The organism is uncultured Mediterranea sp., from assembly GCF_902493215.1.
Taxonomy (GTDB): domain Bacteria; phylum Bacteroidota; class Bacteroidia; order Bacteroidales; family Bacteroidaceae; genus Bacteroides.
Map to the genome: position 1 here is coordinate 173,014 of NZ_CABUOL010000004.1, position 46,736 is coordinate 219,749.

Consider the following 46,736-nt stretch of genomic DNA (forward strand, 5'->3'; position numbering starts at 1 on the left):
CGCTTCGAGTCACATCCCGCCTACACCGAACTGTGGAGCATCCGCAAGGAGCTGCGCCAGCTTCATGGCAAGGCCCGCCGCGGCACTTACGAGGAACGCGAAGGCGTGCGCAGCCGCATGTCACGCCTGCGCGACCGTGCCACAGCCCTGGAAGTACAGATCAACACCGACCTCTTCGACTCGGCCCACGTCATCGCCTCCACCCTCGTCAGCAGCAACCACCGTGTGCTGGCCGGCCGACGCTTCGGCACCCTCTTTATCGACGAGGCGGCGCAGGCCCTCGAAGCTGCCTGCTGGATAGCCATCCGCAAGGCCGACCGCGTGGTGCTGGCAGGCGACCACCAGCAACTGCCGCCCACCATCAAGTGCTACGATGCGGCACGCAGCGGACTGGAGCGTACACTGATGGAGACCGTCGTGGCCCGCAAGCCCGAGACCGTCTCGCTGCTCACCACCCAATACCGCATGAACGAAGCCATCATGCGCTTCTCGTCCGACTGGTTCTACGGCGGGCAGCTGCAGGCCGCCCCCGAAGTGCGCCATCGCGGCATCCTCGACTGGGACACCCCCATCTCGTGGATTGACACGTCGGAAATGGATTTCAAGGAAGAGTTTGTGGGCGAAAGTTTCGGCCGCATCAACCGCCAGGAGGCCGACCTGCTGCTCAACGAGCTGGAAAAATACATTGCCCGCATCGGCGGACAGCGCATTCTGGACGAACGCATCGACTTCGGCCTCATCTCGCCCTACAAGGCACAGGTGCAATACCTGCGCGGCAAGCTTCGCGGCAGCGCCGCCCTGCGCCCCTACCGCCACCTGATGACGGTCAACACGGTCGACGGTTTCCAGGGTCAGGAGCGCGATGTCATCTTCATCAGCCTCGTCCGCGCCAATGACGAAGGCCAGATAGGTTTCCTCGGCGACCTGCGCCGCATGAACGTAGCCATGACCCGTGCCCGCATGAAGCTCGTCATCCTGGGCGACGCCGCCACGCTGGGACGGCATGCCTTCTATCGGAAGCTACTGGAGCACATCCGCGAACTGGCCTCCCCCTCTGCATGATGTTCCCCGTTCAAGCTGGGGAAAGCAACGATTTAGGCTGGGAAAAGCATCCGTTTAAGCTGGGCAAAGCATTGGTTTGTCCTGCTTAAAGCACCGCTTTCCCCAGCTTAAACCGAGATCCGAAAAGCGACATGGATTGTCACCCTGCAAAAGGTAGGATGTTTTGCCCCAAAACAAGGAATGTTTTGAGGCAAAAGAGGCAATGTTTCAGGGGAAAACAAGGGATGATTCAGAGGGAAAGAACGTTCCCTGATCTTACCTGAATATACGAACGAATCTCCTTACAAACCTTTTCGCAATCCCCATCAAAGGAATCCGTTATGATTTCAAATGCATAATCTGCAAGACCGGATTCTCTTCTTCCGCCCCCTCGGGAATATACCAAAAGGTGAAAGTGTTGCCTTGCGTAGCCGAAGTACGACCATTCGCATTTACACCATCCAAGTCATTCACCAGAGATTTGCCAATCCAATAGCGTTGCTCCTTTTTCGAAAACAGAAAACACCGCAAATCGTAAACCGAAGACCAGTAGACTGCATAAATCCAACCATCACTCTCTATGTATTGAGTCCTGCTGAAATCTTCCATATGCTGAAACGTATCGTCTTTACCATAATGATGTTTCAAAGGAGGCTGCATATCAAATGCATAACGCAGGACAAGCTCCTCACCGTCGAAACTATAGGCATCGTTCTCGAAAATAGGTGACATGAAACAAACGTTGTCGCCCACCGAGCAGAGTTCCCAAGAAAGCTGGGTATAGATGGACGAACGTTCATCCCGCTTTACCAACCTTCTGACCACTTTTCCCGAGGCATCTACTTGATAAATTCCTGCGGCATCGGTGTCGCTGCCAGCCAACGACACCACATATCCCCCAGAAGGAAGCAGTTTAAAATCCATAGCACGAACTTCCAACGGCACCTCCTTCAGGAAACCTCCCTTCCAATCGTAATGAAGGAGTTTGTTGGTCCAAATGTCCAGCAGAACAATTTGCCTGTTTGCCTCATCCACTTCAAACTGCTGAGCATTGCCATATTCGCCAGGCCCATTACCGGATTTCCGAATTTCCCCCAAATGATTTCCTTTCCTGTTGAATATCCAAACCGTCTGCATCCTATCGTCAAAGACAAACACACACTCCCTCCCAATATAAACATCCTTAATCTTCCCTATCAGGCATTTGCCAGATGTTTCCAAAGGGAGATACTCCAAGCTGTCTACAAATTGTGAATACCGGATGGACTCTTTCGCTTCGTTCAACAAATCGGGAACAAATGCGGAATCATCCTTTTGCTTCTCTGTATACGACAGGCAGAAAAGCATTCCTAATAACCAACAGATATACCACTTATTATACATATCAGCATTCAGATGTTATGTTTAACAAAAAATTCACTTACATAATAAAAATGTACCAACCATGCAAAACTACAAAAAGCATAATTACAGCACATTCTATCATATAAAAAATACAAAAAAGAAAAGGGAGCGCACCGCCGTGCCAAGCACGCCGATACACTCCCTTATAGTATCCTCAATCAGTCAGATGGATCAGTTGTTCTCCGGGCGGAGCTTGCGGACGGTAACGGCCGTCTGCCACATTTCGCTCTCGCGCAGAGCTTTCAGCTCGTCGTTCAGCTTCTCGCGATAATCGGGTTTGGAATTGCTGTCGATGGAAATCTGAGCTTCGTTACCACACTTCACGCTTTCGTACAGTTTCTGCATAACGGGCTTGATGGCATCGTGGAACGGGCCCATCCAGTCGAGGGCACCACGCTGGGCAGTAGTAGAGCAGTTGGCATACATCCAGTCCATACCGTTCTTGGCAAAAAGAGGCATCAGCGACTGAGTCAGCTCCTCAACGGTTTCGTTGAAGGCTTCGGAAGGTGTATGGCCGTTCTCACGGAGCACTTCGTACTGAGCCAGCAACAGACCCTGGATAGCACCCATCAGCGAACCACGCTCACCGGTGAGATCGGAAGTAGCCTCACGCTGGAAAGTCGTCTCAAACAGATAGCCCGAACCGATACCGATACCCAAAGCCAACGTACGGTCCATAGCCTTGCCTGTAGCGTCCTGGTAGATAGCGTAAGAGCTGTTCAAGCCACGGCCTTCGAGGAACATGGTGCGGAGCGACGTACCCGACCCCTTCGGTGCCACCATGATCACATCAATATCTTTGGGAGGAACCACGCCTGTACGGTCGTTCCAAGTAATGGCAAAACCATGAGAGAAATAAAGCGCCTTGCCAGCCGTGAGGTGCGGCTTCAGTGTGGGCCATACGGACATAACAGCTGCATCGGAGAGCAAGCACATCACGATGGTGCCTTTCTCGGCTGCTTCTTCAATGCCGAACAAGGTTTCGCCGGGTACCCATCCGTCGGCAATCGCTTTCTCAAAAGTCTTGCCAGGACGCTGGCCGACGATGACGTTGAAACCGTTATCGCGCAGGTTGCAAGCCTGACCAGGACCCTGTACACCATATCCGATTACTGCAATAGTTTCGTCTTTCAAAATCTCACGTGCCTTTTCCAAGGGAAACTCTTCGCGGGTCATCACATTTTCGATAACACCGCCAAAATTCAATTGTGCCATTGTTGTTATTGTTTTTATTTGTGGCTTTCGCCCGGTTAATATATATCTTTTATTCAAATATCAGTTTTGCACGGCATACGGTTTCATCGCCGTTCTTCTTCACTTCCACGCCGTAGACGCCGTTACCGTCGTCATCGAGGTAGAAAGAAAGGGTGTCGCCATAGTAACTTTCGGCCACGTAGGCCATCTCGAAACGGCGGATGCGCTGCGTCCGATACTTCTCCAGCGGGAAGAGGTCGAGGATGTGCTCGATGTAGCGGATACTGTTCACATGGCCGTTGATGTCGATGTCGCTATACTTGGCCGTGAGCGAAGCGACCGGCTCGGTGGCCATCACCTTGATGCGTGAAGGCTTCTCGATGGGGCAAGGTTCGTCGCATACGTAGTTTACAATATCGCCATCGTTGATGGCCAGCAAGTCGATGGGCTTGCGCGTCTGCATGCTGATCATCGCCCACACGGAACGTGCATAACCAATCTTGCGGCCGTCCTTGTCGAGGATGGCAAAGTTACGGTCGGTAAAAAGGCGGTAGACGTTCTCCACCCACGTCTGTACCGAGAAGGGTTCATATTGCAAGGGCATCTCGTCCATGTCAATAGCCAGACGGGACAGTACCCACGTATAGTTTTCTTCGTTCAGCTCGGCCATGCCGAAACCACGTTCGGTGGCATGGAAACCCGCACAATTGAGCAGGTGGTTGCCCAGCACCCCCAACGTCAGCCGTCCGGTAAAGTCTACATGGAAAGGCTCGGCCACGAAGTTATAGGTTCCTATTTTGTTGTTCTCACTCATTGTCTTTCTCCTTTTTATCTTTCAAATATTTTGCCTCCCGTTCGGCCAGGTACTCGTTGACCCGCTCGAAGCAGCTGGTAGTGATGGCCACACGCCCCGAACGCACAAACTGAAGCACACACCCGAATGCCTGAAGCTCCTGATAAAGGTGAGTGATGTCGTCACTCACGCCGTTCATCTCGACAATGGAGAAGACAGGGTTCACCTCGACGATGCGGGCGTGGTTCTTGCGGATGACCTTCGACACCTCGGGCGTCTGCTCCAGCGCAGGAGTCTCTACCTTGTAGAGGGCTATCTCGTGCTGGTAAATTTCGTCGTCGGTGAAGTAGTGAGCCTGCAATACATCCATCTTCTTGGTAATCTGCTTCACGACTTTCTCGATGGTGTCCTTATCCGTCCACGCAGTAATGGTGTACTTGTGTACACCTTGAATGGAAGAAGCGGACACGTTCAGGCTCTCGATATTGATCTGCCTGCGGGTGAACACCGCCGTCACCTGGTTGAGCAAACCGGCAATGTTCTCTGAATGAACAATAATGGTATATAATGTCTTGTCAGTCATAGTCTGTATCTTTTAGCATTCCAAAAGCATCTGGTTCACCGAACCGCCCGGAGGCGTCATCGGCATTACGTTACCCTCTTCTTCCACGCAGGCCTCGAGCAGGAAGGGACCGTCCGTGGCCAGCATTTCGCGGATGGCATCGGCCAACTCCGAACGCTCCATGACGCGGCGCGAAGGGATGCCGTAGGCGGCGGCTATCTGCATGTAGTCGGGGTTCAACATAGGGGTGAACGAGTAACGGCGGTTGAAGAACATGGCCTGCCACTGGCGCACATTGCCCAGATAATTGTTGTTCATCAATATCATCTTGACAGGTGCTTTCTGCTCCATCACCGTACCCAGTTCCTGCAAGTTCATCTGCAGGCCGCCGTCGCCCATGAAGACGCAGACGGTACGGTCGGGGCGACCGAAGGTGGCTCCAATGGCGGCAGGAAGACCGAAGCCCATCGTGCCCAGTCCGCCGGAAGTGACGATGCTGCGCTCACGGGAGTACTTGAAGTAGCGGGCAGACATCATCTGGTTCTGGCCTACGTCGGTCACCAGGATGGCTTCGTTGTTTGTAGCTTCGCTCACGGCACGTACCACTTCGCCCATGCTCAGTTCGCGGGTCGTGCGATGGAGTTCGGGACGGATAACCTTCTCTTCCTCCACTTCCTCGTAAGTACGGAAACTGTCGAGCCATTCCTGATGGGTGGCGGAATTCAGCAGTTCGGTCACAGCAGGGAGCGTCTGCTTGCAATCGCCCAGCACGGCTACGTCGGTCTTGATGTTCTTGTCTATCTCGGCAGGGTCGATGTCGAAGTGGATGATTTTAGCCTGCGGGGCATAAGTCGCCACGTTGCCCGTCACACGGTCGTCAAAGCGCATGCCCACGGCTATCAGCACGTCGCACTTGTTGGTATTGATGTTCGGCCCCAGATTGCCGTGCATGCCCAGCATACCTTTATTCAACGGATGGTCGGAAGGAAGGGCCGAAAGTCCCAGCAGGGTACGTCCGGCAGGCAATCCGGCTTTCTCGATGAAGGCCCGGAGTTCGGCCTGAGCATTACCCAGTTCTACCCCCTGCCCCACGAGTACCAACGGGCGCTCGGCGGCATTGATAAGGTCGGCAGCCTCGCGGATAGCTTCCATATCCATGTCGGGCACAGGCTGGTAGCTGCGGATATAGTCGACCGTCACGGGAGCATATTCCATCTTGTCCACCTGCGCGTTCTTGGCAAAGTCGAGCACTACAGGTCCCGGACGCCCGCTACGGGCAATGTAGAAGGCACGCGCCACGGCCCAAGGCACATCTTCGGCCCGACGGATCTGGTAACTCCACTTGGTGATGGGCTGCGTGATACCTACAAGGTCCACTTCCTGAAAGGCATCCGTACCGAGGAAGCCTGTACCCACCTGCCCGGCAATAACCACGATGGGCGTACTGTCTATCATGGCGTCGGCAATACCGGTAATGGTATTGGTGGCACCCGGTCCGCTGGTCACGAGGCAGACACCTACCTGACCCGACACGCGGGCAAAACCCTGTGCGGCATGGGTAGCCCCCTGTTCGTGGCGCACCAGGATGTGGTTCAACGTCTTCCGATGATCGTATAAGGCATCGAACACGGGCATAATGCTGCCGCCCGGATAGCCGAATATAGTCTTTACCCCTTCGTGCTCCAAGGAGCGCATCAGGGCTTCTGCGCCTGTAATTGTATCTTTCATTTCTTTAATGGATAATGGAGAATTGAAAATGGGAAATTGCCAGCGAAATCACAAGACTATTAATTTTCAATTCTCAATTTTCAATTATATAATTCTCACCGCTCCCTTGTCTGCCGAGCTCACCAGGCTGGCGTAGGCCTTCAGCGCCTTGGACACCTCGCGATTGCGGGTGACGGGCGTCATGGGGCGTGCCGCCAGTTCGGCATCGGTCAGCCGGACGTTGATGGTGCGGTTAGGGATATCTATCTCGATGATGTCGCCGTCCACCAGTTTGCCAATGTTGCCGCCGGCTGCCGCTTCGGGCGAGATGTGGCCGATGCTCAGGCCCGACGTACCGCCGCTGAAGCGCCCGTCAGTAATGAGGGCACACTCCTTTCCCAGGTGACGAGACTTGATATAAGAGGTGGGATAGAGCATCTCCTGCATACCAGGACCGCCCTTGGGACCTTCGTGAGTGATGACCACCACGTCGCCGCTCTGCACCTTGCCGCCCAGGATACCTTCGCAGGCTGCTTCCTGCGAGTCAAAGACTTTGGCAGGACCGGTGAACTTCCAGATACTTTCGTCCACACCGGCAGTCTTTACCACACAACCGTCCTGTGCGATGTTTCCCTTCAACACGGCCAATCCGCCATCCTTGCTGTAGGCATGCTCCAAGTCGCGGATGCAGCCTTCGGCACGGTCGGTGTCGTATTCCTTATAACAGTTGTCCTGCGAACCCAGCTTCAGGTTGAACTTGCCGCCGGGAGCGCTGGCGTATTTCTTCAATGCCTTCTTGCAGACGTTGGGGCTGGTGATGCAATACTGGTCTATCTCTTCGGCCAGCGTCAGGCCGTCCACGCGCTTCACGCTGGTATCCACCAAGCCGCCCTTGGCCAGCTCGGCCATGATAGCTACGATACCACCTGCACGGTTCACGTCCTGTACATGGAACTTCTGCGTGTTGGGCGCCACCTTGCAGAGACAGGGCGTCTTGCGCGACAGCATGTCGATGTCTTCCATCTTGAAATCGGCTCCCGCCTCATGAGCCACGGCCAGCAGGTGGAGCACCGTGTTGGTCGAGCCACCCATGGCGATGTCCAGCGTCATGGCGTTGAGGAAAGCCTCGCGCGTGGCAATGCTGCGGGGCAGCACACTCTCGTCGCCGTCCTCATAGTATTTGTAGGCGTTCTCCACTATCAGCTTGGCGGCGTCCTTGAAGAGCTTCTTACGGTTCTCGTGCGTAGCCACGATGGTACCGTTACCCGGCAGAGCCAGGCCGATGGCCTCGTTCAGGCAGTTCATGGAGTTGGCGGTGAACATGCCAGAACAGCATCCGCACGTGGGGCAGGCATGCTGCTCAATCTTGGCCACGTCGTCATCGCTCACCGTCGTGTCGGCCGACTTGATCATGGCATCTATCAGGTCGAGGTGCTGACCCTTCCATTCGCCCGCCTCCATCGGTCCGCCCGAGACGAAGACGGTGGGGATGTTCAGGCGCATGGCGGCCATGAGCATGCCCGGCGTTATCTTGTCGCAGTTGCTGATGCACACCATGGCATCGGCCTTGTGGGCGTTGACCATGTACTCCACGCTGTCGGCTATGATGTCGCGCGAAGGCAGGGAGTAGAGCATGCCGTCGTGTCCCATGGCGATGCCGTCGTCGATGGCGATGGTATTGAACTCGGCGGCAAAGCAGCCCAGCTTTTCAATCTCTTCCTTGACATACTGGCCGATTTCGTGCAGGTGGACGTGTCCCGGCACAAACTGCGTGAACGAGTTGACGATGGCAATGATGGGCTTTCCCATCTGCTCGCGCTTCATGCCGTTGGCCACCCACAACGCACGTGCCCCGGCCATGCGGCGGCCCTGCGTACTGAACGAACTGCGTAACTGGTGTTTCATCTTTGTTGTTCTCCTTTCAATGAAAAAAGCCTTTCTCATCAGTGAGAAAGGCTTCAATAATTATCTTCCGACGTATGAATACATACACAAAACCTTTCTCACGCTCTTGATTTCAAGACCACGACGCGAATAATATGCAGGACTGCCAGGTTAATGGATGTATGTAGCATCATAAGTTTCTTCTGTTTTTATAAATTGATAAATCGGGTTATCTTTGTTGTTTAACGTGATGCAAAGGTAAGGGCTTTTTTATAATATCCAAACAGTTTGAAGAAAAAAATCATATTTTTCTATAGAATCGTAAGAAAAGGGCAAAGAAAAGTCTCCTTTTATCATCAGAAGCCTGCCAACGGAAGAGCCGGAAACGGCTTCCTGCAGATTCTCACACAGGAGGAAAGACATGCAGTCACGCCGATTTGCCTCGCAATGAATCCAGCTGATTATCAGCCGAATGCCACTGCAAAACAGCTGCACACCTTTTGCAGTATCGCTGCAAGGCGCTTGCAGCAACTCTGTAAGGGGCTTGCAGTAACTCTGCAAGGCACTTGCAGTGACTCTGCAAAGGGCTTGCAATATCGCTGCAAGCGGTCTGCAAAAACACGGCAAGCCGCTTGCTGAACGACAGCAAACGGCTTGCATCAAATATCGGACGGCAGACGGTGGACTTACCAGCCGGCGTGTTCCTTCTTATGTTCGTAGGAGTCGGCCTGGCGTACACGGTCGCCATTGTAGTTCCATACGATTTCGTCGGTGTATTCCTTGCCATCGGAGGTGATGACGGCCTTGAGCACGTTGCGCCCTTCGGCCAGGGTCACTTTGTCGAAAACGTAGTGGACATCGGTATAGCCCTTGCGGATGCCTTCCAGCTCCTGGCCGTTCAGGTAGACGCGGGGCGTGCCGAGGTTAGAGTAAACGGTCACGGAAGTCTCCTTGCGCTCGCGCTCCGTGTTGCGGCGCTGCGTCAGGTAGAGCACAGGTTCCTTGCTCCAGTTGGCCTTGTACCAGTAGAAAGAGTCCTTGCGCGTCTTGCGGTCGAAGGTAATGAGCCCCTTCATGTTGCGCGCATCCACGCCACCGCGCTTCCACATGGGCACGGCAAAGTCGAACGTATTCCACAGATAGGATGCCAGGATGTAGGGGTGCTGGGCGATGATGCTCCACTGGTACTCGTGTGTCTTGGTCTGGAAAGTCTCGGGATAGAAGTCGCTGCCCCAGTTCAGGGCGTCGCCCAGTATCTCCGTCTGATGCTCGATGTTGGCGTCCGCGCCATATTCGGTCAGCATCAGCCGCTGCCAGGGATATTCCTTCTCCATCTTCTCGACCCAGGGCTTGATGTCCTGTATCTTCTTCTCGTACCAGCCGAAGTAGCGGTTCATGCCCTGTATGTCGGTATTCTCGTTGACGGGATGCTCCACATGGCCGTAGCCGTTGACGGCCACCGTATAGCGGTCGGGGTCCTCGAGCTTGCAGAGTTCGTGGACAGACTGCGTAAGCGCCGCCGTATAGCCGTGCGGATGATAGACTTCGTTATGGATGCCCCACACATAGATGGAGGGGTGGTTGAAGCTCTGACGTATCAGCTCGCGCATCTGCTGGTGTACGTTGTCCCACTCCTGCCCCGTGACGCGGTTCACGAAAGGAATCTCGGCCCAGATGACGAGGCCCAGCGTATCGCAACGCGAGTAAATGTAGTCCGACTGCTGGTAGTGGGCGAAGCGCACGGTCGTGGCTCCCACCTCCATAATCTGTGCCAAGTCGAAGTCGTGCTCCTTATTGGTCAGCGCGCTGCCCAATCCCCACCAGTCCTGATGGCGGGTAACGCCGTACATGGGATACTTCTTGCCGTTCAGGAAGAAGCCCTTGCCGGCTATGGCTTCGTACTTGCGCAAGCCCAGAGGCTGCACCACCTCGTCGATGACCTGCCCGTCCTGCTTCAGGCGAGACACCACCTTATAAAGATAAGGGTCCTCGCGTCCCTGCCACAAATGGGGATTGCTGATCTTGAAATGGGAGACATAACTCTGCACACCCTGAGGTGTCAGGTCGAAAGACTGGCGATGCGTCTTGACCAGCTTGCCTTCGCGGGTATAGATGGCATTCTCCAGCTCCAAAGGAACCGGCGCCAGCGTGGCATTGTCCAGCTTCACCTTGACAGACACCTCGGCCGACTTCTTCGATACATTCTTCTGCGTGATGTACACACCTGGCGATGCGCAGTCGTTCACCACGATGTTGCAAGGCTCGGTCACCACCAGCCACACGGGACGGTAGATGCCGCCATAGACACCGAACAGGCCGTGGTTGACCGGTATCACGTCGGGCCGCGCCGTATTGTCGGCCTTCACCACGATTTCATTCTCCTCACCATACTTGACCTGTGAGCCGATTTCGCAGACGAAAGCCGAATAGGCCCCCTTGTGCGTCCCCACCAGATAGCCGTTGACATAGACCTCGGCACACGAGCCTACGCCCTCGAAGCGCAGGAAGATGCGCTTGCCTTCCAGCGACTTGGGGAAGACATGCTGTTTCCGATAATAGGCCACGCCGGCATAGAAGCTGTTGGTCTTCTTCTGCATGTCGTCCGCATTCCAGGTGTGGGGCACGGTCACCTTCTCCCAGTCGGCATTCCACTTGGCCGCCATCTGCATGGCATCCGCCGCAAACGGCCCTTTCTTGAATTCCCATCCGTCGTTGAACGACGTCACATCGCGGGCTTCCGCCTTCAGCGCAAAGCCCAGCAAGCATGCCAGCAATACAGCCGGCAAAAACATACACCGTTTCTTCATATTATCTTTGCTTTTCATGATCATCGGTTACTGAGCGGCTGCCAAACGATACACCTGACATCCGGCCATCAGGAAAGCCCCCACTCCATAGACCTCGGTCATGTCGCGGGTCACTTTGCGCGGATCGGCTCCGATGGGTTGCACATAGCCCAGCTTGCCGTCGGCATCGACTGCATCGACCAATGCCTTCCAGCCCTTTGCAACGACGGGCAGGAAGGTATCCTTGTCGAGCAAACCTTCATTGATGCCGTAAGCCAGCGCATAGACAACAAAGCCTGTGGCACTCGTTTCGGGCGAAGGATAGGATTCGGGATCGAGCAGGCTGGCATGCCAATAGCCGTCGGGGCTCTGCAAACCGGCCACACGGGTAGCCAGCGTCACAAACAGATCCTGATAGAATTTGCGCGAAGGTTCGTCAACGGGAAGCGCCTGGAGGATTTCGGACAATCCGCCCAGCACCCAACCGTTGCCGCGTCCCCAGAATACCTTCTTGCCATTGGCCTCGCGCTTGTCGAAGTAACGGCGGTCGCGGTAGAACAGCTGTTCTTCCTTGTCGAACAGGTAGTCGTAGGTAGCCTTATATTCCCGGTTCAGGAAGTCCAGGTATTTCTTGTTGAGCGTCTGTGCATAGAGTTTGGCATAGACCGGCGGCGCCATGAAGAGCGCATCGCACCACGACCAGCGGCTCAATGTCTCTATGTGTCCGTAGTCCAGTTCCAACGTCGTCTCGGGCAGATTGTCCACCACCCAGTTGGCACGCGCCATCACAGGGGCTATCATCTTTATCTCGCCATACTTCCGGTAGAGGTCGATGAAAGGCTGCCCCACGGCGATGAAGTCGGCGTGATACATCCACTTGCCCATCTGGAAATGGTTCCTCCGGCCGATGCGGAGCAGCCATTTGTAATACGAGCTGTCGCCGTCTTCCCTTTCCGCCAGCTCGGCCCAGTCTATCATGCCCATATAGAGGGCGGCGTGTGTCCAGTCCAGGTCATCGTGCTCGGCCCCTTTGTTGGGATTGGCGATCTGCCAGTCGGCCACCCGCTTCATCCAGGCCTTCACTTCAGCTTTGTCGAATTTCGGCTGAGCCACCATCTGCAAGGTGGCGGCCAGCCAGAACATTGTGTACAAACAAATCTTTTTCATCATACCTATTGTTTTCCTTATCAGTTATCAATACGTTTATTTCCGTTTCACGCCGTGTGAAACATACATCTATTATATATAATATCAGGTTAGAAGTTTTTTTCTTACAGTATCGGACCGGATACACGGCCCCGCCTTCATGGCGGGGACATATCAGCATTAGTACGAGCGGCGTACTAATCCAGTACGGGCGGCGCATCAGGTAAGGGCGTCACGGTACTTGTCCGTTCCAGCCGTTTTTTCTTTCGTCTCGAGCTTGATGACAAAAGGCTCGCCCGGGTCTTTGGCCGGCATGTCTACATTGTATTCGTTACGGGCCGTCTCGGTCACTTTCACTTCCTGCCCACCGTTCACGGTCACAGCCTTGACCACCTCGGTACCCGCAGGAGTCTTTACCACCAGATGTTTGGAGTAAGGAGGATTGAACACAACCATATACACATCCTTGCCCTTGCGGGTGTAATATCCCCACGCCTGCTTCTCCCAGCCGGAATAGTCGCAGCCATAGATGCACTCGCCATACTTCTTCATCCAGCGACCGATGCTTTCTGCCAGCTGTTTCTCTTCGGGACGGAAATCACCGTCGGGCTGGGGGCCGAAGTTCACCACCATGTTACCTCCCATCGAAACGGCATGAACGATTCGTTCCAGCACCTCCAGAGGCGTCTTCACATAGCTCAACGTCCAGTCCTTGTGATACCCCCACTGGTTTTCAGGCACGGTCATGCAGGCTTCCCAGTCCCAGCGAGTCACCTTCAGGTCCTTCACCGGATCGGGCAGACGACGCTCGTACCCCGATTCGTAGTCGCCCATCAGATGCCCGTTGCTGTCGAAATGGCGTTTGCCATAGTCATCGGCACGCAGACGGCTGTTGATGGTAACGCCCGGCACCAGTTCCTTCAGCATCTTCTCCACATGAGCCGTCCACCAGCCGTTCTTCTTGATGCTGGCATCCCATGTCCCGTCGAACCAGAAGTCCTTGACGGTGGGATAGCGGGTAGCCAGTTCCTTCAGCTGGTTGTCCGTAAATTCCAGGAAACGGCTGAACGCCTCCTCGTCCTCCTTCGACTTGATGTCGTAGCGATAGTCAGGATGACTCCAGTCCATTACCGAAAAATAGAAATGCACGTCGATGCCTTCATCGTTATAAGCCTTCACCAGTTCGCCCAAAATATCTTTCTTATAAGGCGTATTGGCAACCGTATATTTCGTGTATTTGCTGGGCCAGAGACAGAAACCTTCGTGGTGCTTGGTGGTAATCTTCACATACTTCACCCCCATCTGCCTGGCCATCTTCGCCCAAGCCCTGGCGTCGAAGTTCTGCGGATTCCACTGGTCCATCAGTTTCATCCACTCGTCCGACGGCACCTTCGCCCATGACTTCAGCCATTCGGCAGCACCGTTATACACTTTTCCGTTCCATTCTCCACCGGGAATGGCATAAAGTCCCCAATGGATAAAAGCCCCCAAGCGGTTGTCGCGGAACTTCTGCATGGCGGCATCACTACGTTTCCCCAAGCGATCGGCCCCGTACTTCAGGGGGATTTCCTGGTCGGCGGGTAATGGTTTCTGCTGGCTCCAAACAGGACAAGATACGGACAGCAAGAAACCCACAAATGCAATCTGCAAAATTCTATTCATAATTAACGTATCATATAAAGTGATGCAAAAGAAGGCATTTCAATCCATATCGTCTTACTCAAATCCACTTTATTCTTACTCAAATCGACAAAAAAAGTATAACATACGCTTTTCCAATCACTTATCCGAAGGTTTCTTATGCTTGGATGCAAACGAAGTCGGTGTTTCCCCAAAGACTTTCTTGAACGCATTGGTAAAGTAAGCCTGGCTTTCGATGCCGACCTGGGCCATCACTTCGCGCATAGTCAAATCCTCTTCAATAATCAGACGGGCAGCCTTACGCAGACGGCAATTCAACACAAACTCTACAACCGACTTTCCCGTCAGCCCCTTCACCTTGGAGTACAATTTGCTACGGCTCATCCCCAATTCCTCTGCAATCCGGTTGACATCCAGTTGCGAGCAATCCATGTGCGCCTCTACATAATCAATAAACATTTTCAAGAACTTGTTGTCCTGCTCGTTGGTAACCAGCTCACTACTGTCTGCATAATAATTTTTGGCATAATGTTCCTTCAGCTGTTGGCGGTTACGGAAGATATTGAGCAACGAAAGCTTCAGGTAAGTCAAATCGACCGGCTTCTCAAAATACAAGTCTGCCCCCGAATCCACTCCTTCCAGTTTGCTCTCCAAACTGGTTTTGGCCGTCAACAACACAACAGGAATATGCGAGGTATTCAAATCGTTCTTGATGTCATTGCACAACGATACACCGTCTTTATTGGGCATCATAATATCACTGATTACCAGATCGAAGTCCATGTTTTCCATCCGCTTCAGCGCGACCAGTCCGTCTTCGGCCTGTATCACCAGAAACTCATCGGCCAGCGACTCGGCGATCAGCGCCCGCAAGTCTGCATTGTCTTCCACCAAAAGGATTTTCTTCTTGTTTTCGTTCTGCAAACGCTCTTCCACGTGTTCAACCACATTACCTATTTTTCCCTCATCCGGTTGCTCGCCAACGACCTCATCGGGAGTTTCCACCGGCAGCTTTTTGAAATCCGTTTCATGGAACACTTCCGCATCCAAAGGCAGGCGTACAACCATGTCCGTACCTTTATCCCGTTCACTATAGATTGTGACATCTCCCTTCTGCAACAAGACAAGGCTCTTGACCAAAGCCAATCCGATGCCTGTACCCAGATGCGAATCGGCGTTCACCGTATTCACTTTGTAGAATCGCTCGAACACGCTGCTGATCGATTCTCCGGAAATGCCGACTCCCGTATCGCTCACAACCAGCGAATAGTACCGGCCCGCACAATTGCCCACGGTAAAGCTGTTTTTATATTGGGACACAAAAGCCGTCCCTTCATTCAACGTCTTCAAGCAGATGGTCCCCTTCCCTCTCGTATACTTGAAAGAATTGTTCAGCAAGTTCATGACAATCTTCTCCACAATGTTCCGGTCGGCATATATCGAAGGAGCAAGGGATTTGTCACACTCGACTCTGAAATCTATCTCCCGCTCCCTGGCATAATCCACGAAATCATTGCTGATGTCCGCTACCATCCGGTTGATGTCCAACGGCTCCAACTCCAGTTTCATCATTCCATTTTCCACCGTACGGAAGTCCATCAGCTCATTTACCAGATTCAGCAATCGTTGTACGTTGCCATTCAGAATACGATAGTAATACTCTTTCAGGCCCTCACGCCTCAACTTGTCCAAAGCAGCCAGAATCAACGACAGAGGCGTGCGGAAGTCGTGCGAAATGTTGGTGAAGAAACGGAGCTGGGCCTGATGAATCTGCTCCTTCTTGTCGCGCTCCAAGCTTTCCTGATAGAGCAACAACTTGAACCGTTTCTTTTCTGAATAATGCCGGTAAACCGCATAAACGCCGGCGGAGAACACCAGGAAATACAGGACGTATGCCGGCCAGCTGAACCAGGGGGCTACCTTCCGTATGACCTTGACAACAGTAGGCGCGTCGCTCCACACTCCATCATTGTTGGCCGCGTAAACCTCAAACCAGTAAACGCCGGCCGGCACCTTCGAATACATGGCCGTGCGGTTCTGCGCATCCACCGTAATCCATGTATCATTGTATCCGCGCAAACGATACTTGAAGCGGTTCTTCTCCGGAATATGATAACTATCCGAAGAAAACTGGAAACCAAAATTGGTCTGGTCATAGGCCAAGACAACCTCGCGAACCGAATCCTTCAGCACATAATCCGGACGCACCACCTCATGGTCGATATAAAAATTGGAAATCAGCGCCTTAGGTTTATAGGCATTATATGATATTTTTTTAGGGTCTACACAGGTAAAGCCGTTCGTGCCGCCAAAATAAAGTTTACCGTCCATGCCCTTCATGGAAGCCAGCGGATAATACACCTGCCCCTGCGTATTTTCGCCTTCATCAAAACGTGCCAGATGATTGCTCGCTATGTGATAACAATAAAGCCCGTCGTCAGTACCCATCCAGATGTTTCCGTCGTCATAACACAACGTATAAACAGAATAAATATTACGCTGCAATACATCCTTCATCGGATGAAATTCCGACGTATTGACATCATACTTCACCAGCCCGTTTCCTATCGTGCCAATCCAAATATTGCCCGAATCGTCCAAACAGAAGGTAAACAAGCCCAGATAAATGGAATCGGCCGGCATCTTCTTTTCCACCTGGCGCGTATGGATATCCAGACAATAAAGCGCTTCGTTGCTGATAGCCCATAACTTGTTTTCACCCTGGCGCTGGATATCAAACAGATAATCCGATGTCTTATCCAGTTCATAATGCGTGAACAACCGGTCGTGGAATGAAAAAAATGATACCACAGGCTTCTGATATTGATAGGCGACCCACAAACCGGAATCGGCCTCCAGGATGGTTTTCCTGATATCATCGGCAAGCAACGACCGCTTGTCATTCTTGGCATGCCGATAGCGAACAAGCCGCCGCTGCCTGACATCATACATTCCCAACCCTTCTCTGAAAGTTGAAATCCATAAATTCTGCTCAGGGTCCGTAACCAAAGACTTTATATTGCGAAAGTCCGTACCGTTCCATGGGGAAAAAGAAGAAATCTGTCCTGTCGACTTGTCCATACGGTTCATACCACCTCCCTCTGTACCAATCCAAAGGGCATCCGAGGCGTCGGCAAAGGCACTGACAGGCGTGTAGTTCAATCCGCCATTGCGGGGAGTCCAGGTCTGGAAGGCATCGGACTCGCCGATATATACATAACTCAATGTTCCCGAATAGGTACCAATCCATAAATTCGAGTATTTGTCCGCATATATCCGCCAGACGGAATTGTTCGGCAAACTGAACTTGTCGGAACGGGAATGGGTATAATGGGTCCAGGTTTCGTCATCGGGAGTGAAGACATAAATCCCCTCAATCGTTCCAAACCAAATTTTTCCATTATTATCAATACAAAATGAACGAAAATCAGTCGTCTTATAATTAGAAAACAAATTATACTTTTTTTCAATATGAAAAGAGGCCAAATCTATTTTGCAAAGCAATCCTTTGTCTGTAAAAATCCACAGTTTTCCCATATATGTCTGAGCAAAACGAATAATTCCCTCCTTATCTGGTAAATTCAAGCAAAGTTTATTCTTATTATTAACATAATTAAAACGGTAAATTCTCTGTAGACTAAACGTATATAAATCAGAATTATGTACACAGAACAAATCTGTATGATATCCCGCAAATGCTCCTTCATACTCAGGCTTTATCAAACTCGCGTCAGCTGGATTTAACATATACCATCGATTATTCGTTCTTATCCATACTCTGTTCCTTCCATCAATCTCCACCGATTGGACTCCATCATAAATTCGCTGAAAAGAATCTAATATAGGATTATATAAATACAATCCATTATTTGTATTTACAAATATCCCTCCACTATTATCTGAAGCCATATTTCTAAATACCCATTTCCGAGTTGGTTGCATCTCAGCAAAATAAGAATGATATCTTTTGTAGTGATAACCATCAAAACGATACAATTCGTAATCCATCATCACCCAAATAAATCCGGTTTGATCCTGTTTGATATCTTTTACACCATCATAATAAAATCCACCATCAGGAGATAAATTCCTAAACTTATAACTAAAATCCGCCGCCTTAATATTACCGATCAACAATAACAGCCCCCAAAACAATAACTTTTTTATTTTCATAAAGTCCATATCTTCCCTTATCAAACTCTATCAATAACTCGGAATTATTATCATTATACATTCCTTTTTTAAGTTGAGTAAATATCCGATTAACATTACCACAATTGCAAAGATAATTCTTTTACAGAAAAAATCTTCCTAGATTACAAATATTGAACTATGTTATTTTTAATCACACATCTGTTCTATGTAAAATAAGCCATTTTCCATATTGAGCCCTCATATAAACATCAACCAGTTAAAAAACAATCGTAATACTATTTGCAAAATCGAATATCCAACAATCATTCCAACACATACCAGTTGAATCCTTTCGCTGGAATATGAATTGTCACTCGGATGGTATAATCCCTATCCACCGGATATACTACTGCTTTTCCATCCTGCTCTTTCAAACGAACCTGTTTATGTAATCCAGTGTAATAGACCGGCAAGTCAATTTCACGTTCAATGTCTTCTTCCAGCGGGTTGTAGACAGCAAGGAAACCTTTCTGTTTCAGCCGGGGATTGACATGCAGAATTCCATCCCAGTCCCTTCCGTCAGGACGGCGCAGATGAATAATGTCCGAATCCAATATGGAGCGGTATTTCTTATAGAAGCTGACCCAATGGCTTACCATCGCACGGGTCTGTTCCGTATCATATAAGCGGGGGCCTCGGTAACAGGCTTGCACGCCTGCTCCGAACAAGTTCTGCAGTCGGACCTGGTAATGGTCCAGATGCTTGCAAAGAGGTTCGATGGTAGCCTGTTCACCCCCGCCATGATATTGGGTCAACGGAACGAACATATACCCCATACTGGGTGTCTTCTGCCATGTTCCGTCATAGATATTCTGACGTTCGATGATTTCCTGATAAGCCCGTGGCAAGGACCAGTTGGTTTCCACATATCCCATCGGAGTCTTGTTCGAACCGGAAAGGAAATACCAGTCGGGAACATTCAGGTAGATTCCTTTCTCGCGGCACCAATGGTAGAAGTTGCTGATTACTTTCCATTGTTTCCATTGGGAGTCCTCATATCCGCGGTGTCCGCTGTGCGTAAGAGAAGCACAGGGATCGCCCGGATAAGAACCGTCATGTTCGAAATTGCCCATACCGGTTTTCTCAAAGAAAGCAGTCAGCCGGTTGAAGTACCGGTTCCCCCATTCAGAAGCCAGACAGGGCGACTTGCCGAAGCGGCTTCCTTCCTCACGGCTGACCGCCGGTTTTCCGGTCTTGCGGCTGATGGCCGCATCCTCGTTCCCAGCACCACGGCTGGCCAGCAAGGAATATCCTCCCAGTGTGATGCCTTTGGACACGGCATAATCGTTCAAACGTTTCATGCGGGCCAAATATTCGGGTGAATCGTCTTCTATGTTGAAACCGCTTCCGAATGTCATGATAACCATCTCAAATCCGACTTCTGCACACTGGTCAATGGCTGTACGAACGGACTGCTCGTCCGAACTCCTGACATGCATGAATATGGGGTTCTCTTGTGTCCAGGGAGCCATCATCCTCCAGAACCGACGTTCGGCCAACCCCCTCCGCTCCGTATCGGTCGCATCTCTCAGCATCTCAAACGCGGTACACGACTGGAATTTTCCCCCCGGAGCTATGTCCAGTTCGGGTCCTATCGGCAGTCCCACTTCCAGCCGGGCCGGCTTGTATTGTCCGTAATACCGGATGCCGGTGGCTTCGTATTCGGGATGGTCGAAGACCCATCTTACCGCCGGATTGTCCTTCATGGCTTCCATGTCGCCCCCCATGGCATAGTCGGTCACGACAAACAGTTGGGTAAAGCGGTCGATATAGTCTCTCGGCGCATCAGTCTGTACAGGCTTCTTTCTATAATTGCGTGTGAATGTTCCCGGATTCTGGGCAAGCATCCTTATCTCATGCGGCTCTCCATAATGTACTTTGGGCGCCGTTTCCGCCAGTGCCAATATTTCGGACTTGAATGCGTTCAAAGTGACATTCCTATCTGTCCCGTTGTCGACTTCAATTTGTTTGGACATGATAGGGGCTCCGTCATAGATTTCATAGATGACCCGGACTGTGATTCCACGAATGGCCTGTGAAGCCTCCGGTCCGGCCTGGTATTCGAAAACAATCCGTTTTCCGGGTGCCGGCCAGGGATTTTCATCATTGGCAATCCATTTCCTGTTGGGTTTATAAGGAAAGCGTTCGACGATCTTTCCAATCTCGTATCCGGTACAGACGAATGCCGTATCACACCCTTTCATTCTGGAAATGAAATTTCTGGAAAGGAAGTTCTGTACAGGCTGTCCGTGCAGTCCTCCAACGGGATATTCCTTCCCGTCGATGATAAGCAAAGCCTCGGGACGGACAGCTCGCAATTCCCCGTTACCGGTCATCTTGTTGTCCAAACCGACTGTAGCCACATAGGGAGGTAAAGTAAATGCCCTAGACATCAATCCATTCTCTACATATATAACACTATCTCGGACTTCTATCTTGCTACGGAAGGTACTTCCGTCGAGCAGCCAGTCTTTTCCCAGTCCACCAGCCCAAGTCAAACTCGTGTAGCCAATCAACAAGGACAATAGAAATATTTTCATAATAATCTTACTCAAAGGCAATAAATATTAGGGAATCTTATAACAAAAAGGCAAGGCATATCTAACCTTTGTAAAACCAGATATGCCTTGTCAATTATTATATAGTATAACAATTTAAATTAGTTCCGCTCATAGTCACGTCCTAAACGGAATTCTGCAACCTGAACAGTACTACCACTTGAAGTATCAATAGAAGTATATTCCACTTTCACATACCGATATGTAGATAAAGGAAGTTCGTAATTTAAATTTTTAGTCCGATCAGTTGTTATTTTATCAGCAATCTTTTCGAAAGTTGTTCCATCATGACTACCATAAAGTTGAACCTCAGGTATTCTTAAATAAGATTGTGTATTACTACTTCTCCAACCCAAATAAAAATAATTAAACTCTATCGCCTCCAAACAATCTACTACAAAATGTAAAACATGATCTACAGGTGTGGAACATCCACTATAGGTCTTTCCAGGTTTTACCAATGATAAATATGTACTAAGCTCACCATCCAATATGTCTTCGGGTTTACCCGTAGTTCCATCCGGACAATAGCCATAATCAACAGAAGTTTTCACTGTCCATCCATCTGTCGAATACAACACATTACTTTCCACAGTCATTGGGACTGTAATAGAAAATCTACCTTCATCAATAGCTGTAACATTAACATTCACTACACCACCCCAAACACCGGTAAGTTTACCGTCTGTCGTTACTGTAGCAATACTTTCATCGTCTACACTATATGTAAACGTCTTATAACTGGCATTTTCTGGTAAAGCAGAGAAATACGAAGCCAAGTCAATTGTCTGATGCATATAGATACTTTCTGGAAGCTCATCACTTACTACAATATTTTCTACTGGTACAACAGGGGCAGCTCCTTGCTTTATAACCAACTCAACTTGATGCAAATCATCATATATCAAATAAGAAATAGCAGTTCTTTCCTCCGGTATTGTCGAAGCAGCAATATCAAACACCAATTTCCCATCTTTTATATAACCCGAACACCATGTTTCTTCATTGATTACATACACAGCATTCGCATCCAATTCCCCTGCCAACTCGTAATCAGCAGTAAGTTCTCCACCTTCATAACCTATACTGAGAGATTCTCCAGGTATTGTCACCCAATTATCAGGAACAATCACTTCTTTATCATCTTCGCAATGGATGAAAACTAATGAACACAAAATAAAAGACAGCCATGTACAGGCCTTGTTTAACGTATGATTCCAATTCATTTTCATATTCGTCTATTAATTAGATTTAAAATTCTTATTTCATTTAAAGTCTTGATAATTTGCATCAGTAATCAAGTAAACCTCAGTATGAGGCCTTTTATAATTGCAATCGTTAATTTCTTCAATCAATTGATTTATTTCCTCTTGAGTAATAATAAATTCCTTTGTACCGTAATCATTAAGTTTGGTATCGACCGGACATAAAAAGCCCCACGCTTTAAAAAAATCAAGCATATTATAACCAGAAATACGGCATACTTGACGAACAAAATCCAATTGATTGGATCCCTGATTTTTACCGGTATCACTAGGACTTTCATGAGTTCGGTAATACTCATACAAATCACGATAGAAATCTTTCATTCCCAAAGCATCAATAAAATAAAGCTTCAATTGCCAGAAAGGAACCAACTTTTCCGATACTTTGTTATAGCCATCATCCGAATATCCAATACAATGAGGCACATCATTATCCGGATCATCATCAATATTCTGTTTGACAATCAAGTCATAAGAACTTTGATACCAACCATCAGTCAATGCACGACACTCTATTCCCAACGTTTCTTCTACATGAAGAGCTGTCAGGTTATTAGTTACCTCAGTCAATCCAGACCATTTCATACCCGGACGTGTCTGATTACAATGCCCCACTTCATGAGCCGGTCCCCAAAAGCGCTGTTTCCATACAGAAATATCTGTAAACAGATTGGCATATCCATTGTCAGAATATACCGTACGATAGTCCGACGCATTAGGGCTGGCTGCCTTATAATCGATAGAACAATGCATGCGGTTATTGAAAATCCGAGCATATTTAACAAGTCCTATGAAATCTAATTCTGCATAAACCAAATTGTCCAGATTCTGAATAGATTCGGTAATCTTCGTATTATATTTCTTAAAATCCTCTACTTTCCAAGTAAGATGCGAATAATGTCCCAGTACATCAATATCTTGATATTGTGCATTATTCAATATCCTTAACCAATCGTCTTCCGTATTTTTGGCAATATCGAAATAACCATTTACCTTACCACCTGCGAAGTGTAATGTAACAGTATTGTCTCGAATCACTTTATTTTGTGCATCTGTAGCTTCAACTATCGGTAGAGGAATATCATCATCCACATGATTCAGTACATAAATCAGTCCACCAACATCGGCTGTAACTTCATTGTACCCTTCATCCAATTCATATTCTCTAAAATTATTATAACCTCCACTAACATCCTGAATCAGAATCGATATCTTCCGGCCTTGGGGTATTTTCCCTACAAACACAGGAATTGTCTCTCCCCACTTGGTAAAAATGCCCGTAGGATTGTCTCTCAAACTGTATTTGTTGGTTTTATTTTTTGTTGCCATAATTACAGGATTCTGATAAGGACGATAATCACTCAACCGATAATCCATACTATATGTTCCATCCAACAAACTTTGAGCCGTCTCTTTCAGATATTTATTGGGAATCTGGTTGATTTGTTTTTGAGTTACCCCCTCCTTCAAAATGGTCCCTAACTGATCAGCAAAAATACTTGCAGGATCAAAGCGATTCTCACTAGCTTGGAAGAACTCCATTTCAGCACAGCTTACTCTATCCTCATAAGCCTTGGTAATTACAAAACGAACTTCTTTCACACCGACGATTCCTTCTGGGAATTTGATTGTAAAAGGAGTATGCACTCCGTTTCCACGGACATATTCACCAACTTTCGCAAAATTCGGCTGTTCTTCTGTAGAAACCTCTACCGAAAACTCATCAAAAGAACCCCATTTATTTCCAGAATCAGTACGAGGAGTATAAACTATACTATTCAACGTATGTCCCTGCTCCAAGGTATAAGTCAGATAAAATGGATAAGTAACAGCACCAAACTTCGAATTATAGTAGGTTTTCTTATTTCCATCGCATGACATAGCAATCGTCAACGGATTTCCATCACTATCTTTACTATCTTCTTCCTGCGAAGTAGCTTCGGCACTTGTCACTTTTATCAACATATCTGCCGAACTAGGTGCCTTGGCCTGAGTGACAGAAATACTGCAATGATGATTATCATCATAAGAGAGAATCAATGTAGTTGACCGTTCTCTTTCTACATATGAACGTTCACAAAGAACCTGTAATCTACCGTTTTGAGTCGTAACAGTCAACCAATCATCTCCTCCATTACTTAATGATACTTGCAGTTCAGATTCATCGATACCAGTCACTAACTGGAAATTTCTAATATCCTGCCCACCTTCATAGGCAAATTCTATTTTATCTGTAGAAATTTCAATCCAATTATCCGGTATCCGGACTCCGTCGTCCGTATCCTTACATGCTATTGTCAATAAAGGAAACAGTAAAGAGATTATCAACAAACCAAAATATTTGACAATATCATTCACCATATTTATCATTGATATTAGATTAATTGAAAGAATAAATGTAATGGGGTGCGCTTCCCGAAGAGGTATCCGCACCCCCTCATTTCTCACATATTAAATACAATCAATCCCACAACGGGTTCTGAACCGTCAATTCACTCTTCTGCATCTCATTATAAGGTACAGGATAAAGTAACATAGCCTTTTTCCAAGGATAACGGTCCACAACAATACGATTATAATAAGAGCCTTCACCGATATTATCACTGAATTTCACAGCCGTATTACCCAAGTTATTGAATGATGTCACTGCAGGTTTACTGATATCCATTCCATAACGAATAATTTGTTTGTCTTCGTTATCTTTAATCCATTCACCAGTATATTCATCCTGAGACCAACCTGCACGCATCCATCTGTGCATATCAAAGTAATAGTTACCTTCACCCAACATTTCAATAATACGTTCACGGTAGATTGCCTCTCGCTGTTGATCCTGATCACCAATAATGTTCTTTACTCCATTATCTGCCAATTCTCTATATCCAGGTATACCTGCACGTTCACGAACCAAATCAACATATTTAATAATATTCGGATCGGACGGGTCTATTTCATTACAAACTTCTGCATAATACAGATAAAAATCTGCCAAACGGAAATAAATCCATGGACGTCCCCAATCCTTCGGATTAGATCCTTCATTCATCAAAGTACGATTGTTGAATTTATAAAGTAAATATCCGGCACGGGCATGCATAGTCTGATCCTTATAACCTGCACCTCCTTTACTGAAATAGGCTCCCCAATCCGGATAACCACTCCGCTGAATATGCCAACTTTTTCCTTCATATGTCACATCTGCATAAAAACGGGGTTCACGACCTACATACATGTTAAATATATGCTTATCAACATGTTTCTCTTTAACTGTATTTGACAAAGTTGTACAAGGATTCTCTAAATCAGTAAAACCATTTTCATTATATGTCGGATCTTCATTAATATCCAATCCATTCTCCGTAAAGAACAAATCAATAATATTCTGATAAAAGCCAACATTACCCATACCACCAGGAATATCTCCAGGAATAGTTCGAGCTTCCATCTTCAAAGTAACACCGTCATTGAAATCATTATTCCCATTTGCCCACAAAATTTCATCATTGTAATATTGGAATAATTCATAAATGGAAGTATGCGGATCACGATCTTTCGAATAATACAATCCCATACCATGAGCGTCAGCAAAAGCAAAAAGAGCCTCTAAATGTTTCTTAGCTGTTTGCCATTTACTAGCATCATAATCGGGGAACAATCGTTTACCATCTTTATTCGTCAAACTAAGAGCCTCAGTATATCCTCCATTGAACAAAGGAGAGGCTGCATAGACCCACAATCGAGCCCTTAATGCCAAAGCTGCAGCTTTAGTAGGACGGAGAATTTCACGTAAATTATACACACTATTATCATGTTCATAATCCGCACCATCTCCCGTTTTTATCGTCTCCGGTAAAGCATCACTATAATCCCCACTTATTACACGTTCCAATAAACCATCAATGTATTGTACCATTTCATCAACTGAAGCACGAGCATAATCAACATCTTCATTCGGGTCTGCTATCTCCGTAATAATCGGCGTAGGGCCATAAAACTCAAAAAGCAAGAAATAATTATAAGCCAACAAATAAATAACATCTGCCTTATAACGTCGCATTTCTTCAACGCTAATATAACCAGCAGCAGCCCCCGGTTCTCCAATACTCTCCGGTGCATTTTCTAAAAATATCATAGCCTGACGAATTTGCTTATAGCAATTCCACCAGCGATTATGAGTCGTACTACTCGGCGTAAAGGTATTTTAACCAAATTTCAACACATTAGGATGAGCACAAACTATTTCTCCAGAATAAATTGCCTGAGCATTCACTGTTCCATTGGAATTTTGTACATCCAATCCCATTTCCGAATAATTTGGGCAGGTCTGATAAATCTCCCCATACCATTGAGTTAAATATTTGGCTGTAGAAAAAACTTCTTCCTTATCCAAATTTTGAGATAACTCCTTGGACACATCCAAATAATCTGAGCAGGAAGTAAAGATTCCGGCCATTGCAATAGCCGCTGTTGTACATATTGTTTTAATGAATTTCATATTACAAGCAGTTTTAGGTTGATTAATAAATATTAGAAGGTAACATCCAAACCAAAAGTAACAGTTGCATTAAGTGGGTATCTAGCACCACTATTTCCGATTTCAGGGTCCCACATTTTAACGTGATCCCAAACAGCCAGATTAGCACCTTGCACATAAATCCTCAGATTCTGCATTTTCCAACGCTGCACTAATTTTTTATCAAACTGATAGCCCAATTCTACATTCTTTAAACGAACAAAGCTACCATCACGATACCACCATGTACTATTCAGCGTATTGTTAGCAAATTCATTGGTATGCAAGCGGGGATATAAGACATTTGTATTATTCGGATCACTTGCCTTCCAATGGTTGGCAGCTTCTACCCGTGCAGAAGACTGATCAACGCCATTAGCAAAAGGTATAAAATAATCAGTGTTAGCTTTCAAATTTACAGAAGAATGCCCTACTCCTTGGAAGAAGACACCGGCATAAATACCTTTATATTGAACATTTAAGCCAAATCCATATACTATTTGAGGATCATTGGGATAGATTCCACTATAATATGTCTGGTCATTGTCATTAATTACTCCATCTTTGTTCAAATCCTGGTATTTAATATCACCCGGTTTAACATCTTGTGTATAAGTAGGTATACCATCCTTCAATTTGTAATCACAACTACCATCAGATTTCTTAGTAATAATAAAATCCTGATTTGTAAATAAACCGTCAGCTACATAGATTTTATTAACTCCAATGGAAGTACCTGTTTGAGCCAACCAAGGATAAACTTGAGGAATCTCATCCATTTCTACGATTTTATTAACCGCATAAGTGATATTACCTCTTGCTGACAAAATCCAATCCTTACCAATATTATGCTTTATCACAATACTTCCATCAAATCCCTTATTTGTGGTAATACCGAAATTCTGCCAAGGATTATTACGGAAGCCAGTTGCAGTAGGTATGGTCACACGTGATATAAGGATATTCTCACGACGATTGGTGAAATAATCAGCAGTGATATCTACACGACCACGGAACAATCCCAAATCAATACCAAAGTTAGCCTTTTTCTCAATTTCCCATGTCAAATAAGGAGCTGCAAAAAGATTTTCATAGATACGGCCTACATCATTCGTTGGTCCACCATTGGTTCCTGGATTCAATCCAACATATTGACTGCCTGAATCGGTCAATAATTCACGATATACAAAACGATCGCTTCCCGTATTATCGTTACCAGTCAAGCCATATGAAGCTCTCAATCGTAATTTACTTACAATATCCAACACATTATCCTTTTGCATAAACTTTTCAGCATGGACATTCCAAGCGCCACCCACTGCCGGGAAAATACCCCAACGATTACCAGGTGCAAAATTCTCACTTCCTGTAGCGCCAAAACTTGCTTCTAATACGTATCTGTTATCATAAGCATAGGTACCACGAAGTACAACGTTCTGTTTACGATAAGGCAAGAGACTTAAACCTGTAGTAACATCTTTGGCACCTTGATATTGAGTTTCTTTCTGATTATAAACGAAAGTACCTGTTACATCATGTTTTTTCCCAAATGTACGTGCATAATTTAACTGAGCCTCAATATATATCTTCTTTGTCCCCGAAGAAGCACTAAAACTTGCATCTCCCAATGGGCTTCCTTCTGCCATCAAAACCTTCACCAATTCACCATTTTCATCTCTTCCCGTCACATAATATTTATCTGGACTCATGGAGCGTTTCAAAGTAGAACTATAATCGGCATCAAAACTAACACTTCCCTGTACGGATAGTCCCTTAGTAATAAAATCGAGTTGTTGCTTCAAAGTAGCTTTAGTCTGTAAAGCGGCTGACCATTTCTTAGAATACCCAGAATAGTTCAACAAGTTATAGGGATTGTAACGCCCGTCAGCATCTGTGCTACATACAGCAGCAGTACCGTCAGACCACAAGAAAGGAACCAAATGTGTGGGGAACAATACTATGTGCTTAAAGATTTGATCAGAAGAATTGCCTGGATTATTTTGAGTGCGATATTGGCCACTCATATCAACTGAAAGTTTTGTGGTTTTTGTAATATCCATATCCACATTAGAACGTAAATTATAACGTTCCAAACCAATATTGGCATCATAATCATCCAAAGGGTTAGATTTAAACATACCATTTTCTTTATAGTAAGCAGCAGAAACAAAAAATCTCGTCCGTTCCGAACCACCTCGCAGATTAACCGTATAACGTTGGTTTTGAGTATTCTTTGCCAACAAATCGGTCCATTGAGAGTTCGGATATAAATCACGATCAACACCTGAACGGTACTTTTCCAATTCTTCAGTACTATAAGGAGCATTATTTGCAAGATAAGTATCCCAATCAGGATTTCCAGCATCATTCCAAGAAGCCTCATTCCACATGCTCAGGTAATCCCATGAATCCATCAAGTCAGGCATACGAGTAGGAGTTGCTACCGTATATTGAGCATTAAAAGAAATAACAGTTTTTTGAGCTCTACCACGTTTAGTTGTTATTAGAACAACGCCATTAGCACCTTCTGAGCCATAAACAGCCGTAGCGGCTGCATCTTTCAAGACAGTAAATGTCTCTATTTCATCAGTATCAATATCATTCATACTGCGAGGTACACCATCGACCAATACCAAAGGACTGGTACCACCTGCATACGAACTTTGACCACGAATCCAAAAATCTGCATCATCATTACCAGGTTCGCCTGACCGTTGAATAGCAATCACACCTGCAATCTGTCCAGCCAATGTATTAGAAAGACTACGGGAGGGTATCGCTATTTCAGCCGGTTTGATTGTATTAACAGAAGAAACTACGCTTTCTTTCTTTTGAGAACCATAACCCACAATTACAACCTCATCCATATTCACATTGGACTCGACCAAGGTAACATTAATAACATTTCCTTTTTTTACTTTTTGTTCTACACTATTATAACCTATATAACGGAATTCCAAAACAGACCCTTCATTGGTCTTGATAGCATATTTACCATCTATGTCTGTCAAAACACCTTGTACAGTTCCCTTTATTGTAACAGTAGCACCAATAATAGGTTCACCGTTCTCATCAGTAACCATACCTGAAACTTTTTTTGCAACCCCAGCTTTGGTTACTTGATAAGCTTTTGGAGACAATACAATCTGTTTTCCCGAAAAGTTATAAGCCACATTAGTTGGTTCTAACATTCGACGAATAGCTAATCTGATTTCTTCATTATTAGCAAATAAGCTGACTTTTTGAGTAACGTCAATATTCGTCACATCGTATGAAAAGACATAATCAGAAGCTTGCTCAATTTTCTTAATCGCCTCTTCCAAAGTTACCTCTTTTAAAGTAACACTAATTTTTTCTGTACCACTCTGTGCAAATGAGTTTACAGACAACAAACAAATACTAACAAGTAAATAAAAAATTTTTTTAAGTTCCATGAGTTATTAGATTTTAAAACAACATTTAAAACAAGTCATTTCTTAATACACAAATCTTTTAACATTCAATCATCCATCCATACATATTAAAATTTTAAAGTTAAAGACAATTCTATATATCACCATAAAATAAAATTAGTATCTACAAACAAATGACGTTTCAAAGTCCACAGAGAACAAATTGTGCGTCATTCCTTTTTTTCTTCTTTTTTATAATTGGTTATAAATCCTATGCAAATCTAGTAAGATACGCATCATTGGCGTTACTCTATTTATTATTCATTTTACTCAAATCAACAAAATCATCCAAAAACAAAGCCAAGTATACTTTCAGAAAAGGAAGTTCTGCAAATCAGATGCAGTTTTAGTAATAATACAAGATACCCAAAGGCTTCAAAAACACCCCATCTTGAATTTATATGTTCACCAATAGAAAAAAAATCTATTTTCAAAGATTTCGCTCCATCCAAATCGAATTATCTGATTAAACAAAATCATTTTTTCTTCAAAAACTAAAAAGGACCAATCCTTAAACTCGCTAATAAAATTCTCAATATAACATTTCATCAGATACTATTTGGTTATTTTATAGAATTCGTCATTTTGTAAATATCAAGAAAGGAAAAACGGAATTCCATTTGAATTCCGTTTTTCCTTTTATAAAAATATTTTATATATAATACATAATATCTAAATCATTCCGCAGCCGTTACTATTACTCTGAATCCCACATTATAGGGTGCTTGCCATTTCAAATAATATCGACGATAAGATGCTGTTGCGGTACATGCTCTGTCTCTCCACGAACCTCCACAAACCACTTTTTCGTTGGAATCACCTTTACCATCTGAACGTGCCGAACAAGTCCATTCTGCTACATTGCCATGCATATCACAAAGTCCCCAAGGATTGGACTGGTACTTACCACCTTTCACAGAAATCAAACTACCATCATCCGAGAATCTATCACGGGGCACAAAGTCCCAAAACTTTCGCAATTCATAATTTTGCGGCATAGGTTTAGGATCAACTCCCATGACAGCCAACTTTGCAATCTGACGATCGGCTAAATTTTCATAGTCTGAATAGTCAACTGTAGAATTACCATACCACATATCAGCCACACTTCCAGCTCGACATGCCCATTCCCACTGTTCTTGTGTTGGCAACGTTACTTCCAGACCAATCTTCTCACTCAATATTTTACAATATTCCATCGCTTCTTCCCAAGAGACACGGACAACCGGTTGTTCTGGTTTATTGACCGGATATCCAGGAGTTGTATGATCTTTCCATTGCTGGCCAATGTAGCGACTGTCGTGATTCGGACATAAAGCCCGATATTGCTCATTGCTCACTTCCAACTTACCCATCCAAAATCCCTTATCAATCTTCACCTTTCGATAATCAGTCAGCCCTCTACTGCCACAGTCCGTTCCGCAAACAAAAGCACCTTTAGGAATCCAAACAAAAGTCATTGATATCCCTGGAGCTATTTCGATTACTTTCTCCACTTTCTCTACATCATCCTGTTGCATACGTTGTGCCATAGACGAATCAAATCCCCATGTATATGCTTTTCGGGGAGCTGCAACCTTCCTTTCATGAGCAGGCATAATGGGAGTGTTATCTGATTTATCTTTTAAATAAGAAGCATACTTTTCCAATTCTTGTTTCCAATCAACAGATATCCCTCCATATTTTTTCAATAATTCCTGACGCCGATTATATTGGTCATAACCTTTATATGGTTTCCATATCTCAAAGCTGCCGGAATAAGGCGCATTAAAGTCAATCCATTTTGTCAAGGTCTGCATATCATCCGGCATAAGTTGCACACCATGATGACCCTTTTCAAGCATTCTGATAAGTTCACTATTAGACGCATGATATTCATAAGGCCTTAAAACATACATATCAGCTTCAGGTCCTTGACGGTATACATACGGATGAAGATTCAGATAGCTCTTACGGTAATAACGCCTGATTTTAGTTACCACCCCACGTTTATACAACTCTGTACTGTCACCCTTCAAATAAATCTTATTTTGTTTTCCATCATGACACATTACACAATAACGGTCCAATATCGGTTGTATTTCATACTCAAAAGTAAAAGGACGCACTCCCCCTTCCGGTTCAGTCAATCTCCTAGGCAACATTTGCGAAGCCACAACACGTTTAGGAATCGGAATCGTATTCTGGTCTTCATGACAACCGATACAAGAAACAACTTCACCCGGCATTGGAGTAAACCAACTGCGCATCCATTGTATTGCCCTACCTTTTGCATCAAGTGGTTGTAAAGATATAGGTGTATTGGCCGGTACCTTAAATATGGCAGAACCATCTTCTTCCACCTCTACCGTACCCAACTCACGCTTGATATCCCACCCACTTTGTATACCTTGTGCATCAAAATCCGAAGGTGAGTTTAAATAAGCATATTCGTATGTAAAGACACGGAGTTTCTTCACCGTACCACGAGGAACGCCTCTCAATCCCTCACCCTCATACAAATCTTGAATAAAAACTGTAGCCTCATTATCTTCCAAATGAACCTTGTCGGGAATAACAGGAGGAATAGCACGTTTCTGAACTGGTATTGGAGTAATCATCCCTTCACCTTCAAATTCAGCTATTAAGGTTACATTATCAAACACATCTACTAAATAGATTCCCCATAAACTCTTTTTATGCAACTTTGCCGATACTAAAAAATACTTATCATTCAAAGGATATGGACGAGTAAATTGTGGCCAAACCCCATCCACCAAATAATCCTTGATTTCCGGTATTGTTACCTTTTTCCGATAAGGAATTTCCTGTACAACACCCTTTTCTTCCTTACGTCCTTTCAACGGATCAAAAATAAACAATCTACCAGAACGGGAAACTCCATGATGCCCCGTTACCACACCCACAAAACGACTGTTTTGTTCTGGTAACTGATGCATATCATAAATACTATTAGGCCAATACGAACCACTACCATACAAGGCCTTACATTCAGTTCCATCCGGATTTGAATGCATTACGATACGAGAAAAATAATGTGTCAAATCCGTATATTCCCATCTCGTATACATTATTCTACCATTCTGTAAAACAGTAGGAGACCAATTACCATCCTGATCAAAAGAAATCTTACGCAAGGTATTATTTCGAGGATCATACAATGCTAAATTATGAATCGTTCGTAACCCATTTTCACATGGAATACCATTATATCCGATGTTAGTAGTAAAAAGAATTCTACCATCCGGCAAATAACATGGGTCTGCGAATTCCAAATCCGGTTCAAGTGACTCTGTAATTTGTTTTAAGCCTGTCCCATCAATACCAATTTCAAAAATCCGCCAAGCATACTCTTTCTCACCGGTAGGATAAGTTACATAAGCAGGTGCCGCAAACATCATTTTATCAGCCAGCTGTACATCTGCAATTCCTGTATTAGCATCAGGTTTAAAGACAACACGACTTTTAACCTTTTCTCCACGCAACCCACTTAATTCACAAATAGAAGCATCATACCCTCTTTTAGGCGTATCCATAAGTCCCATATAATTACCAGGAGGCATACAAAGAGAAGAGGCCATTACCTTCCTGGCACGTTCTCCAAGACGAAAACGTGTTACCAGAATACGATCTATATCCAAAAGCTTATTTGAAAGCAAAATATCCCGCTGTAAAGCCAACAAATATTCAGCTTCTTTCAGTACAGCAAGACTATCCGCTCCATTTAATCCTTTTCTGACTTTTTCAACATTTTCATTAATATAATTCCATTTCTGCATTATTTCCCGAGAATCAAAACCTGGCTGTTTCTTCATATCTTCAATAGCCAGTAACACAGATTCCGGGTTTAACCATTTCAACCGTTCCCGAATATCAGGTAACGCATTCTGTGCCCATGTACTTTGTCCTCCTAGCATAAAAGACAAAATACATACCAATAAAAATTTTCTCATAGACGAATTATTTTCAATCATTTAAAAACCATCTAATTTTTCATGCAAAGATAACCTATCAGTCTCTCTATGATTTACTCAATTTCGCTAATCTTTTACTCATTTATATTATCTACAAAATCTCTAAATATGAGGTTACAAAAAAGGCTGCCCCGAATTTAAATTCGAAGCAGCCTTTTATCTACAACAGAATTATTATTTATTAATTCCTATAATTTCCAAACGATTTTGCAAAATATCATCTATCTTACACAAACCAACGAACATAACAGAAGTCCTGTCTGTGAGGCAAGTCTGCATTCTTGGGGAACATACGGTAAGCAACTTTGAAGCTACCGGCGTTCTCGAGTTTATGCTTGGCCTGGAAAGTATAAAGTGTGCCCTCTTTCTTAATCACTTCGAACGGATCGACAGAGTAAACGTGCTGCTTGCCGTCGGCTGCAGTATAAATCGTTACCAGTTCCAGTCCGATAGCATCGTTCAGTCCTTTCTCGTCAATAACATAGGTGATGGTATACTCCTTACCGCTTTCTATAGAACCGGTAGCCAGCTCCTCACTTTTCTCACAAGAAACGACTTCGATGCTGTCCCACTTGGCAACAACTTCTTCTTTCCATGCGGCGATTTCCTTTGCCTTCGCATAGTTGTTGGCAGCCAGCATGTGGAAACGCTGTGCTTCCTTGTTGTAGAACTTCTCAAAATAGTCATCGAGCTGACGCTTCATCGTATAATGAGGTGCAATCTGGGCAATGGAATTCTTGATAGTCTTGATCCAACCCTCAGAATAACCCTTCTTGTTGCGCGCATAGTAGAGCGGCAGGATTTCGGTTTCCAGAATACTATAGATAGTAGCTGCATCCAGCTGGTCCTGATGTTCCTGATTCTGATAAGTACGTTTCTCGGTCAGAGCCCATCCGGCACCTTCACGATAGCCTTCAAGCCACCAGCCATCGAGTACGGAGAAGTTGACAACACCGTTCATCAACGCCTTCTCGCCAGATGTACCGGAAGCTTCGAGCGGACGGGTCGGTGTATTCAGCCAGATATCTACACCCGAAACAAGACGGCGTGCAAGCTGCATGTCGTAGTTCTCGAGGAAGATAATCTTGCCAAGGAACTCGGGACGACGGGAGATTTCGATAATCTTCTTGATAAGTCCCTGGCCGGCACCATCGTGCGGGTGAGCCTTACCGGTAAAGAGGAACTGTACCGGATAATCGGGATTGTTCACAATCTTGGCCAGACGGTCAAGGTCGGTAAACAACAGGTGTGCACGCTTATAGGTAGCGAAACGACGGCCGAAACCGATGAGCAGTGCATTGGGATTGATCTTGTCGAGCAGAGAAACGATGCGCGAGGGGTCACCCTGATTCTTCAGCCAGGTTTCACGATACTGCTTGCGCACGTAGTCGATAAGCTTGTTCTTCAGAGCCATACGGGTCTTCCAGATCACTTCGTCGGGCACATCATAAATGGCCTTCCAGATGTTGGCATTCGACTGGTCGTACCAGAAATTCTCGTCAAAGAACTTACCGTAAAGCTGTTTCCACTCAGTGGCACTCCAAGTGGGGAAGTGAACACCGTTGGTCACATAGCCTACGTGGTTTTCTTCGGGGAAATAACCCTTCCAGATGCTGGAGAACATTTCCTGAGATACTTTGCCGTGCAACCAGCTCACACCATTTACTTCCTGAGAGGTGTTGCAAGCGAAAACAGACATACAGAAACGTTCACCTTTGTCGCCGGGATTGTTGCGGCCCAGGTCCATCAGGTCGTCCCAAGTGATACCCATACGTGAAGGATAGCCACCCATATATTTGCCGAAGAGACCTTCGTCGAAATAGTCGTGACCGGCAGGCACCGGAGTGTGTACCGTATAGAGTGAAGAGGCACGAACCAACTCGATAGCCTGGTCGTAGGTAAGACCTTCGGCCACGTAGTCGCAGATGCGCTGTACGTTGATGAGGGCAGCGTGTCCTTCGTTGCAATGATAAACGTCTTTCTTGATACCCAGCTTCTTCAGCATCAGGATACCGCCGATACCCAGCAGGATTTCCTGCTTCAGACGGTTTTCCCAGTCACCGCCATAAAGCGTGTGGGTAATGGAACGGTCGAACTCGCTGTTCAGCTCGTTGTCCGTATCCAGCAAGTACAATGGAATACGACCAACGTTCACTCTCCAAACATAAGCGTGTACGTAGTAGTCCAGATAAGGAACGTCGACAATCATCTGATTACCGTTCTCGTCCAGCACACGGTCAATAGGCAACTGACCGAAGTTCTGAGCTTCGTAGTTGGCTATCTGCTGGCCATCCATAGACAACGTCTGGGTGAAATAACCGTAACGATAGAGGAAACCGACACCACACAGGTCTACATTACTGTCCGAAGCTTCTTTCAGATAGTCACCGGCCAAAACGCCCAGACCACCGGAATATATTTTCAGAACGTGATTCAGACCGTATTCCATACTGAAATAGGCAACAGAAGGGCGCTTCTTGTCAGGCTCCACATCCATATATGTACGGAACTTCGAGTATACATCATCCATTCTGCGCAGGATAACCTTATCATTCGCAAGCGCCTCAAGTTTAGCATAGCTCATACGTTCCAGCAAAAGCACGGGGTTCTGTCCAACCTCTTTCCACAAAGCCGGATCGAGATCTCTGAACAATTCAGTGGCTTCGTAATTCCAAGACCACCAAATGTTACGTGCCAATTCAGACAATTTTTCCAACTCAGCCGGAATATGCGACTTTACATTCACATCTTTCCAGTTCGGAGTGTTTACATTACTAACTTTAATCTTCATTGTATATGATAAGTTTGATTAATAATTTCTTTTCAAATAGTTTCTCACTGGTTCAGCAAACGTTTTGCAGCACGACGCAGGGCAAAATCGTAAGCCTGATAATAATACTGGATGAAGTGTTTCCACAATGCCTGCTCGGCCACCTTGCCGGCACGTTTGCGGATAGCTTTCACCTCGGCATCGGACTTGGACGAGAAGGCCGATACTGTATCCTTGATACCGTCGGCCACCTCAGAATAGTTGTAATCCGAACGGTGAAGAACCTCTACACCATCGTCGATACCATGCTGGTCTTTCAATCCGTTTACCCAACGGCCGAAGCCGGAAAGGTCAGTAGTCACCGTCGGCACATAGAAAGCTACACTCTCCAGAGGTGTGTAGCCCCAAGGCTCATAATAGGAAGCATAAACGGTCAGGTCCATACCGAGAATCAGATCGTAATAAAGTTTGTTGAATATACCGTCCTTGCCGTCCAGATAGCAGGGCACGAAGATGACCTTCACCTTATCTTCAGGACGATTGCCCATACCGAGATATTTCAGCATATCAAGTACCTGGTCATGGGTCATGTTGTGCAGCCAGTGGGTAATGAAAGGGCATTCGAGCGGCGTAGTAAACTTCTCGCGGCTCTTGAGACGTTGCAACAAGTCTTCACGGCAATCGCCCACCCAACCGGGTACGCTGACAAGTGCCAGTACATTCTTCTTCAGATTCTTGTCGCGGTTCAAGCGGTTCATGGCTTCCAGAAAGACATCAATGCCCTTGTTGCGGAATTCATAACGTCCGCTTGTTCCGATAATCAGGGTATCGTCGGCCAATTCCTGCCCCAGCAACTTGCCAGCCACATGAAGGAAAGCCGCACGCGCCCGCTTGCGTTTGCCGGCATAAGTCGCTCCTTTGGGAACAAAATCGTCTTCAAAACCATTGAGCAACAGGACGTCGGCAGACTTGTCCAACAACTCCTTACATTCATTATTGGTGATTTCGCTCACGGTCGTAAAACAATCTACATAATGGGCCGTTTGCTTCTCAATGGAATGTTTGGACTGCATGTTCAGTTCCTGAGCCATCTGGTCACCATTGTAAGCGAAAAGATAATCGTATAAAGGCTTGTTGTTACCGGCGATCGAACGTCCGATAGAAGTAGCATGAGTTGTGAAAATAGTAGCGATTTCAGGTACATTGGCCTGCAAATACAAAGCTCCCATACCCGTCATCCATTCATGTGCCTGATAGACTACCTTATCGTTCTCAGTCAGATTATACCGATAGAAACTTTCTACCACCTTACCGGCAGCGTATGAAAACATGGAAGCTTCGTCGTAGTCGCCATACGCATGCAACGAGTCGACCTGATAACGGTTCCACATTTCTGTATAGATTTCGTTCTTTTTTGCGAAAAAGGGCTGAAAGTCGACCAGGATGACAATCGGCTCTCCCGGAATGTTCCAACGCCCTACCCGAACAGACAGATTGTCGTTCTCGGCGGCATGTCTTTTCCAGGCAGCACACAGATTATCAGACTCCATGAACAACGGATTCTCCTTGCCTTGCCAGAAATCCGGGCCCACAAACAATACTCTGTCGTGAAATTTTGCTTGCAATGTGTTGGCCCTTGTAGACAGGACAGTATAGATACCTCCGACTTTATTACATACTTCCCAACTTGCTTCGAATATATAATCGGGGATCAGTAATTCATTCACCATATCTATATATCTCTAATATCTTTAACAATATCTAATTTTCGCAGGCAAAATTACACATTATTCTTTGAAAAATAGTCTTTTAATCGAAAAAAACTATCGAACCGGCCCTACACAACCGTTTGCACTACCAATTTGACAAAAAGTGTGTCCTCCGTTTTTATTTTCCCAAAGGCTGCATACAAAGGAAAAAGGGATGGAACAAACGTGTGTTCCACCCCCTTCTGAACAATCTATAAGTTTCAAAATTATACCATCAAAGCAGCAACCAAAGCCAAGATTGCGTAGAACTCAGGAAGAGCGGCATAAATCATGGTATTTGTCATAACATCATGTCCCTGGGAGATACCTACGATACCACTGGCAGAAATCTGTCCCTGACGGATAGCAGAAAAAAGACAAACCAGACCAACACCCAGACCGATACCCAGCATCAAGGGACCTTCAGTCGTAAAGTCACGTCCCATGGACATCAGGAAAGCTACAAAGCCATACAAACCCTGTGTAGCGGGAAGTGCGGAAAGAATCATGTAAGAGGCTGACTTGGAAGGATCTTTCTTCAAAGCGCCTTCAGCAGCATTTCCTGCGATTGTTGTACCAAAACAACTACCAATTCCGGCTAAAGCCAACATCAGGCCCAAGCCCAGATAACCTAAAATTTCATTCATAATATTACAGTTTTATTCGTTATTAATTTATTTGTTTTCTTTCTTCATTCGTTGTTCGACTTGACGACCGAAAAAGGCTTGTAAGCCTCACCCTTTCCTTCGTAACCCGAATTCTTGAAATATTCCACAAACGTCAGACGAAGCGGATGTACAAAAGCACTCAAGCAGGACATGGCTATGTTCAACGCATGTCCAAAGACCAGTATCAGCCCACAGAACAACCAACCCAATACCGGACCGGCCGCATCATTGACCATGAAGGCAAGCTGGTTGAAAACACCGCCCAACATACCTCCAGCCAAACCCAGAGCATAAAGACGGATATAAGACAACGTATCGCCCAACAGGCCGGTAGCCATATTGTAGGTATCCCATACTCCGGCACCAATATTCACCAGGACATTACGTCCCCAGTTATTCAACAGATAGATGCCGATAGCCGCAATACTCCCGATGACGATGAAAGCCCAGCTCGTCACTTCAGCGGAAATGACCTGGAAGAAGGAAAGGCCTCCTGTGCAGACAAAACCTACCACAAGCAACAACCACCCCCAGGCACTGAGTGATTCCTTAAAGCCATAACGCACAGTGCTGCAGATAGCTTTGACCGTCATAGCCAGACAGATGTGTACCACACCGATAATCAGTGCAAGCAGCATCTGCTTGTCGTAGCTGGTACCGTCTATCTTACCACTGATCATGAAGCTTTTCGCCCATTCGGGAAGATCGATTTCAAACAGGTTGACCCCAAAGAAGGTCCCCAAAATGGCACCGAATACCGTCGTAAAGACACCTAAGGTAATGACCAGGTTCATCATACCGGCCATCGACTTCGACATCTTCTTCTTCAGGAAGAAGCCCAATGCAATCAGCACGAGTCCATAGCCTGCATCTCCCATACAGAAAGCAAAGAAAAGTGAAAAGAAAGGCGCCAGAATGGGAGTCGGATCAAACTCTCCATAATCAGGCATACCATACATCTTGGTCAACGATTCATACATACGTACAAAAGCATTGTTCTTCAGCTTGATGGGCGCATTGTCTTCTTTGGTGGCTTTCCGGATTTCATAATAGACACCATTTTCGTCCAGCAGACGGACGACTGACGCCTCACAATCTTCCGGAATCCAACCTTCGAGCATAACAACCGCTCCTTCGGCCATCTGTTCGCTGTTCAACTTTACTTGAAGCAAATCGATCTCGCCCTGCAAACGACAGCAACAGTCTTCCATCGTACGGCACTGTTCCCGACAAAATGCCTTCAATTCATCTGTGGACGAAACAATCTGTGCTTCAACTTCCTTTTTCTTCCGGTATAAATCCGAAAGGCTGTCAGCAGGAAGACGGAGGGGCTCCAAATCCAAATGTACAGGTTCTTGGGATACAATCACGAAGTAGAAGTAACCTCCCTTCTCCTGAATATGGATAAGGTTATATTGTTCTTCCCATTCAGACTGGAAATCTCTCTCCTGACAACTATAGAATTGCAAATGCCATCCGGCTTTGTCAAGTTCCCTCACCCGTTGCCAATCGAAATCGCCCCATATTTCCATCTGCGCAATATCCTTGTCGAATATGGGCAAACGAGAATTGAGTTCCTGTATATGGGTCTGGCGTTGCTCGTATGCAGCCGACAAGGTTTCGGCATCCACATTGGCGTGAATAGCCTCTACAGGTTGCTTATCGGCTAACAGGAACATCTCACCGGCTACATTCTTATAAAATGTACGCTTCTGCAGGAAGCTCTGCAAGGTGGTGTCCATCTCGCCGCGCTGCCGCTCCACAACATGAACCACACCCAGTTCACGAATGCGTTCGAGGAACGATTCGTATTCCTTGTGGTAAACCAGAAACGTCAGTTTCTTCATTCGTGTAATCATGCTTCTGCCTCCTTCCTTTTCTCCTGATGCGACTTCATGATTTTCTGCGACGACTTGGACAGATTTTCTTCATCTTCCATAAACCGCTTTATCTTACGCAGAGCATCCTGATAGCCGGGAATTTGTACCTTCTCGAAAAGGTTTACTTTCTGTGTTGTTTTCTTACGCGCATGTTCGAGCAGGTTCAGCTTGGCCACGGTAAATTCACGTTCAATAGCTGTATGGGCAAGCTCCTTCAACAGATTCAATCCGTCAGCATACCACTTGGGAGCAGTAAACAAGCTATAGGGACGGATGCTGAAATCTACATTTTCAAGTTGTGGCACCCGTACACCGGCTATTTTCCTGACTCCTAAATGAACATCGTTGACTTTAATCAACGAACTGTCGAACTCATTCCATAGAGCGAACATGGCTTCGTAAGCTTGTATATCCTTTTCCAGCCTCTCTTCCAGTGCTTGTGCGTCGGTCTTGCAACGCTTCACTTCCATACGGAGAGCGCTTTCCTTATTTTTGATGATGGGAAGCGTACGTACCCGAATTTTCAGCTGTTTTTCCAACTGCTGGAGAGAAGTTTTGTTATATTGAAACTTAATAGCCATCTCTTTTCATTATTTAGTTTGCCTGATTCTTAGGCCAATACTGGTCAACCAGTTCCTTCTTGATATTCACCTCTTCGGGCTTGAAATATTTGCCAAACAAACTCCAGGCCACATCCAGCATTTCGGTTGTATCAAGATTCACATCAATGGCAAGCAACTGATTGGAATAGTCTTTCGCAAAGGCAAGCGTACGTTCGTCATAGTTGGTCAGATCGAAACCGTTCTCCAACTTAGTCTTGGCATTCGCAGCATCGGCATAAAGGCGAACAGCCGCATTCATCACCTGCGGATGGTCCTTACGGGTTTTCTTACCGGTTACCAATTGTTTCAGACGGGACAACGAGCGGAACGGGTCGACAATAACCTTACCGATATCGCTGTCACGACGAAGGAAGAGCTGACCTTCCGTAATATATCCCGTATTATCAGGCACTGCATGCGTAATATCTCCACCCGACAATGTAGTCACGGCAATGATAGTGATAGAACCTCCACTGGGGAACTGAACCGCCTTCTCGTATATCTTGGCCAAATCGGAATACAACGATCCCGGCATAGAGTCTTTCGAAGGAATCTGGTCCATACGATTGGATACAATGGCCAACGCATCGGAATAAGAGGTCATATCCGTCAACAATACCAATACCTTTTCATTATGCTCTACCGCAAAATATTCGGCAGCCGTCAAAGCCATGTCTGGCACCAGCAATCGTTCAACAGGAGGATTTTCTGTTGTATTCACGAAACTGACGATACGGTCCAAGGCACCTGCGTTGGAAAACACATTCTTGAAGTAAAGGTAATCGTCATTGGTCATACCCATGCCACCCAGGATAATTTTGTCAGTTTCGGCACGCAAGGCTACATTGGCCATTACCTGATTGAAAGGTTGGTCCGGGTCTGCAAAAAACGGTATTTTCTGTCCGGATACCAATGTATTGTTCAGGTCAATACCCGCAATACCGGTAGCAATCAGCTCCGAAGGCTGCTTACGACGCACCGGATTGACGGACGGACCGCCAATTTCCACTTCCTGACCTTCAATCTCCGGTCCTCCGTCAATCGGGTCACCGAAAGCATTGAAAAAACGTCCGGCCAGTTGTTCGCTTACCTTCAACGTCGGCGATTTTCCCAAGAATACGACCTCGGCATTGGTCGGAATTCCTTCTGTACCTTCAAATACCTGCAAGGTTACTTCATCGCCGGCAATCTTTACAACCTGTGCCAACTTTCCATTGACGGTTGCCAACTCATCATACCCCACCCCTGTAGCTTTCAGCGAGCAGGTTGCCTTGGTAATCTGGGTTATTTTTGTATATATCTTTTGAAATGCTTTTGTTGCCATCTGTCAATTACATTTTTAGCCATTTAAAATTCTTTTTCCGAAACATGGGCTTTCACCTCAAGCCTTTCGTTCGTCTACGAGCGACAGAAGTTGCTTGTGGAATTCTTCATATTCCTCTGACTTGAACTTGGAATAGTTCATTTGCTTACAAATATTGATCATCTTCTTGAAGTAATCCATTACCTCATTGAAATTGTCAAATTCAAAATCTGTATGACAAATGTCAATAACCATATTCAAAATCTCTTCCTGACGCTCCATTGGAGTTACAGCATCCACTTCATCAAATGCATCTTGTTGCAGAATCACAAAGTCAATCAATTCTGATTTCCAGAAAATGACATGATAATCTACAGGAACACCGTCGTCACCCAAGATATTGATTTGCTCGGCAATCTCCTTACCACGTTGCAAACGGGTTTTGATTTCATTTACCTTACCAATCCACTCGCTGTTAATACGTTTGCTGATATACTCCTCAAACTCCGGATATTCTATATATTTGGAATAAGAATCAATCGGATTTACAGCCGGATAACGCTTTTTGTCAGCACGATCCTGTTCCAAAGCATAGAAACAGCGGGCTACCTTCTTGGTATTCTCAGTCACAGGTTCCTTCAAGTTACCACCGGCAGGCGAAACGGTACCGATAAAAGTAATGGATCCTGTTTCACCGTTATTCAAAATAACATATCCTGCACGACCATAGAAGTTAGAAATGATAGACGACAAGTCCATCGGGAAAGCGTCGGGACCGGGAAGTTCCTCCATACGGTTGGACATCTCACGCAAAGCCTGTGCCCAACGGGAAGTGGAATCGGCCATCAGCAGTACCTTCAATCCCATACTACGATAGTATTCAGCGATAGTCATTGCCGTATACACAGAGGCTTCACGGGCAGCCACCGGCATGTTTGAGGTATTGGCAATGATGATGGTACGCTCCATCAACTTACGGCCCGTATGCGGGTCTACCAATTCTGGAAATTCCGTAAAGATTTCCACAACCTCATTGGCGCGTTCTCCACAGGCAGCAATAATCACAATGTCGGCTTCCGCCTGCTTGGAAATAGCATGTTGAAGCACCGTTTTTCCCGTACCGAACGGACCAGGAATGAAACCAGTACCTCCCTCAACAATCGGATTAACCGTATCGATGACACGGACACCGGTTTCCAGCAACTTGAATGGACGCGGTTTTTCTTTATAATTGGTCATGGCACGTTTTACCGGCCACTTCTGAATCATGTTCACCTTAATTTCGTTGCCAGCTTCATCCGACAGCACTGCTACAACATCTTCAATGGTATAATCCCCTTCAGCGACAATCGACTTGACTGTACAAACACCTTTCTGCTCAAAGGGCACCATGATTTTCAACGGTTGATAGTTTTCCTCGACCTGACCCAGCCAGGCAGAAGCGATCACTTGTTCCCCGACCTTAACCAAAGGAACAAAATGCCATTTCTTTTCTTTATCCAACGGATAAGTATATTGACCACGTTTCAAGAAAACGCCATCCATCTTATCCAAATCGTTTTGCAAACCATCATAATTCTTCGACAACATGCCGGGACCTAATGTTACCTCCAACATGTGTCCTGTAAATTCGGCTTCAGCCCCAACCTTCAGTCCACGTGTACTTTCAAACACCTGTACATATACTTGGGCACCTACAACCTTAATAACTTCCGCCATCAAACGGTCACCACCGGTAGTTATATAACAAATTTCATTCTGAGCGACCGGTCCGTCAACGACAAGAGTTACCATATTGGCTATTACGCCACTAACAGTTCCTTTTGTTGCCATATCGTATTTACTATTTTAATTATCTGAACTCAGCGGGTATCTGCACTTCATCCTTCAACGCAGCAATCATACTCCGGAAAAGCTGATTACCCTTTTCTTTATCCAATGAAATCCAACGTTCAATCATTTCCAACTGTAACAGGAAAACGAACAGACGTTCTACCGTAAAATAATTGAAAAAAGTAGCATCTTCCATCCAATTCCAACGCAACTGGTCGATTTTCTTTTCACGTTCGACCAACTCCTCCACTTCACAGATTTTCATCAACGGCTCCAAATATTCCACTTCAGTAGCCAATCCAAAATCACGGGCATTCGATGTACGCAGCGCCCGGCAGATATCGGTATCACCCACAATCAAAGACGCAGCTTCCAGCTTATACTTGCGTGCCGTTAATGCCACCAAAATATTATTGACGGTAAGATTAAATGTAAACCAATCAGAAACGAATCGGTTTTTACACTTCATCGCATAGGCAAAATACATAGAAGCCAAACGATCTTCAGGCAAAATATCGCTTCCTTCTGACGACTGGTTGAAATATTCGGAAATGAATGCGGACAAATAGGAAGGGAATACTTTATCGGACAATACATCTCCATCCTTTATCGATGCAATGTATTCAGACAAAGTGTCTGCAGAATAATTACCACAAACATCTATCACGGCATCTCTGTCCTTCAAAAGCTTCAAGACATTTGCGTTGTCAAATTTCAGATAGAACAAATCTATCAGTTTCTTATCAGAAGCCGACAGATAAGGATAGAATTCTGTTCTGAAATCAGCTACTGTATAGCTTAGTTTGCTGTCTTCTAATGTCAAATCAGGCAAACCGGCTACCAAGTAATAATACTTACTCATATCCCGACAGGATTTTAAAACAACATATCCACCAATTGCGGACGCAAGAATTCTTTGAAATAATTCATGAACTCTTCTTCACCGAAATTCACTTTGTAAGATCCATCTGCAGGAGATACAGTAAACAAAGTCTTGATTCCGTTGACTTGCTGAATCGTCACTCCTTTATCCAACAGTTCTTTCGCCTTCACAGCAAAATACTTCTTCAACTCTTCCGCATCAGCAGTCGAAATTACGATAGGCTCATTTGCGCTCCATTTCCCAGCCAATGCCACAATAAAAGCATTCAGATAATCTTTGTTTGCAGAAAAAGCCTTAACATCAGCGTCTACTATCTGTCCACATACAACAGAGGTTATCTCCGATTTGAGAGCATTCACAGCCTGACCGGCAAACAGCTTCAGTTCAGACTTTGTATTTTCTGAAAGTTCCTCAGCAGCCTTTCGGGCCTCTGCCAAAATCTGTTCAGCTTCCTTGCGAGCATCATCTATAATTTTATTCGCGTCTTCCTGGGCTTTTGCTACCAGTTTATGGGCCTCTGCATTACCTTTTTCGACCCCTTCACGATAAATTTTATCCGTCAGCTCTTGAATTTTGTTTTCCATATCAATAGGAGTTTATTTATTAGTTTATATTCCATCTACAGCGATTTCTCCCTGTATATTAGATTCACGCCAAAATTACAAAATTCCCTTAGATATAAAAGAAAAAGAAATGAAGAAAAGTACATTGAACTTTAAAAAAAAGTCAATCACCCAATGATATGACAACTATTTTACAGGATAACGAACAGACTTTTTCAGTCATATTGCCCATTTCTGCAACAAACTGTCTAATTTGTCACGGAAGCATTGTCTGACATTGGGTGGGTATAAACGCAGAAAGTCCCCCGTAACATTCCTGTTACGGAGGACTTCTCAAGAAAACGGCGGCGACCTACTCTCCCACTGTTGCGC

At 45.8% G+C, this 46,736-nt stretch carries 28 protein-coding genes and 1 pseudogene (1 of these 29 running past the window's edge); 2 read left to right on the forward strand and 27 right to left on the reverse strand.

Annotation, left to right across the window (positions count from 1 at the left end; translation table 11 throughout):
- Positions 1 to 1,062, forward strand: partial view of an AAA domain-containing protein gene (locus RDO88_RS04155; protein WP_374043895.1) — the 3' portion only. The gene continues 861 nt to the left of window position 1, outside the view; only the last 1,062 of its 1,923 coding nucleotides appear in the window; its start codon lies beyond the left edge, outside the window; the stop codon is at positions 1,060 to 1,062.
- Between the two features lie 318 nt (positions 1,063 to 1,380).
- Here RDO88_RS04155 and RDO88_RS04160 read toward each other — a convergent pair whose 3' ends face one another.
- From RDO88_RS04160 to ilvD, 6 genes are all read right to left on the reverse strand, one after another.
- Positions 1,381 to 2,424, reverse strand: a complete 1,044-nt coding sequence (locus RDO88_RS04160) for a 6-bladed beta-propeller (RefSeq protein WP_307758164.1) — start codon at positions 2,422 to 2,424, stop codon at positions 1,381 to 1,383.
- Positions 2,425 to 2,616: 192 nt separating this feature from the next.
- Entirely contained in the window at positions 2,617 to 3,660 is a 1,044-nt protein-coding gene (gene ilvC, locus RDO88_RS04165) for a ketol-acid reductoisomerase (protein ID WP_075317914.1), read from the reverse strand.
- A 49-nt stretch (positions 3,661 to 3,709) separates the two neighbouring features.
- Positions 3,710 to 4,453, reverse strand: coding sequence for an acyl-ACP thioesterase domain-containing protein (locus RDO88_RS04170; RefSeq protein WP_307758165.1), 744 nt, complete (start codon positions 4,451 to 4,453; stop codon positions 3,710 to 3,712).
- The gene (gene ilvN, locus RDO88_RS04175) at positions 4,446 to 5,015 is read right to left on the reverse strand and encodes an acetolactate synthase small subunit (protein WP_307758166.1); all 570 of its coding nucleotides are present in this window, start codon (positions 5,013 to 5,015) and stop codon (positions 4,446 to 4,448) included. Before ilvN ends, RDO88_RS04170 begins: the two co-directional genes overlap by 8 nt.
- Positions 5,016 to 5,027: 12 nt before the next feature.
- The gene (ilvB, locus tag RDO88_RS04180) at positions 5,028 to 6,722 is read right to left on the reverse strand and encodes a biosynthetic-type acetolactate synthase large subunit (RefSeq protein ID WP_307758167.1); all 1,695 of its coding nucleotides are present in this window, start codon (positions 6,720 to 6,722) and stop codon (positions 5,028 to 5,030) included.
- Between the two features lie 84 nt (positions 6,723 to 6,806).
- A complete protein-coding gene (ilvD, locus tag RDO88_RS04185) occupies positions 6,807 to 8,606 on the reverse strand; it encodes a dihydroxy-acid dehydratase (RefSeq protein WP_307758168.1) in 1,800 nt (599 codons plus the stop codon).
- Between the two features lie 267 nt (positions 8,607 to 8,873).
- Between ilvD and RDO88_RS04190 the strand changes: the two genes are divergently transcribed.
- A complete protein-coding gene (locus RDO88_RS04190) occupies positions 8,874 to 9,224 on the forward strand; it encodes a hypothetical protein (protein WP_307758169.1) in 351 nt (116 codons plus the stop codon).
- Positions 9,225 to 9,271: 47 nt separating this feature from the next.
- Here RDO88_RS04190 and RDO88_RS04195 read toward each other — a convergent pair whose 3' ends face one another.
- The 21 genes and pseudogenes from RDO88_RS04195 to RDO88_RS04295 all read right to left on the reverse strand — a co-directional run bounded on the left by RDO88_RS04195 (position 9,272) and on the right by RDO88_RS04295 (position 46,385).
- Positions 9,272 to 11,377 (reverse strand): glycoside hydrolase family 2 TIM barrel-domain containing protein, encoded by a 2,106-nt coding sequence (locus tag RDO88_RS04195; protein ID WP_307758201.1) that lies wholly within the window; start codon positions 11,375 to 11,377, stop codon positions 9,272 to 9,274.
- Between the two features lie 42 nt (positions 11,378 to 11,419).
- Complete coding sequence (locus tag RDO88_RS04200; protein ID WP_307758170.1) at positions 11,420 to 12,538, reverse strand: glycoside hydrolase family 88 protein; 1,119 nt, start codon at positions 12,536 to 12,538, stop codon at positions 11,420 to 11,422.
- Between the two features lie 198 nt (positions 12,539 to 12,736).
- Positions 12,737 to 14,179, reverse strand: a complete 1,443-nt coding sequence (locus tag RDO88_RS04205; RefSeq protein ID WP_307758171.1) for an alpha-L-fucosidase — start codon at positions 14,177 to 14,179, stop codon at positions 12,737 to 12,739.
- Positions 14,180 to 14,296: 117 nt separating this feature from the next.
- A complete protein-coding gene (locus RDO88_RS04210; RefSeq protein ID WP_307758172.1) occupies positions 14,297 to 17,611 on the reverse strand; it encodes a two-component regulator propeller domain-containing protein in 3,315 nt (1,104 codons plus the stop codon).
- A 1,004-nt stretch (positions 17,612 to 18,615) separates the two neighbouring features.
- On the reverse strand, positions 18,616 to 20,892 hold the full coding sequence (locus RDO88_RS04215; RefSeq protein WP_307758173.1) for a hypothetical protein: 2,277 nt from the start codon (positions 20,890 to 20,892) through the stop codon (positions 18,616 to 18,618).
- A gap of 119 nt (positions 20,893 to 21,011) precedes the next feature.
- Complete coding sequence (locus RDO88_RS04220) at positions 21,012 to 22,142, reverse strand: Ig-like domain-containing protein (RefSeq protein ID WP_307758174.1); 1,131 nt, start codon at positions 22,140 to 22,142, stop codon at positions 21,012 to 21,014.
- A 33-nt stretch (positions 22,143 to 22,175) separates the two neighbouring features.
- Entirely contained in the window at positions 22,176 to 24,536 is a 2,361-nt protein-coding gene (locus RDO88_RS04225) for a M60 family metallopeptidase (RefSeq protein WP_307758175.1), read from the reverse strand.
- 100 nt (positions 24,537 to 24,636) lie between these two features.
- Positions 24,637 to 26,088 carry a RagB/SusD family nutrient uptake outer membrane protein gene (locus RDO88_RS04230; protein WP_374043896.1) on the reverse strand — a complete coding sequence of 484 codons (1,452 nt, stop codon included), beginning with the start codon at positions 26,086 to 26,088 and terminating at the stop codon, positions 24,637 to 24,639.
- Positions 26,086 to 26,346, reverse strand: a pseudogene (locus tag RDO88_RS13535) (RagB/SusD family nutrient uptake outer membrane protein); the annotation flags it as partial. The pseudogene RDO88_RS13535 and the gene RDO88_RS04230, both read right to left, overlap by 3 nt.
- Positions 26,347 to 26,376: 30 nt before the next feature.
- Positions 26,377 to 26,670, reverse strand: a complete 294-nt coding sequence (locus RDO88_RS04240; protein ID WP_307758176.1) for a hypothetical protein — start codon at positions 26,668 to 26,670, stop codon at positions 26,377 to 26,379.
- A gap of 32 nt (positions 26,671 to 26,702) precedes the next feature.
- Entirely contained in the window at positions 26,703 to 30,122 is a 3,420-nt protein-coding gene (locus RDO88_RS04245; RefSeq protein WP_307758177.1) for a SusC/RagA family TonB-linked outer membrane protein, read from the reverse strand.
- A gap of 695 nt (positions 30,123 to 30,817) precedes the next feature.
- Positions 30,818 to 34,093: an SUMF1/EgtB/PvdO family nonheme iron enzyme gene (locus RDO88_RS04250; protein WP_307758178.1), complete on the reverse strand. Its 3,276-nt coding sequence runs from the start codon at positions 34,091 to 34,093 to the stop codon at positions 30,818 to 30,820.
- A gap of 247 nt (positions 34,094 to 34,340) precedes the next feature.
- Positions 34,341 to 36,905: an alpha-glucan family phosphorylase gene (locus RDO88_RS04255; RefSeq protein ID WP_307758179.1), complete on the reverse strand. Its 2,565-nt coding sequence runs from the start codon at positions 36,903 to 36,905 to the stop codon at positions 34,341 to 34,343.
- Between the two features lie 44 nt (positions 36,906 to 36,949).
- Complete coding sequence (locus RDO88_RS04260) at positions 36,950 to 38,614, reverse strand: glycogen/starch synthase (protein ID WP_307758180.1); 1,665 nt, start codon at positions 38,612 to 38,614, stop codon at positions 36,950 to 36,952.
- A 245-nt stretch (positions 38,615 to 38,859) separates the two neighbouring features.
- The gene (locus tag RDO88_RS04265) at positions 38,860 to 39,279 is read right to left on the reverse strand and encodes an ATPase (protein WP_307758181.1); all 420 of its coding nucleotides are present in this window, start codon (positions 39,277 to 39,279) and stop codon (positions 38,860 to 38,862) included.
- Between the two features lie 44 nt (positions 39,280 to 39,323).
- A complete protein-coding gene (locus tag RDO88_RS04270; RefSeq protein ID WP_307758182.1) occupies positions 39,324 to 41,159 on the reverse strand; it encodes a V-type ATPase 116kDa subunit family protein in 1,836 nt (611 codons plus the stop codon).
- Positions 41,156 to 41,761: a V-type ATP synthase subunit D gene (locus tag RDO88_RS04275; RefSeq protein WP_307758183.1), complete on the reverse strand. Its 606-nt coding sequence runs from the start codon at positions 41,759 to 41,761 to the stop codon at positions 41,156 to 41,158. Before RDO88_RS04275 ends, RDO88_RS04270 begins: the two co-directional genes overlap by 4 nt.
- 13 nt (positions 41,762 to 41,774) lie before the next feature.
- Positions 41,775 to 43,106: a V-type ATP synthase subunit B gene (locus RDO88_RS04280; protein WP_307758184.1), complete on the reverse strand. Its 1,332-nt coding sequence runs from the start codon at positions 43,104 to 43,106 to the stop codon at positions 41,775 to 41,777.
- Positions 43,107 to 43,163: 57 nt separating this feature from the next.
- Positions 43,164 to 44,918: a V-type ATP synthase subunit A gene (locus tag RDO88_RS04285; protein ID WP_307758185.1), complete on the reverse strand. Its 1,755-nt coding sequence runs from the start codon at positions 44,916 to 44,918 to the stop codon at positions 43,164 to 43,166.
- Positions 44,919 to 44,937: 19 nt separating this feature from the next.
- Positions 44,938 to 45,780, reverse strand: a complete 843-nt coding sequence (locus RDO88_RS04290) for a DUF2764 family protein (protein ID WP_307758186.1) — start codon at positions 45,778 to 45,780, stop codon at positions 44,938 to 44,940.
- A gap of 14 nt (positions 45,781 to 45,794) precedes the next feature.
- Complete coding sequence (locus RDO88_RS04295; protein ID WP_307758187.1) at positions 45,795 to 46,385, reverse strand: hypothetical protein; 591 nt, start codon at positions 46,383 to 46,385, stop codon at positions 45,795 to 45,797.
- Positions 46,386 to 46,736: the final 351 nt, after the last annotated feature.

What these genes read in the sequence shown, in the direction of transcription:
- RDO88_RS04160 (WP_307758164.1), bottom strand. Translation starts at nt 2,424, where the DNA reads ATGTATAATAAGTGGTATATCTGTTGGTTATTAGGAATGCTTTTCTGC.
- ilvC (WP_075317914.1), bottom strand. Translation starts at nt 3,660, where the DNA reads ATGGCACAATTGAATTTTGGCGGTGTTATCGAAAATGTGATGACCCGC.
- RDO88_RS04170 (WP_307758165.1), bottom strand. Translation starts at nt 4,453, where the DNA reads ATGAGTGAGAACAACAAAATAGGAACCTATAACTTCGTGGCCGAGCCT.
- ilvN (WP_307758166.1), bottom strand. Translation starts at nt 5,015, where the DNA reads ATGACTGACAAGACATTATATACCATTATTGTTCATTCAGAGAACATT.
- ilvB (WP_307758167.1), bottom strand. Translation starts at nt 6,722, where the DNA reads ATGAAAGATACAATTACAGGCGCAGAAGCCCTGATGCGCTCCTTGGAG.
- ilvD (WP_307758168.1), bottom strand. Translation starts at nt 8,606, where the DNA reads ATGAAACACCAGTTACGCAGTTCGTTCAGTACGCAGGGCCGCCGCATG.
- RDO88_RS04195 (WP_307758201.1), bottom strand. Translation starts at nt 11,377, where the DNA reads ATGTTTTTGCCGGCTGTATTGCTGGCATGCTTGCTGGGCTTTGCGCTG.
- RDO88_RS04200 (WP_307758170.1), bottom strand. Translation starts at nt 12,538, where the DNA reads ATGAAAAAGATTTGTTTGTACACAATGTTCTGGCTGGCCGCCACCTTG.
- RDO88_RS04205 (WP_307758171.1), bottom strand. Translation starts at nt 14,179, where the DNA reads ATGAATAGAATTTTGCAGATTGCATTTGTGGGTTTCTTGCTGTCCGTA.
- RDO88_RS04215 (WP_307758173.1), bottom strand. Translation starts at nt 20,892, where the DNA reads ATGAAAATATTTCTATTGTCCTTGTTGATTGGCTACACGAGTTTGACT.
- RDO88_RS04220 (WP_307758174.1), bottom strand. Translation starts at nt 22,142, where the DNA reads ATGAAAATGAATTGGAATCATACGTTAAACAAGGCCTGTACATGGCTG.
- RDO88_RS04225 (WP_307758175.1), bottom strand. Translation starts at nt 24,536, where the DNA reads ATGGTGAATGATATTGTCAAATATTTTGGTTTGTTGATAATCTCTTTA.
- RDO88_RS04230 (WP_374043896.1), bottom strand. Translation starts at nt 26,088, where the DNA reads ATGGTACAATACATTGATGGTTTATTGGAACGTGTAATAAGTGGGGAT.
- RDO88_RS04240 (WP_307758176.1), bottom strand. Translation starts at nt 26,670, where the DNA reads ATGAAATTCATTAAAACAATATGTACAACAGCGGCTATTGCAATGGCC.
- RDO88_RS04245 (WP_307758177.1), bottom strand. Translation starts at nt 30,122, where the DNA reads ATGGAACTTAAAAAAATTTTTTATTTACTTGTTAGTATTTGTTTGTTG.
- RDO88_RS04250 (WP_307758178.1), bottom strand. Translation starts at nt 34,093, where the DNA reads ATGAGAAAATTTTTATTGGTATGTATTTTGTCTTTTATGCTAGGAGGA.
- RDO88_RS04255 (WP_307758179.1), bottom strand. Translation starts at nt 36,905, where the DNA reads ATGAAGATTAAAGTTAGTAATGTAAACACTCCGAACTGGAAAGATGTG.
- RDO88_RS04260 (WP_307758180.1), bottom strand. Translation starts at nt 38,614, where the DNA reads ATGGTGAATGAATTACTGATCCCCGATTATATATTCGAAGCAAGTTGG.
- RDO88_RS04265 (WP_307758181.1), bottom strand. Translation starts at nt 39,279, where the DNA reads ATGAATGAAATTTTAGGTTATCTGGGCTTGGGCCTGATGTTGGCTTTA.
- RDO88_RS04270 (WP_307758182.1), bottom strand. Translation starts at nt 41,159, where the DNA reads ATGATTACACGAATGAAGAAACTGACGTTTCTGGTTTACCACAAGGAA.
- RDO88_RS04275 (WP_307758183.1), bottom strand. Translation starts at nt 41,761, where the DNA reads ATGGCTATTAAGTTTCAATATAACAAAACTTCTCTCCAGCAGTTGGAA.
- RDO88_RS04280 (WP_307758184.1), bottom strand. Translation starts at nt 43,106, where the DNA reads ATGGCAACAAAAGCATTTCAAAAGATATATACAAAAATAACCCAGATT.
- RDO88_RS04285 (WP_307758185.1), bottom strand. Translation starts at nt 44,918, where the DNA reads ATGGCAACAAAAGGAACTGTTAGTGGCGTAATAGCCAATATGGTAACT.
- RDO88_RS04290 (WP_307758186.1), bottom strand. Translation starts at nt 45,780, where the DNA reads ATGAGTAAGTATTATTACTTGGTAGCCGGTTTGCCTGATTTGACATTA.
- RDO88_RS04295 (WP_307758187.1), bottom strand. Translation starts at nt 46,385, where the DNA reads ATGGAAAACAAAATTCAAGAGCTGACGGATAAAATTTATCGTGAAGGG.